The sequence below is a fragment of the Sphingomonas sp. 3-13AW genome (assembly GCF_049311085.1).
Classification (GTDB): Bacteria; Pseudomonadota; Alphaproteobacteria; order Sphingomonadales; family Sphingomonadaceae; genus Sphingomonas.
Genome location: NZ_JASNVZ010000011.1, coordinates 57,672 through 109,178, shown reverse-complemented (window position 1 = coordinate 109,178; position 51,507 = coordinate 57,672). Strand labels below are relative to the sequence as shown.

The 51,507-nt window shown below is 68.7% G+C and carries 51 protein-coding genes and 2 tRNA genes (1 of these 53 cut by a window edge); 41 read left to right on the top strand and 12 right to left on the bottom strand.

Going from position 1 to position 51,507, the window contains the following annotated elements; all coding sequences use genetic code 11:
- The 3 genes from QP045_RS13130 to QP045_RS13120 form a co-directional block, all read left to right on the top strand.
- Positions 1–604 (top strand): TonB family protein (locus QP045_RS13130; RefSeq protein ID WP_422515439.1); only part of this gene is annotated, 604 nt, incomplete at its 5' end.
- A gap of 54 nt (positions 605–658) precedes the next feature.
- Positions 659–1,501, top strand: a complete 843-nt coding sequence (locus QP045_RS13125; protein WP_422515438.1) for a S1/P1 nuclease — start codon at positions 659–661, stop codon at positions 1,499–1,501.
- Positions 1,502–1,567: 66 nt separating this feature from the next.
- Positions 1,568–2,188: a DJ-1/PfpI family protein gene (locus tag QP045_RS13120; protein ID WP_422515437.1), complete on the top strand. Its 621-nt coding sequence runs from the start codon at positions 1,568–1,570 to the stop codon at positions 2,186–2,188.
- 11 nt (positions 2,189–2,199) lie between these two features.
- Here QP045_RS13120 and QP045_RS13115 read toward each other — a convergent pair whose 3' ends face one another.
- Positions 2,200–2,655: a hypothetical protein gene (locus tag QP045_RS13115; protein WP_422515436.1), complete on the bottom strand. Its 456-nt coding sequence runs from the start codon at positions 2,653–2,655 to the stop codon at positions 2,200–2,202.
- Positions 2,656–2,887: 232 nt separating this feature from the next.
- On the opposite strand from QP045_RS13115, the gene xth reads away from it, so the two are divergent.
- On the top strand, positions 2,888–3,664 hold the full coding sequence (gene xth / locus QP045_RS13110) for an exodeoxyribonuclease III (RefSeq protein ID WP_422515435.1): 777 nt from the start codon (positions 2,888–2,890) through the stop codon (positions 3,662–3,664).
- A gap of 109 nt (positions 3,665–3,773) precedes the next feature.
- Entirely contained in the window at positions 3,774–4,565 is a 792-nt protein-coding gene (locus tag QP045_RS13105; protein WP_422515434.1) for a ThuA domain-containing protein, read from the top strand.
- Positions 4,566–4,614: 49 nt separating this feature from the next.
- On the opposite strand, the gene QP045_RS13100 is transcribed toward QP045_RS13105, so the two are convergent.
- Together QP045_RS13100 and QP045_RS13095 are read right to left on the bottom strand one after the other, a co-directional pair.
- Positions 4,615–5,001 (bottom strand): nuclear transport factor 2 family protein, encoded by a 387-nt coding sequence (locus QP045_RS13100; protein ID WP_422515433.1) that lies wholly within the window; start codon positions 4,999–5,001, stop codon positions 4,615–4,617.
- Positions 5,002–5,089: 88 nt separating this feature from the next.
- Positions 5,090–5,165, bottom strand: a tRNA-Thr gene (locus QP045_RS13095).
- A 187-nt stretch (positions 5,166–5,352) separates the two neighbouring features.
- On the opposite strand from QP045_RS13095, the gene QP045_RS13090 reads away from it, so the two are divergent.
- Together QP045_RS13090 and QP045_RS13085 are read left to right on the top strand one after the other, a co-directional pair.
- Positions 5,353–6,222 carry a hypothetical protein gene (locus tag QP045_RS13090; RefSeq protein ID WP_422515432.1) on the top strand — a complete coding sequence of 290 codons (870 nt, stop codon included), beginning with the start codon at positions 5,353–5,355 and terminating at the stop codon, positions 6,220–6,222.
- A 71-nt stretch (positions 6,223–6,293) separates the two neighbouring features.
- A complete protein-coding gene (locus QP045_RS13085) occupies positions 6,294–10,892 on the top strand; it encodes an NAD-glutamate dehydrogenase (protein WP_422515431.1) in 4,599 nt (1,532 codons plus the stop codon).
- A gap of 44 nt (positions 10,893–10,936) precedes the next feature.
- Here the strand turns inward: QP045_RS13085 and QP045_RS13080 are convergent, their stop codons facing one another.
- From QP045_RS13080 to QP045_RS13065, 4 genes are read right to left on the bottom strand one after another with little or no spacing between them, the layout of a single operon-like run.
- Positions 10,937–11,218 (bottom strand): ribbon-helix-helix domain-containing protein, encoded by a 282-nt coding sequence (locus tag QP045_RS13080; protein ID WP_422515430.1) that lies wholly within the window; start codon positions 11,216–11,218, stop codon positions 10,937–10,939.
- Positions 11,215–13,044, bottom strand: a complete 1,830-nt coding sequence (cobT, locus tag QP045_RS13075; protein ID WP_422515429.1) for a cobaltochelatase subunit CobT — start codon at positions 13,042–13,044, stop codon at positions 11,215–11,217. The genes QP045_RS13080 and cobT overlap by 4 nt, the downstream gene beginning before the upstream one ends.
- Positions 13,045–14,049, bottom strand: coding sequence for a cobaltochelatase subunit CobS (cobS, locus tag QP045_RS13070; RefSeq protein WP_422515428.1), 1,005 nt, complete (start codon positions 14,047–14,049; stop codon positions 13,045–13,047).
- 58 nt (positions 14,050–14,107) lie between these two features.
- Complete coding sequence (locus QP045_RS13065) at positions 14,108–14,770, bottom strand: winged helix-turn-helix transcriptional regulator (protein ID WP_422515427.1); 663 nt, start codon at positions 14,768–14,770, stop codon at positions 14,108–14,110.
- A gap of 86 nt (positions 14,771–14,856) precedes the next feature.
- Between QP045_RS13065 and QP045_RS13060 the strand changes: the two genes are divergently transcribed.
- The 6 genes from QP045_RS13060 to QP045_RS13035 are packed head-to-tail and all read left to right on the top strand — an operon-like array spanning position 14,857 to position 18,536.
- A complete protein-coding gene (locus QP045_RS13060) occupies positions 14,857–15,285 on the top strand; it encodes a VOC family protein (protein ID WP_422515426.1) in 429 nt (142 codons plus the stop codon).
- A gap of 1 nt (position 15,286) precedes the next feature.
- On the top strand, positions 15,287–16,030 hold the full coding sequence (locus tag QP045_RS13055; protein WP_422515425.1) for a glutathione S-transferase family protein: 744 nt from the start codon (positions 15,287–15,289) through the stop codon (positions 16,028–16,030).
- Complete coding sequence (locus tag QP045_RS13050) at positions 16,027–16,740, top strand: DUF1428 domain-containing protein (RefSeq protein WP_422515424.1); 714 nt, start codon at positions 16,027–16,029, stop codon at positions 16,738–16,740. The genes QP045_RS13055 and QP045_RS13050 overlap by 4 nt, the downstream gene beginning before the upstream one ends.
- A 10-nt stretch (positions 16,741–16,750) precedes the next feature.
- On the top strand, positions 16,751–17,530 hold the full coding sequence (locus tag QP045_RS13045; protein ID WP_422515423.1) for a VOC family protein: 780 nt from the start codon (positions 16,751–16,753) through the stop codon (positions 17,528–17,530).
- On the top strand, positions 17,527–18,021 hold the full coding sequence (locus QP045_RS13040; protein ID WP_422515422.1) for a VOC family protein: 495 nt from the start codon (positions 17,527–17,529) through the stop codon (positions 18,019–18,021). Before QP045_RS13045 ends, QP045_RS13040 begins: the two co-directional genes overlap by 4 nt.
- Positions 18,018–18,536 carry an SRPBCC domain-containing protein gene (locus QP045_RS13035; RefSeq protein ID WP_422515421.1) on the top strand — a complete coding sequence of 173 codons (519 nt, stop codon included), beginning with the start codon at positions 18,018–18,020 and terminating at the stop codon, positions 18,534–18,536. The genes QP045_RS13040 and QP045_RS13035 overlap by 4 nt, the downstream gene beginning before the upstream one ends.
- On the opposite strand, the gene QP045_RS13030 is transcribed toward QP045_RS13035, so the two are convergent.
- A complete protein-coding gene (locus tag QP045_RS13030; protein ID WP_422515420.1) occupies positions 18,503–19,054 on the bottom strand; it encodes a J domain-containing protein in 552 nt (183 codons plus the stop codon). The genes QP045_RS13035 and QP045_RS13030 overlap by 34 nt on opposite strands.
- Positions 19,055–19,119: 65 nt before the next feature.
- Here QP045_RS13030 and QP045_RS13025 point away from each other — a divergent pair, with 65 nt between their 5' ends.
- The 14 genes from QP045_RS13025 to QP045_RS12960 all read left to right on the top strand — a co-directional run bounded on the left by QP045_RS13025 (position 19,120) and on the right by QP045_RS12960 (position 33,084).
- Positions 19,120–19,434 carry a BolA family protein gene (locus tag QP045_RS13025; protein ID WP_422515419.1) on the top strand — a complete coding sequence of 105 codons (315 nt, stop codon included), beginning with the start codon at positions 19,120–19,122 and terminating at the stop codon, positions 19,432–19,434.
- Positions 19,434–20,138 carry a glutathione S-transferase gene (locus QP045_RS13020; protein ID WP_422515418.1) on the top strand — a complete coding sequence of 235 codons (705 nt, stop codon included), beginning with the start codon at positions 19,434–19,436 and terminating at the stop codon, positions 20,136–20,138. Before QP045_RS13025 ends, QP045_RS13020 begins: the two co-directional genes overlap by 1 nt.
- Positions 20,139–20,198: 60 nt before the next feature.
- Entirely contained in the window at positions 20,199–20,861 is a 663-nt protein-coding gene (gene hisG / locus QP045_RS13015; protein ID WP_422515417.1) for an ATP phosphoribosyltransferase, read from the top strand.
- 30 nt (positions 20,862–20,891) lie between these two features.
- A complete protein-coding gene (gene hisD / locus QP045_RS13010) occupies positions 20,892–22,178 on the top strand; it encodes a histidinol dehydrogenase (RefSeq protein ID WP_422515416.1) in 1,287 nt (428 codons plus the stop codon).
- Between the two features lie 58 nt (positions 22,179–22,236).
- Positions 22,237–22,713 carry a transcription antitermination factor NusB gene (nusB, locus tag QP045_RS13005; protein WP_422515415.1) on the top strand — a complete coding sequence of 159 codons (477 nt, stop codon included), beginning with the start codon at positions 22,237–22,239 and terminating at the stop codon, positions 22,711–22,713.
- Between the two features lie 42 nt (positions 22,714–22,755).
- Positions 22,756–23,673: a thiamine-phosphate kinase gene (gene thiL, locus QP045_RS13000; RefSeq protein WP_422515414.1), complete on the top strand. Its 918-nt coding sequence runs from the start codon at positions 22,756–22,758 to the stop codon at positions 23,671–23,673.
- 104 nt (positions 23,674–23,777) lie between these two features.
- Complete coding sequence (locus QP045_RS12995) at positions 23,778–25,940, top strand: sodium-translocating pyrophosphatase (RefSeq protein WP_422515413.1); 2,163 nt, start codon at positions 23,778–23,780, stop codon at positions 25,938–25,940.
- Between the two features lie 158 nt (positions 25,941–26,098).
- A complete protein-coding gene (infA, locus tag QP045_RS12990) occupies positions 26,099–26,317 on the top strand; it encodes a translation initiation factor IF-1 (protein ID WP_003049127.1) in 219 nt (72 codons plus the stop codon).
- Positions 26,314–26,904: a Maf family protein gene (locus QP045_RS12985; RefSeq protein ID WP_422515412.1), complete on the top strand. Its 591-nt coding sequence runs from the start codon at positions 26,314–26,316 to the stop codon at positions 26,902–26,904. The genes infA and QP045_RS12985 overlap by 4 nt, the downstream gene beginning before the upstream one ends.
- A 4-nt stretch (positions 26,905–26,908) precedes the next feature.
- A complete protein-coding gene (locus tag QP045_RS12980) occupies positions 26,909–27,892 on the top strand; it encodes a ribonuclease (protein ID WP_422515411.1) in 984 nt (327 codons plus the stop codon).
- Complete coding sequence (locus QP045_RS12975; protein WP_422515410.1) at positions 27,870–28,070, top strand: DNA gyrase inhibitor YacG; 201 nt, start codon at positions 27,870–27,872, stop codon at positions 28,068–28,070. The genes QP045_RS12980 and QP045_RS12975 overlap by 23 nt, the downstream gene beginning before the upstream one ends.
- Positions 28,071–28,101: 31 nt before the next feature.
- A tRNA-Phe gene (locus QP045_RS12970) sits at positions 28,102–28,177 on the top strand.
- Positions 28,178–28,530: 353 nt separating this feature from the next.
- Positions 28,531–30,300: a CocE/NonD family hydrolase gene (locus QP045_RS12965; RefSeq protein WP_422515409.1), complete on the top strand. Its 1,770-nt coding sequence runs from the start codon at positions 28,531–28,533 to the stop codon at positions 30,298–30,300.
- Between the two features lie 27 nt (positions 30,301–30,327).
- Positions 30,328–33,084: a TonB-dependent receptor domain-containing protein gene (locus QP045_RS12960; protein ID WP_422515408.1), complete on the top strand. Its 2,757-nt coding sequence runs from the start codon at positions 30,328–30,330 to the stop codon at positions 33,082–33,084.
- 52 nt (positions 33,085–33,136) lie between these two features.
- Here QP045_RS12960 and QP045_RS12955 read toward each other — a convergent pair whose 3' ends face one another.
- Positions 33,137–33,619: a MarR family winged helix-turn-helix transcriptional regulator gene (locus QP045_RS12955; protein WP_422515407.1), complete on the bottom strand. Its 483-nt coding sequence runs from the start codon at positions 33,617–33,619 to the stop codon at positions 33,137–33,139.
- Positions 33,620–33,753: 134 nt separating this feature from the next.
- Between QP045_RS12955 and QP045_RS12950 the strand changes: the two genes are divergently transcribed.
- The 8 genes from QP045_RS12950 to QP045_RS12915 are packed head-to-tail and all read left to right on the top strand — an operon-like array spanning position 33,754 to position 43,777.
- Entirely contained in the window at positions 33,754–34,287 is a 534-nt protein-coding gene (locus QP045_RS12950) for a TRAP transporter small permease (protein WP_422515406.1), read from the top strand.
- Positions 34,284–35,588 carry a TRAP transporter large permease gene (locus QP045_RS12945; RefSeq protein WP_422515405.1) on the top strand — a complete coding sequence of 435 codons (1,305 nt, stop codon included), beginning with the start codon at positions 34,284–34,286 and terminating at the stop codon, positions 35,586–35,588. Before QP045_RS12950 ends, QP045_RS12945 begins: the two co-directional genes overlap by 4 nt.
- On the top strand, positions 35,585–36,658 hold the full coding sequence (dctP, locus tag QP045_RS12940) for a TRAP transporter substrate-binding protein DctP (RefSeq protein WP_422515404.1): 1,074 nt from the start codon (positions 35,585–35,587) through the stop codon (positions 36,656–36,658). The genes QP045_RS12945 and dctP overlap by 4 nt, the downstream gene beginning before the upstream one ends.
- Positions 36,651–37,904 (top strand): CaiB/BaiF CoA transferase family protein, encoded by a 1,254-nt coding sequence (locus QP045_RS12935; protein WP_422515403.1) that lies wholly within the window; start codon positions 36,651–36,653, stop codon positions 37,902–37,904. Before dctP ends, QP045_RS12935 begins: the two co-directional genes overlap by 8 nt.
- Entirely contained in the window at positions 37,904–40,291 is a 2,388-nt protein-coding gene (locus QP045_RS12930; RefSeq protein WP_422515402.1) for a 2-hydroxyacyl-CoA dehydratase, read from the top strand. The genes QP045_RS12935 and QP045_RS12930 overlap by 1 nt, the downstream gene beginning before the upstream one ends.
- Positions 40,288–41,481 carry a CaiB/BaiF CoA transferase family protein gene (locus QP045_RS12925; protein WP_422515401.1) on the top strand — a complete coding sequence of 398 codons (1,194 nt, stop codon included), beginning with the start codon at positions 40,288–40,290 and terminating at the stop codon, positions 41,479–41,481. The genes QP045_RS12930 and QP045_RS12925 overlap by 4 nt, the downstream gene beginning before the upstream one ends.
- Positions 41,478–42,662 carry a CaiB/BaiF CoA transferase family protein gene (locus QP045_RS12920; RefSeq protein ID WP_422515400.1) on the top strand — a complete coding sequence of 395 codons (1,185 nt, stop codon included), beginning with the start codon at positions 41,478–41,480 and terminating at the stop codon, positions 42,660–42,662. Before QP045_RS12925 ends, QP045_RS12920 begins: the two co-directional genes overlap by 4 nt.
- A complete protein-coding gene (locus tag QP045_RS12915; RefSeq protein WP_422515399.1) occupies positions 42,659–43,777 on the top strand; it encodes a CapA family protein in 1,119 nt (372 codons plus the stop codon). The genes QP045_RS12920 and QP045_RS12915 overlap by 4 nt, the downstream gene beginning before the upstream one ends.
- Positions 43,778–43,794: 17 nt before the next feature.
- Here the strand turns inward: QP045_RS12915 and QP045_RS12910 are convergent, their stop codons facing one another.
- Both QP045_RS12910 and ligK read right to left on the bottom strand, forming a co-directional pair.
- Positions 43,795–44,850 (bottom strand): 4-oxalomesaconate tautomerase, encoded by a 1,056-nt coding sequence (locus tag QP045_RS12910; protein WP_422515398.1) that lies wholly within the window; start codon positions 44,848–44,850, stop codon positions 43,795–43,797.
- Positions 44,843–45,517, bottom strand: a complete 675-nt coding sequence (ligK, locus tag QP045_RS12905; protein WP_422515397.1) for a 4-carboxy-4-hydroxy-2-oxoadipate aldolase/oxaloacetate decarboxylase — start codon at positions 45,515–45,517, stop codon at positions 44,843–44,845. The genes QP045_RS12910 and ligK overlap by 8 nt, the downstream gene beginning before the upstream one ends.
- Positions 45,518–45,619: 102 nt before the next feature.
- Here ligK and QP045_RS12900 point away from each other — a divergent pair, with 102 nt between their 5' ends.
- The 6 genes from QP045_RS12900 to QP045_RS12875 all read left to right on the top strand — a co-directional run bounded on the left by QP045_RS12900 (position 45,620) and on the right by QP045_RS12875 (position 51,432).
- Positions 45,620–46,840, top strand: a complete 1,221-nt coding sequence (locus QP045_RS12900) for a LysR substrate-binding domain-containing protein (RefSeq protein ID WP_422515396.1) — start codon at positions 45,620–45,622, stop codon at positions 46,838–46,840.
- Positions 46,841–46,995: 155 nt separating this feature from the next.
- Positions 46,996–47,448, top strand: a complete 453-nt coding sequence (gene ligA / locus QP045_RS12895) for a protocatechuate 4,5-dioxygenase subunit alpha (protein ID WP_422515395.1) — start codon at positions 46,996–46,998, stop codon at positions 47,446–47,448.
- A gap of 2 nt (positions 47,449–47,450) precedes the next feature.
- A complete protein-coding gene (locus tag QP045_RS12890) occupies positions 47,451–48,296 on the top strand; it encodes a class III extradiol dioxygenase subunit beta (RefSeq protein WP_422515394.1) in 846 nt (281 codons plus the stop codon).
- A 3-nt stretch (positions 48,297–48,299) separates the two neighbouring features.
- On the top strand, positions 48,300–49,247 hold the full coding sequence (locus QP045_RS12885) for a Gfo/Idh/MocA family oxidoreductase (protein ID WP_422515393.1): 948 nt from the start codon (positions 48,300–48,302) through the stop codon (positions 49,245–49,247).
- Positions 49,244–50,413, top strand: a complete 1,170-nt coding sequence (pobA, locus tag QP045_RS12880) for a 4-hydroxybenzoate 3-monooxygenase (RefSeq protein WP_422515392.1) — start codon at positions 49,244–49,246, stop codon at positions 50,411–50,413. The genes QP045_RS12885 and pobA overlap by 4 nt, the downstream gene beginning before the upstream one ends.
- Positions 50,414–50,427: 14 nt before the next feature.
- The gene (locus tag QP045_RS12875) at positions 50,428–51,432 is read left to right on the top strand and encodes an aldo/keto reductase (protein WP_422515391.1); all 1,005 of its coding nucleotides are present in this window, start codon (positions 50,428–50,430) and stop codon (positions 51,430–51,432) included.
- 18 nt (positions 51,433–51,450) lie between these two features.
- Here the strand turns inward: QP045_RS12875 and QP045_RS12870 are convergent, their stop codons facing one another.
- Positions 51,451–51,507 carry the 3' end of an NAD(P)/FAD-dependent oxidoreductase gene (locus tag QP045_RS12870; protein ID WP_422515390.1) on the bottom strand. 1,173 nt of this gene lie beyond the right edge of the window, so only the last 57 of its 1,230 coding nucleotides appear in the window; its start codon lies off the right edge, out of view; the stop codon is at positions 51,451–51,453.

Below are 51,507 nucleotides of genomic sequence, written 5' to 3'. Positions count from 1 at the left end.
CTCCCAGCCCAAGCGCGAACGGCACCCCGCACCCGGCCGTGCCACCGCACCCCGGCCGGAGGGCGCCGCCTCCCCCGCCAACCTGCGCGGCAAGGCGACCGAGATCGTCGCGCCGCCGGTTCCGGTCGTCGTCCAGCCGCCGGTCCTCATCACGGCGGAGGTCGCAGGCGTCGGCAGCCAGCAGACGACGGGCGCCGCGCCCGTGCGGGGGCCGGGTACCGGCAGCGGCGGCGTGGGGACCGGCACCGGCAGCGGCGCGGGCGGCGATGGGGACGGCGGGGGCGGCGGCGGCGAAGGCGAGACGCCGCCGCGCTGGCGCAGCGGGCGACTGCGCGATTCCGACTATCCTTCCACACTCACCCAGGCGGGGATCGGCGGCAGGGTCGGCGTCCGCTACGTCGTTGAGACCAACGGCCGCGTCGGACGCTGCGACGTCACCCATTCGAGCGGCAGCGCCGAACTCGACTCGCTGACCTGCGGGTTGATCCAGAAGCGCTTCCGCTTCGACCCCTCCCGCGATGCGGACGGCCGCCCCGTCGCGTCCACCATCATCGAGAACCACGAATGGGTCCCTGAGCCGGGACGCGGCTTGGACGACGATTGATCGGGCTGACGCTGCCCCTCCCCCCAAGCCGCAGGATAGCCTAGAGGACCGGCCATGATTCGCCGCCTCCTGCTCGCACTCGCCCTTGTCTTCGTCGCGTCGCCCGCCCAGGCGTATTGGGAGTTCGGACACGAAACCGTCGCCGCCATCGCCTATCGCAACGTAACGCCGGCGACCCGCGCCAGGATCGACGCCTTGCTGCGCCAGCAGAAGCTGCTCGATACGCCGACCTGCCCCGCCCGCACCATCGAGGAGGCGAGCGTGTGGCCGGACTGCGTGAAGAAGCTGGGTGAGCGGTTCACCTACGCTTATTCCTGGCACTATCAGAACGTCGATGTGTGCAAGCCGTTCGACCTCAAATCGGCGTGCAAGGACGGCAATTGCGTGTCGGCGCAGATCACCCGCAGCGTGAAGCTGCTGGAGGACCCCAAGGTCCCCGAGCGGGAGCGGTTGCAGGCGCTGGTCAACCTGATCCACTTCGTCGGCGATCTGCACATGCCGCTTCATGCCGGTGACCGCGGCGACCTGGGCGGCAATCGCGTCCGCGGCGACTATGGCATCTATGGCCCGGAGCGGTTCAACCTGCACAGCATCTGGGACGGCCCGCTGACCGAGCGCGCGATCTCGACGCCGCCCACCATCGTCCGCGTCTATTCGCCGCAGGAGCGATCGATGATCGCCGGCGGCAGCGTCGAGGACTGGAGCCGGCAGAGCTGGGAGATCAGCCGCGACTATGCCTATGCGAGCGCGTTCAACGGGGACGCCTGCGGCCCCGTCCCCACCGGCCGGATCAAGCTGGACCAGGCGACGATCGAGAAGCTGGTGCCCATCGCCAAGCTCCAGGTCGCGCGCGGCGGCCTCCGCCTGGCGCGGCTGCTGGACGAGGCGCTGGGCTGAGTGGCCGTGTCATCTTCGCCCGCCCTGCGCTAACAACTTCCTCCACATCCGCCGGGGGAGGCGTTCATGCAGATTGCGGTTCTGACGTTCGAAGGGTTCAACGAACTGGACTCGTTCGTCGCGGCGGCGATCCTCAACCGCATGAAGGCCAAGGGCTGGGCGGCGCACATCACCTCGCCCAGTGAGCGGGTCACGTCCATGAACGGCGTCACCGTCGAACGCCAAAGGCCGCTGGAGTTCGCGGCCGAAGCCGATGCGGTGCTGATCGGCAGCGGCATCCGCACCCGCGAGATCGCCGCCGACGCCGCGATGCTGGCGCGTATCCGGCTCGACCCGGCGCGCCAGCTGATCGGTGCGCAATGCTCGGGCACGCTGCTGCTGGCGAAGCTGGGCCTGATCGGCGACCTGCCGGCCTGTACCGACCTCACCACCAAGCCGTGGGTGATCGACGCAGGCGTTCAGGTAATCGACGCACCGTTCGTGGCGCACGGCAATGTCGCGACCGCGGGCGGCTGCCTCGCGTCGCAATATCTCGCCACCTGGATGATCGCCCGCGGCGCGTCCGTCCGCGATGCCGAAGACGCGATGCACTATGTCGCCCCTGTCGGCGAGAAAGCACGCACCGTCGCGCAGGCCATGGCGGTGGTCGCCCCGTTCCTCGACGCGGGCGCCTCGATCGCGGCCTGAGGCGCGGCGGACTAAAGCTGGATCGCTTCGTCCATCGGGGCGTCGGTTCCTGCCAGCTGCAGGTGGAGAACAGTCGCACCGTCTTCCGTTGCTTCGTCGCGCAAGACCGCGCTTGCCCAGTCCGCCACCTGATATCCGGCAAACGGCTTCGCCAGCACCGCCGTATCGGCGGCCGTCTGGGCGCCGCCGGGCGCTGGGTTCGCCAGCAGCAGCAGGACGGGCACCCCGGCCCGCTCCGCCGCATCGAGCAACTCGGGCGCGGCTGCGGTCAGGACCTGGCTGATGACGGCGGCGCGGATCGCCGGATCGGTCGTAAGCGCAACGAGCGCCTGCTCGGCGTCCACGAACGGCCCGGCGACGGGCAATCCGCGATCCTCCAAGGTCGCGACCACATAGCCTGCTACGAACGCGTCCGGATCCGCGACGAGCACCCGCCGCACGTGGATATCTTGATCCTGTGTTCGCACGACCTCTCCTTTCAGCCGAACGATAGCGTGCCATGTTGCATCAGACTTTAATCTGGGTCGGTCGTTCAGCCAAAGTCCGCTGACCTATGTGTCAAAGATGCGCGTGTAAAATTCCTTCCCCCACATCTTTCGCGGCAGCGACGCTTGGCGGTGCACGCAAACGGATCGAAGAGCGTTCTCGCGGCTGGGATAGAAAGCTGACCCATGCCGAACGATGCTGCAGGAGGCGTGCATGAAGATCGCGACCTATAATGTGAACGGCATCAATGGCCGCCTTCCCGTCCTCTTGCGCTGGCTGGAGGAAGAGCAGCCCGACATCGTCAGCCTTCAGGAACTCAAGGCGCCGGACGAGAAGTTTCCGGAGGGCGCCATTCGTGACCTGGGCTATGATGCCGTGTGGCATGGGCAGAAGAGCTGGAACGGCGTCGCCATCCTCAGCCGGGTCGGAAAGATCCACGAGACCCGCCGCGGCCTCCCCGGCGATCCCGACCCGACCCAGAGCCGCTACCTCGAAGCCGCCGTCAACGGAATCCTGATCGGCGCCCTGTACCTCCCCAACGGCAACCCGCGGCCAGGGCCGAAATTCGCCTATAAGCTCGCCTGGTTCGACAAGCTGATCGAACACGCCGCAGGCTTGTACGCCTCGGGCGCGCCGGTGGTGCTGGCCGGCGACTTCAACGTCATGCCGACCGAACGCGACGTCTACAAACCAGAGCGCTGGGTCGACGACGCCCTGTTCGCGCCCGAGGTCCGGGCCGCCTTCTCCCGCCTGCTGGAGCAAGGATGGACCGACGCCGTTCGCACCATCCATCCCGACGAAACCGTCTACACCTTCTTCGACTATTTCCGGAATGCCTTTGCCCGCAATGCAGGGCTGCGCATCGACCACTTCCTGCTCAGCCCTGCGCTTCGCGACCGGCTTCTCGATGCGCAGGTGGATCTGAAGGTTCGCGGCTGGGAAAAGACGAGCGATCATGCGCCCGTGTGGATCGAACTTGCCGACGCCTAGCCGCAGCAACAACGGGCATCGCACCGCCTGCCGGCGAGATGTCGGACGCGGCGCGCATTGATCCGCAAGATCTGATACCAGCGTGTGAGCTTCAGGGAGAGATGACGGCATGTTCCGAATCATTGGGCTGATCGGCCTGCTCGCGACCGCACAGGCCGCGCCGAACCCGCATTTGCCCAAGGCGACGTTCGATACCGTCGCGCCCAAGCTGCCGAAGACGATCGAGCGCGGTGTCCTGATCGTGTCGAAGACGAACGGCTGGCGGCATCTTGAGCACATCCCGCATTCCAACGTCGTCCTCACCGGGATCGCGCGGGAACTGGGCCGACCGGCCTATGCGACCGAGAATGCCGCGATCTTCAACGACGAACAGCTCGCGCGTTTCTCGGTCGTCGTCCTGAACAGCGCCAGCGGACAGTTCCTGACAGAGCCGCAGCGCGCCGCCTTCCAGCGCTTCGTCGATCGTGGCGGCGGCGTCGTCGCCCTGCATGCGGCCGGCGACAACAGCCATGTTGCGCCCTGGTATGTCGACACGATCATCGGCACCAAATTCATCGGCCACCCTGGCGACGACGACCACATCCAGCCTGCGCGCATCCTGGTCGACCAGCCGGACCATCCGGTGATGAAGGGCGTAACCCTCCCCTGGACGCCAAAGGACGAATGGTACTCCTTTTCAGGAGATCCCGCGGCAAAGGGGATGACGGTGCTCGCCCGTGTCGACGAGACGAGCTATCGACCCGGGGCCAAGCTGGCGATGGGCTCGCACCCGATCATCTGGACAAACCCGAACAGCCGCGGCCGGGTGATCTATTCCGCGCTGGGCCATACACCCGAGAGCTATGATGATCCGAACTATCGCCGCATCCTCACCAACGCGATCCGCTGGGCCGCCCGTTGATGCGGCCGCTGGCGGGCGCCTGAGGGTCTTGGGGGCTGTTGGAGGTTCGTTAGGCTGCGTCCGATCCTGCGTGATTGCGGATGCCGGCCGGGTAGGTGCCGTGCCCTTCCCGCACCAGACCGGCATCGAACACCAGCACCTCGCACACGCTGACGCCCTTGTGGTTGCGATACTGGATCACCAGCGTCTCGATCCCCGCAAACACGGCCTCGACGGTGAAATGCAGGTCGGGAAACCGGCGCAGCCCCTCTTCCCAATAGGATCTAAGCGCTGCTTTCCCGCGCACGACGCCCCCCGTTGCGGGCAAGAGCGCCGCGGCCGTCGGCGACGTAAAGACCACATCCTCGTGGAAGTGCGCCAGAACCGCGTCGAGATCCTGCGCATTCCAGGCCGCACACCATCGGGCTGCAAAGACATGGGGATCGGGAATCGCCATCCCGGCAGGATGCTCCCGCCGGCCACGCCGGGCAAGCATATGCCTGCGTCCCTCCCCGGGGATTTTCTGACCATGGGTTTAGGAAGGGTGGTGCCGCTTACAGGACTCGAACCTGTGACCCCCGCATTACGAATGCGATGCTCTACCAACTGAGCTAAAGCGGCACAGGGCGCACAGCGCCTCGTGGGAAGGGCGCGCTTACCAGCGGGAATCGGGGCTGGCAAGCACCGGCTGTACGGTTTTCGCAAAACTTCCTCAGCAACGCCGCCGACACATCGCGGCGTTCCTTCATCCATCATTTACCACGGTCCGTCACACTGGACTGGGCAGCGACGCCCGTGAGGACCGGATATGGACAGGGCGCGCGGACCCGGGGATCGACCGGAACCGAACGAATCCGATCGCGATGGTGCGTTCGATCGCGAGGGGTTGGGCCACGCCCCCGAGCCCCGCATCGCCGTCGGCGATGTCGAGCGGCGGATGCACCTGCGCGCCTACAACTATTGGGTTTCGTTGTTGAAGGGCCGCGCCTACCCCGCGATCGAGGAACTCGATCTGGACGGCGCCCATGATTTCGGCGCGCACGGCGTGCTGCTCGACTTCACCGACACGACCGGCGGCCCCCGCATTCACTTCATCGGCCAGGCGGTGCGCCAGGAATGCGGCATCACCGCGGGCATCCTGCGCGTGGCCGACATGCCGCAGGACTCGCTGCTGGCACGCATGACCGAGCAATATCCGCGGATCCTCTCCAGTCGTGCGCCGATCGGCTTTGAAGCCGAGTTCCTGCCGCGCCCCGGCCGCGCGACCCTCTACCGCGGCATCCTGATGCCGTTCTCGTCGGACCAGCAGCAGATCGACTTCGTCTACGGCGTGATCAACTGGAAGGAAGTCGCCGACGCGGAGGTCCAGGCGCAATTGACCGCAGAGATCGCCGAGGTGCGCGCGGCCGAGCCGGCGCCCCCTGCCCCGGTCGCCGCTTGGGCGGATGGACCCAGCGGCGGCTACGGCGTACCCGCCACGACACCGGACGGAGAGGCCACCGCTGCCATCCTGCGCGCCGCCCCGTCGCTCGGGTCGGTGATGCTCGATGCCGGGGGCGAGGAATTCGTCGTCCTCATCGGTCGTGCCGGGGGCGACGGGCGGATCGAGGTGGTGGCGCGGGCGGATGGCAGCAACGGCCTGACCGAGCAGGCCCTGCGTCGCACGATGCACAACTAACGCAGCGCAGCATTTCCTTCGCACCTGCGACAAGGGTTGAGCCGGCCGGTGCCCCGGCGCATATCGCCCCGATGACCGAAGAGGATAAGGTGCCGCAGGCCATTGCGGCGAGATTGTTCGAAGGTGCGCTTCCGAGCGAACTCGAAGGGCTGGGAACCGACGAACGGGAGGCAGCGACACGGCTGGTGGCAGATGCCGCCCGGGTACGCCCGCCTGGCACTCCCTCCATCGCAATGGACAGCGTGACCACCGACGGCCGCCGCCGGATGCGGCTGGCCGTCGTCAACGACGACATGCCCTTCCTGGTGGATTCGATCGCAGCGACGATCACCGGCCACAATCTTCCGATCACCCGCATCATCCACCCCGTCCTTCCGGTCCTGCGCGACGAGACGGGTACCATCCAGGCCATCGGCGCAGACGGCGCGCGCGAATCGATGGTCTATATCGAAATGGACCGCGTCGACGCCCGGCTGCGGCGGGAACTCAGCGAAGAGATCGAGAGCAACCTTGCCGATGTGCGCGTTGCCGTCGCCGACTGGCACGCGATGCAGCAGGCCATGCGCGACGACGCCTCCGGAACCGCCGATGCAGAGGCTCGGGCGCTGCTGGAATGGTTCCTGGAACGCAACTTCACGCTGCTGGGCCATATGCGCTGGTTCCCGGGGCAGAGCGACCGCGATTGCCTGGGCATCGCCCGCCGCCCGATCCGGGAACGGATCCTGGCCGAAAGCTCGCGTGAGCGCGCACTCGAGTGCCTGCAGACCGGGCAGCCGCTGCTGCTCCTGAAGTCGAACGCGCTGTCGACGGTCCACCGCCGCGCGCCGCTCGATCTGGTCGTGCTGCCGATCCGCGACGGCGACAAGGTCGTCGGCCTGTCGATCCACGCCGGCCTGTGGACCAGTGCCGCCCTGCACGCAGCGCCTGGCGAGGTGCCGGTCCTGCGCCGCAACCTGGCCGCGCTGGAAGCGCAGTTCGGATTCGACCCCAAGGGCCACGCCGGCAAGGCGCTCGCGCACGCGATGACCGCCCTGCCGCACGATCTCACCACCGCCTTCCCGCCCGAGGCACTGGGAACACTTGCGCTGACGGCCATGTCGGTTGCCGACCGCCCGCGTTCGCGCGTGGCGCTGATCCGCAGCTCGCTTGGCCGGCACCTGTTCGCGTTCGTCTGGCTGCAGCGTGACGATCTCTCGACCGGCCGCCGCACCGCCATCGGCGACCTGCTGTGCGAAGCCGCGAATGCGCGCCTGCTCAACTGGGCGATCGCAGTCGAAGGCGATGCGGCGCTGATCCGCTACATGCTCGACCTGCGCGGCGAAGGACGCATGCCCGACGCCGCCGAGCTCGACCGCCGGGTCGAGCGGATGGTGCGCGGCTGGAGCCCGGCGATCGAGGCCGCACTGGGCGAAGTCGCCCCGGCAGGAACCTCCGCACGGCTGGCGCTGCGCTTCGCCAATGCCTTCCCGATCAACTACCGCAACGTCACCACGCCCGAGGAAGCGGCGCAGGACGTGCTGCGGCTGGGCACGCTCAGCGACAGCGGCAGCCGGTCTGTGCGCATCCTGGGCGCGGACGACGGCATGCTGCGGATCAAGCTCTATCGCCAGGGCGGCGCGCTATCGCTGTCGGATGCGGTGCCGGTGTTCGAGAACTTCGGCTTCCGCGTGGTCGAGGAGATCCCCACGCGGCTGACGGACGAGGCCGATTCTTTCATCCACGACTTTACGGTCGAACTTCCGGGTGCCGCCGGCGCACCGCAGTTCGATGTCGCGGTGGCCGAGGAAGCGATCGCCGCGGTGCTGGAAAACCGCGCCGAGAATGATGCGTTCAACCGCCTGATCGTCGAGGCCGGGCTCGCCCCCTCCTCGGTGGTGCTGTTCCGCGCCTGGTTCCGCTACCTCCGCCAGGCAGGGCTCACCTATCCGCTGGGGACGGTGGTGGACGCGCTGCGGCGCGCGCCAGCCGTCGCCCGGGCGCTGGTCGACCGCTTCGTCGCGATCCACCATCCCGAACAAGCGGACGGGGGCAAGGCCGAGGAGGCCGATGCCGCGATCGAACGCGGGCTCGATGCCGTCTCCGCCATCGACGACGACCGCATCCTGCGCGCGCTGCGTGGGCTGATCGACGCGACGCTCCGCACCAACGCATTCGCGCCCGCCGCCGCCGAAGCGCTGGCGTTCAAGCTCGACAGCGCCAAGGTGCCGGGCCTCCCCAAGCCGCTCCCCTGGCGCGAGATCTTTGTCTATTCGCCGCGGGTGGAGGGTATCCACCTGCGCGCGGGGCCGGTGGCCCGCGGCGGCCTGCGCTGGTCCGACCGGCGCGACGATTTCCGCACCGAAATCCTGGGCCTGATGAAGGCGCAGCGCGTGAAGAATGCGGTAATCGTGCCGACCGGCGCGAAGGGCGGCTTCTATCCCAAGCAGCTTCCCCCGGCGTCTGACCGTGACGCCTGGCTGGCCGAGGGAACGGAAAGCTACCGCATCTTCATCCGCACCCTGCTGTCGATCACCGACAATCTGGTGGAAAACCGGGTCGTCCATCCCGAAGGCGTGACGATCCTCGACGGCGACGACCCCTATTTCGTGGTCGCTGCCGACAAGGGCACGGCCACCTTCTCCGACGTGGCGAATGCCCTCGCGATCGAACGCGGCTTCTGGTTGGGCGATGCCTTCGCCAGCGGCGGCAGCCACGGTTATGACCACAAGGCGATGGGCATCACCGCGCGCGGCGGCTGGGTGTCGGTCCAGCGCCACTTCCTGGAAATGGGCGTCGACGTGCAGTCCGATCCGGTCACCGTCGTCGGTTGCGGCGACATGTCGGGCGACGTGTTCGGCAACGGCATGCTGCTGTCGAAGGCGATCCGGTTGCAGGCGGCGTTCGATCACCGCCACATCTTCCTCGATCCAAGCCCCGATGCGGGGCGCAGCTGGGAGGAACGCCAGCGGCTGTTCAAGCTGCCGCGTTCCAGCTGGGACGATTATGACAAGGCGCTGATCTCCGAAGGCGGCGGCGTCTTCCCGCGCACCGCCAAGACGATCCCGCTCAGCGAGCCGGTGCGCCGGATGTTGGGGATCGAGGATAGGGAGCTCGATCCCACCTCGCTGATCTCCGCCATCCTGCGCGCGCCTGCCGACCTGCTGTGGTTCGGCGGCATCGGCACCTATGTGAAGGCCGAGCATGAAGCGCAGGCGGACGTCGGCGATCCGGCCAACGACCGGGTGCGCGTCAATGCAGAGACGCTGCGGGTCAAGGTGGTGGGCGAAGGTGCGAACCTGGGCGTGACCCAGGCCGCGCGCATCGCCTTTGCCGAGAAGGGCGGCCGCATCAACACCGACTTCATCGACAATTCGGCCGGGGTCGATTGCTCGGACAACGAGGTCAACATCAAGATCGCGCTCAACCGCGAGGTGATCGAGGGGCGGCTCGGGTTCGAGGACCGCAACGTCATCCTTTCGCAGATGACCGACGATGTCGCGCGGCTGGTGCTGGAGGACAATCGACTCCAGACGCTGGCGCTGTCGTTCATGGAGAGCGACGGCGCGGTCGCGGTGCCGAGCTATGTCCGCGTAATCGAGATGCTGGAAAGCGCGGGCCGGCTCGACCGCGCGGTCGAGGGGCTAGCGCCCAACGACGAACTGCTCCGCCGCGCGCAGGAGGGACAGGGCTTCACTCGCCCCGAACTGGCGGTGCTGCTCGCCTCCGCCAAGCTGGCGCTGCAGGACGCGATCGAGACCAACCGGCTGGGCGACCTGCCCGAACTGCTGCCCGAACTGCGCGCCGCCTTCCCCACGGCGATGCAGACCGGGTTCGGCGACGCGATCGAGCACCACCGGCTGCGCGGCGAGATCGTCGCGACCAAGCTCGCGAACCGCATCGTCAACCGGCTGGGCGTGCTCCACCCGTTCGAGCTGGTCGAGGAAGAAGGCGCGGCGATGGGCGACCTCGCGGCGATGTTCGTGGTTGCCGAGCGATTGTTCGACCTGCCGACGCTCTGGAGCCGGATCGAGGAGGCCGACATCAGCGAAGGCGCGCGGCTGGCATTGATCGGCCATGCCGCCGCCGCCACCCGCGTCCAGGTCGCCGACCTGCTGCGTGCGTGCCGTCCGGGCACTCAGCCCGCCGAAGCGATCGCACGGCTGAAGCCCGCGATCGACCGGCTGGACGCCCAGGCGGACTCGCTGCTGCTCACCGAGGCCCGGGCACAGAGCGAGCGCATCCGCGATCGCCTCACCGCAGTCGGTGCGCCCGACGACCTCACCGCCCGGGTGGTGCGCCTGTTCGACCTGGACGGTGCCATTGGTCTCGCCGACCTGGGTGCCGAGCACGGGGTGGACGAGATCGTGCTCGCCCATGCCTTCACCCGCCTGGGCGAAGCGCTGGGGCTGGACTGGGCGCAGGCTGCGTCGGCCCGCATCACCAGCGGCGATCCGTGGGAGCGGCTGCTGATCGCGGGTCTCTCGCGCGACTTCCAGCAGTTGCGGCTCGACTTCCTCACGCGCATCGACGGAAACGATCCGGGCGCTGCCGTAGAGAAGTGGCTGGCCGATCACGCTCCGCGCGTTGCCCAGTTCGCGGCGCTCGTGGCGCGTGCCCGATTGGCTCCGGCCCCGACGCTCGCGATCCTCGCGCAGATCGCGGGCCAGGCCCGGCTTTTGCTGGGTCGGTGACGAGAAGGCAGCGGCGGCCCGACCGGCCGCCGCAGCCTATTCCTTCAAAGGGCCTGCGGCGGGTTCGGGCTCGTGCCCGCCGCGACCTCGCACAACAGCCACGACCGCAGCGCGCTGGCGAGATTGGGCGGGTCCTCTGCCTGGATGCGCGCCACGTCGATGGCGGCGATCAACGCATTGAGCGGCAGGGCGCGCGTTCGCGCCGCCTCTTCCAGCGCCTGCCAGAACTGGGGCTCCAGGCTGATCGACGTCTGGTGTCCGGCAATCGTCACCGATCGCTTGATCGGCCCGACAAAGCCGCCCGCCGGCGGCTCCACCGCGATCACGGCGTGTCGAACAGGGCGGCGAGCTGGTCGATCATCGTGCCGGCAAGCTGCTCGGCATCCATGATCGTGACCGCGCGCGAATACCAGCGCGTGACATCATGGCCGATGCCGATCGCCACCAGCTCGACCGGCGAGCGCCCTTCGATCCAGCCGATCACCTGCCGCAGGTGCTTTTCCAGATAGCTGCCAGAATTCACCGACAGCGTGGAGTCATCGACCGGCGCGCCGTCGGAGATGACCATCAGGACCTTGCGGTCCTCGGGCCGCGCGAGCAGCCGGCTGTGCGCCCACAACAGCGCCTCGCCGTCGATATTCTCCTTGAGCAGCCCTTCGCGCATCATCAGGCCCAGCGCCTTCTTCGCGCGGCGCCAGGGTTCGTCGGCCTGCTTGTAGACGATGTGACGAATGTCGTTGAGGCGGCCCGGATGCGGCGGCCGCCCTGCCGCCAGCCAGGCTTCGCGCGACTGGCCGCCCTTCCAGGCGCGGGTGGTGAAGCCCAGCACCTCGACCTTCACCCCCACCCGCTCCAGCGTGCGGGCGAGAATGTCGGCGCTGATCGCCGCGATCGAGATCGGCCGCCCGCGCATCGAGCCCGAATTGTCGATCAGCAGCGTCACCACCGTGTCGCGGAACTCGGCCTCGCGCTCGATCTTGTACGACAGAGACTGGCCCGGGTTGATCACCACGCGCGCGAGCCGGGCCGCGTCGAGCATCCCCTCTTCCTGGTCGAAGTCCCAGGACCGCGACTGCTGCGCCATCAGCCGCCGTTGCAGGCGGTTGGCAAGCTTGGTGACCACGCCCTGCAACTGGATCAGCTGCTGGTCGAGATAGGCGCGCAGCCGGTCGAGCTCGTCGGAATCGCACAGTTCGGTCGCGTTCACGACCTCGTCGAACGCGGTGGTGAAGGCCTTGTAGTCGAAGTGCGCGGGCTGGTCGGACCAGTTGCGGTTCGGGCGGGTCGGCATCATGCCTTCGCCCTCGTCGCCGGGATCGCCCTCGCCATCCTCGGCGGCGTCGTCGTATTGTTCCTCGCCCTCGCCGCCGGTTTCCTGCTCGCGCTGGTCCTGGCCGCGCGCCTCTACCTCGCCTTCGCCGCCGGACTGCTCCTCGGCTTCCCCCTCGTCGCCCTCGTCCTTGGCTTCTTCCTGGGTGCCTTCCTCGTCCTCGCCGCCTTCGTCGCTGTCCTCGGGCTCGACCTCGCCCTCGACGAGCTCCAGCCCCTCCAGCATGCGGGTCGTGGCGCGCGCGAACGCGCTCTGGTCCTCGATCGAGGCTGCCAGTGCGTCGAGCGCATCGCCCGCGCGCTCCTCGATCCAGCTATGGACCAGCGCCATGCCCGGCGCGACCGAAGCCGGCGGCAGCTTGCCGGTCAGCCGCTCCCGCACCATCAGGCCGACCGCGGTCGACAGCGGCACCTCCGCACGGGTGCGCGCCCGCGCCAGCGGATCGGTGCGCAGCCGCATCGCCAGCGCCTGATCGAGATTGTCGGCGATCCCGGCATAGCCGCGGGAGCCCAGCGCCTCGACCCGGGCCGTCTCCGCTGCGTCGAACACCGCCCGCGCGACCGGATCGGCCGGCGCATTGCGTGCGTGCACGGCATTGTCGTGCAGTCGCATCTTCAACGCGAAGCCGTCGGCAAAGCCGCGCGCTTCCGCGACCTGCTCGGGCGGAAGCGTCCGGGACGGCATCGGCACCTTGATGTGCCGCCCGGATGCAACCGGGGCGTCGGCGGTGAAGCCCAGCTCCACCTCCGCATCGCTTGCCAGCGCCCGCGCGGTCCCGCGCAGGGCATCCCGGAACTGGTCGAGAAGGTTGTCGGTCGTCACTTAGCCCTTCTTCGCCACGCTCTCCGGCAGGTCCTTGCCGAACACGCGCTGGTAATATTCGGCCACCAGCGCGCGCTCCGCCTCGTCGCACTTGTTGAGGAACGACAGGCGGAAGGCGAAGCCTACGTCCTTGAAGATCAGCGCGTTCTGGGCCCAGGTGATGACGGTGCGCGGGCTCATCACGGTCGAGATATCGCCGTTGATGAAACCGCGACGGGTGAGCTCGGCCACGCGGACCATCTTCTCGACCGTCTCCTTGCCGCCGGGCTGGTCATATTCGCCCGACTTGGCGAGCACGATGTTCGCCTCGACCTCGGCCGGCAGATAGTTGAGCGTCACCACGATGTTCCAGCGGTCCATCTGGCCCTGGTTGATCTGCTGGGTGCCGTGATACAGCCCGCTGGTGTCGCCCAAGCCCACCGTATTGGCGGTGGCGAACAGCCGGAAATAGGGGTTCGGGCGGATCACGCGGTTCTGGTCGAGCAGCGTCAGCTTGCCCTCCGTCTCCAGCACGCGCTGGATCACGAACATCACGTCCGGGCGGCCGGCGTCATATTCGTCGAACACGAGCGCGGTCGGCGTCTGCAGCGCCCAGGGCAGCAGCCCTTCGCGGAACTCGGTGACCTGCTGGCCGTCCTTCAACACGATCGCGTCGCGGCCGATCAGGTCGATACGGCTGATGTGCGCGTCCAGGTTGATGCGGATCGACGGCCAGTTCAGCCGCGCCGCCACCTGCTCGATATGGGTCGATTTGCCGGTGCCGTGATAGCCCTGCACCATCACGCGGCGGTTGTACGCAAAGCCTGCGAGAATCGCGAGCGTGGTGTCCGGGTCGAACACATAGGCGGGGTCGGCGTCCGGCACGCGCTCGTCGGCGACGCTGAACGCGGGCACCTCCATGTCGGTGTCGATGCCGAACACGTCGCGCACCTTCACCATGCGGTCCGGCGCGTCGAGGACGGTGGTCTGGCTGGGGTTGAGCTCGAGGTCTGGGATGCTGGTCATGAATGCCTTTCGTGCCCTTCGCCGGGGCTTGCGCCCGCTTTTGGACGAACGCGGGGCCTTACTCAACGGCGACCTTGTCCGGCAGGGCGAAGAGTGTGACGAACCGCTCCGCGACCGCGCGGTTCCCTTCGATACGGAGCATTTCCGCCGCTTCTGCCGCCGCAAGCGGCATCGGGCCGTAGATCACCGGCAGAAAGGCGGAAGGCGTGCCGGTCAGCACCGCTTCTGCCGCCTCGATCGGGCCGCGCGCGACCTTGAGCTCGCCCTGCTCCAGCTGCGCCGTGAACGTCTCTTCGCCGATGCGGATGCCGACGAGCGCCTGCCAATCGCCCGCCCGCTCACGCACCAGCAGCATCCTGAGCGACAGGAGCAGCGACACGGCCGAAAACGGCAGGCTGGGATCGTGCATCGGCGATCGCAACGCCCAGCGCGCGAGCGCCAGGATGACGGGCTCGCTCTCCCGTCCCCAGGCCGTCAGCTCATAGACCTGGACATTGGCGGGGGACGGCAGCCGGTGGCGCCGGATGATCCCCGACTCCTCCAATGAGGCCAGTCGCTGGCTCAGGATGTTGGCGCTCAGCCCCGGCAGACCGGCGCGCAGCTCCCCGAACCGGCGCGGGCCCAGCAACAGCTCTCGCATGATCAGCAGCGCCCAGCGCTCGCCCACGAACTCCATGCCCAGCGCCGCCCCGCAGGCATCGTCATACCAACGCTTTTCCACCTTAGTTATTTTTTGTGACTTCATAGTTGCCAAAGATAAGTATCGCTCGCATGCTGGTCAAACAACGAATCGCGAGAGGATGTCCCATGCCCCGCAAGATTTTCGTGAACCTGCCGGTTACCGACGTGGCCAGGGCCACCGCCTTCTACGAAGCGATCGGCTTCGAGAAGAACCCGACCTTCTCGAACGAGCAGGGATCCGGGATGGTGTGGTCGGACGCGATCTACGTCATGCTGCTCGCGCGGCCCTTCTATCAGACCTTCACCAGGAAGGAGATCATCGACCCGCGGACGCACAGCGGCGCCCTGCTCGCGCTGTCGTTCGATACGCGAGAGGAGGTCGACGCGATCACGCAGGCGGCCCTCGCCGCCGGGGGTACGGAACTGCACGATCCCGAGGACATGGGCTTCATGTACAGCCGCGCCTTTGAGGATCCCGACGGCCACGGCTGGGGCCCATTCAGCATGGACGAGGCCGCTGCCGCCCAGTCCATGGCACAACCGGCGGAGGCGTGAGATGGCACGCCCGAACGATGCGGAGCCGGCAGGCGGCGGCACGGGCAAGCCCCGCCCCGTTATCACCGCCTATGACTGGGTGCCCGACATGGCGCGCGGGATGGTGCGCGACCTGCCGGTGCGCTGGGCGCTGGAAGAGGCGGGGCGTCCCTACACCGTCCGCTTCCTGCCGCAGGGGAGCCAGAGAGAACCCGCGCACCGCGCGCTGCAGCCCTTCGGGCAGGTTCCCACCTATGAGGATGGCGAGGTCGCGCTGTTCGAATCCGGCGCCATCGTGCTCCATATCGCCGAGTCCACCGACACGCTGCTGCCCGCCGACCCAACGGGCCGCGCGCGGGCGATCAGCTGGATGTTTGCCGCCGCGAACAGCATCGATCCCCTCATCCGCGACTATGGCAACACCGCCGTCTTCGAACAGGGCAAGCCCTGGGCCAAGGCGCGACTGGAAATCGTGTGCGAGAACGCACGCACGCGGCTTAGGGATCTCGCCGCCCGGCTGGGTGACGCCGAGTGGCTCGACGGTGGCTTCTCGGCCGGTGACCTGATGATGGTCTGCACGCTTCGCCAGCTGGGCGGCACCGGGCTGATCGAGGAGCATCCGGCACTCGCCGCCTATGTCGCCCGGGGTGAGGCGCGGCCCGCCTTCCGCCGTGCGCTCGACCCGCAGTTGCAGGGCTTCACCGGAAGCCCGCCGCCGGAGTTCGCGGCATGGCTCGAAAAGCAGCGACAGGGAGAAGACGCATGACCTTCATCCAGGGCTTTGTGGCGGCGGTGCCCACCGCCAACCAGGATGCGTACCGCGACCACGCCGCCGCGGCGCTGCCGCTGTTCAAGGACTTCGGCGCCCGCCGCATGGTCGAAGGCTGGGGCGACGATGTGCCCGTGGGCAAGGTCACGGACTTCCAGGGCGCGGTCCAGGCAAGGGATGACGAAACCGTCGTGTTCAGCTGGGTCGAATATCCCAACCAGGCCACCTACGCCGCGGCGATGGCCGCCATGATGAACGATCCGCGCATGCAGGACATGCCCGAGATGCCGTTCGACGGGAAACGGATGATCTTTGCCGGCTTCGACCCGATCCTGGATGAGGGAAGTGGCGGCACGACCGGCTATGTCGACGGCTTCCTCCTCCCCGTCGCGCCCGAGAAGAAGGACGCCTTTTACGAGATGGCCCACCGGGCAGCCGCGGTCTTCCTGGACCACGGCGCCACGCGCGTGGTCGAGGCGTGGGGCGACGACATTCCCGAGGGCAAGTACACCGACTTCAACCGCGCGGTGAAGGCAACGAACGGCGAGAAGGTCGTGTTTTCCTGGGTCGAATGGCCGTCCAGGGCGGTGCGCGACGCTGGCCAGGAAAGCGTCAGGACCGATCCGCGGATGCAGTCGCCGGGCGAGATGCCGTTCGACGCCATGCGCATGACCTACGGCGGCTTCCGCACCATCCTCGACCAATAGGAGCACCCAAATGCGCAACCCGCACGGCTTTCCGATCTGGTACGAACTGCTCACCCCCGATCCCGACGTCTCGCGGGGTTTTTATGAGGCGGTGATCGGCTGGAGCGTAGGCGCACCCATGTCGTCGGCCCTGGATTACCGGATGCTCGATACGGGCAACGGGCAGGTCGGCGGGATGATGCGCCTGTCGCCCGTGATGGAGGAAGGGGGCGCCCGCCCCGGCTGGCTGTTCTACATCGGCGTGGACGACGTCGATGCGACGGTCGCGAAGATCCAGGAACTCGGCGGCGGCGTCCAGGTCCCCCCGCAGACGATGGAAGGCATCGGCCGCCTCGCGCTCGTCACCGATCCGCAGGGCCTGCCCTTCTATGTCATGCGTGGCGCCGTGGACGCCGAAAGCCACGCCTGGGAAATGGACGGCCTCGGCAAATGCGGCTGGAACGAGCTGATGTCTGCGGATCAGGCCGGGGCGCTGTCCTTCTACGCCGACGTGTTCGGCTGGACCTACCCCGATCGCATGCCGATGGGCGAGATGGGCGACTATGTCTTTATCGAGTCCGGCGGTCAGACGGTCGGCGCGATCATGCAGCAACCCGCCGGGGCGCCGCCCGCCTGGCAGTTCTACTTCCGGGCTCCCGACATCGACGCATCGGCAGCAGCGGTCACCGCGTCGGGCGGCACCGTCCACATGGGGCCGATGGAGGTTCCGGGCGGCAACCGCATCATCGTCGCCAGCGACCCCCATGGCGCGATGTTCGGCGTCATCGCGAACCCGCGGGAAGCGTCGTGACCTCCACCGCAAAGGTCGTCGCCTGCCTCTGGTACGACGGCTGCGCGGAGGAGGCCGCGCGCTTCTATGTCGACAGCTTCGACGACAGCCGCATCACCGACATCCATCGCGCCCACACCGACTGGCCGGCGGGCAAGGCGGGGGACGTGCTGACGGTCAGCTTCACCATCGCCGGCAGCGCCTTTCTCGCCCTCAACGGCGGCGCCGGCCCGGCCTTTACCGATGCGGTCTCCTTCCAGCTCATCACCGAAGATCAGGCGCAGACCGATCGCTACTGGGCGGCGATCACGCGCGACAGCGGCTCGGAGATTGCCTGTTCCTGGTGCCGCGACCGCTGGGGCGTCCGCTGGCAGATCGTCCCGCGCGCGCTGATGGAAGGGATGGCCGACCCCGATCCGGCGGCGGCCGCCCGCGTGATGCAGGCGATGATGGGCATGGTGAAGATCGACATTGCCGCGATCGAGGCGGCACGACGCGGGAGTGCGGGATGAACCACGAACTCGCAATCGACACCTTCCTCGACGCGCCCGTCGCCGCCGTCTGGCGCGCGTGGACCGAGCATCTGGAGCAATGGTGGTGTCCCCCGCCCTGGCGCGCCGAACTCCAGGCGCTGGAACTGCGCCCCGGCGGCCGGTTCGCAGCAACGATGACAGGCCCCGACGGAGCACGCTGCGGCGGAGAAAGCGTGATCCTGGAGGTCGTCGCCGAGCGGCGCGTGGTGTTCACCAACGCGCTCCTTCCCGGTTGGCAGCCGCAGACAGGCGATCCGTTCGCCTTCGTCGGGCGGTTCGAATTCGCCCCGGAGCGGAGCGGCACGCGCTATCGCGCCTCGGCCAGCCACTGGAGTGCCGAAGCGTGCGAACAACATCGAGCGACGGTGGGGTTCGAAGAGGGCTGGCTTGTCATCGCAAAGCAGCTGGAAGAGGTCGCCCGCGGGCTCGCGGGACTGCCGGCCGAGGATGACGCCCTCGATCAGGCGAAGGCGCGCGATCCCTTGAGCTGCTGATAGGCGGCGATCACCTTCTGCAGCGCAGCCTCGTGGCTGCGGTCGCCGCCGTTCCGGTCGGGGTGATAGCGCCGCACCAGTTCGCTATAGCGCCGGCGAAGCGCGGTGCGGTCGCAGTCCACGTCCAGCCCCATCACCTTCAGCGCCGACCGGTCGCCCGGCGTCAGCGGGCGCCCGTCCTTGCGCTCGGCGCGGACATTGGCCCGAAACTTCGCCCCGATCGCGTCGAGGGGGTCCGCGAAATCCGCCCAGCGCGGGCCGCGATCGCCGCCTGCACTGGCAAAGGCACGCGTCTCCCGCTCCCATCCGGCATAGGGCCGCTGGGCGTCGTGAATCTCCTCCACGGTCATGCCGGCGAAATAATTATAGCCTGCGTTGAACTGGCGGACATGGTCCAGGCAGAACCAGCGATATCCCGCCGGCCGCTCGCCACCCTGCGGCGCGCCCTCGAGCGGAGGCGCACGGAACTCGCCCGCCTCATCGCAGCCTGGCGCCTCGCAAGGACGTCCACTTTCCACTCGACCATGAAACCGCGTGTTCGGCCGGTCCTTGCCAATCTTCTCGCGCGCCACGCGACTCCCTCATGCAAACCAACTATATAGGCGCGATGCAGACCACCGCTACCGGCCCCATAGCCTCCGAAATCACCGCGCGCCTTACCGAAGCGCTCGCTCCCACCCACCTCGAGGTGATCAACGACAGCGGTCGCCACGCCGGGCACAGCGGCGACAACGGCACCGGGGAGTCGCACTTTACCGTCGTAGTCGAAAGCCGGGCCTTCGAAGGCCGCTCGCGCGTTGAGCGCCAGCGGCTGGTGAACCGGGCCCTTTCGGACCTGCTCGTCGAACGCGTCCATGCACTGGCGATCCGCGCCCGTGCGCCGGGAGAAGCCGACTGATGCAGTATAACCTCTGGTACTGGCCATCGCTTCAGGGCCGCGGCGAATTCGTGCGGCTCGCGCTCGAAGCGGCCGGTATCGAGTATCGCGACTGCGCGCGCGAACTGGGGGCAGAGGCGCTGATGGCGGACATGGAGCGCTATGCGCGCCCGCCGTTCGCGCCCCCCTATCTGGAATTCGACGGCTTCGTCGTCGCCCACACGGCCAACATCCTCTTCTACCTCGGCGCCCGCCACGATCTGGCGCCCACCAAGGTCGAGGACCGGCTCTGGCTGCACCAGCTCCAGCTCACCATCGCGGACATGGTGGCGGAGGTGCACAACGTCCACCACCCGATCGCGATGGGCGACTATTACGAGGACCAGAAGGCGGAGGCAGCCCGCGCCGCCGCCCAGTTCCGTAGCGAGCGCATCCCCAAGTTCCTCGATCATTTCGAGGCTGCCGCCACCGCCAACGCCGGCGCCTGGGTCATCGACGACTGCTGGACCTATGTCGACACCTCGCTGTTCCAACTGATCGAGGGGCTGCGCTACATGTTCCCGAAGCGGATGGCCGCAGTCGAACAGGATTATCCCGCCCTGCTGAAGATCCATGCCGGGGTGCAGGCGCTGCCGGGCATTGCCGCCTATCTCGCCAGCGACCGCCGCCTGCCCTTCAACGAGGACGGCATCTTCCGGCACTATCCCGAACTGGACGCCGCGTGAGGCAGAGCCATGTGGCGCGAGTTGCGCCCGGCCGGTACGCCAAGTAAAGCCGCGCCGCTCATGACCGATCCGATCATCCTCGCCGTCCCCAAGGGGCGCATCCTCGAAGAGGCGTTGCCGCTGCTCGCGGCCGTCGGCATCGTGCCCGAACCTGCGTTCTCGGACGAAGGCAGCCGCGCGCTGCGCTTTCGCACCAACACGCCCGCCGTGGACCTGATCCGCGTCCGCGCGTTCGACGTCGCGACCTTCGTCGCCCACGGTGCGGCGCAGCTCGGCATCGTCGGCTCCGACGTGCTCGCCGAATTCGAATATTCGGAGCTCTACGCGCCGGTGGACCTGGGCATCGGCCATTGCCGTATCTCGGTGGCGGAGCCCGCCGGGCTTGCCGAACATGACGATCCGCGCGGCTGGAGCCATGTTCGGGTCGCCACCAAATACCCGCACGTCACCCGCCGGCACTTCGAGGCGCGCGGCGTCCAGGCCGAATGCGTGAAGCTCAACGGTGCGATGGAGCTCGCGCCCGTGCTGGGGCTCGCCCCGCGCATCGTCGACCTCGTTTCCTCGGGCCGTACGCTCAAGGAAAACGGGCTGGTCGAGGTGGAAGTGATCGCCGAGGTGAGCTCACGCCTGGTCGCCAACCGTGCCGCGTTCAAGACGCGCCCGGACATCGTGCCGCTGGTCGACAAGTTCCGCCAGGCGGTGGGCGCGCGCGATGCGGCCTGATGCTCTCTCCCGCTCGATGAGGACCCGCGCATGCTGAGGCTCGACGCTACCGACCTCGATTTCGAACGCGACTTTGCCCAGTTGGTCGACGCACGGCGCGAGGCCGATGCGGACGTGGCACGCGATGTTCGCGCCATCCTGGCATCCGTCCGCGACGAAGGCGATGCGGCGCTCGCGGCCTTCACCCGCCGGTTCGACCGCCACGATCCCGAAGTGACCGGCTGGCGCATCGAAAAGGCGGACTGCTTCGCCGCGCTCGAGGGCCTTGCCCCGGACCTGCGCGCCGCGCTCGAACTCGCCCACGACCGCATCGTCGCCTATCACTCCAAACAGCGCCCCGCCGACAGCGACAGCGTCGACGACGCGGGCGTGCGCCTGGGTGCCCGCTGGCGCGCGGTGGAGGCGGCCGGCGTCTATGTGCCCGGTGGCCGCGCCGCCTATCCCTCGTCCGTCCTCATGAACGCGGTGCCCGCCAAGGTCGCCGGCGTCGAGCGGCTGGTGATGGTGACGCCGACCCCGGATGGGGAGGTGAACCCGCTGGTGCTCGCCGCCGCCGCGCTTGCGGGCGTGGACGAGGTGTGGCGCATCGGCGGCGCGCAGGCGATCGCCGCGCTCGCCTATGGCACCGAGCGGATCAAGCCGGTCGACGTCGTCACCGGTCCGGGCAACGCCTGGGTCGCGGAGGCCAAGCGCCAGCTCTACGGCGTCGTCGGCATCGACATGGTCGCCGGCCCGTCCGAAATCGTCGTCGTCGCCGACGGCGCCAATGATCCCGAGTGGATCGCCGCCGACCTGCTCAGCCAGGCGGAGCACGATCCCACCAGCCAGTCGATCCTTTTCACCGACGACGCGCTGTTCGCCGACGCCGTAGCCGACGCGGTCGATCGCCAGATCGCCACGCTCACCACCAAGGCGGTCGCCCGCGACAGCTGGGACGCCAACGGCGCGATCATCATCGTCGAGCGTCTCGATCAGGCGATTCCGCTTGTGGACCGGCTCGCGCCCGAGCACCTCGAACTCGCCGTCGAGAACCCGGAGCCGCTGTTCGACAAGGTGCGCAACGCCGGCTCCGTGTTCCTGGGCCGCCACACGCCGGAGGCGGTGGGCGATTATGTCGCCGGTCCCAACCACGTACTGCCCACCGGGCGGCGCGCGCGCTTCGCTTCAGGCCTGTCGGTGCTCGACTATATGAAGCGCACCAGCTTCCTGGGACTGGACGCGGCCGCGCTCGCCTGCATCGGCCCCGCGGCGGTGACGCTGGCCGAGGCGGAGGGGCTTCCCGCCCACGCCCGCTCGGTCGCGATCCGCCTATCCTGAACTTTCCCGCAGGGGCGCGCATTCCGCATGCGCACCTGCCAACGGACTTTTTGTTACCATGACCACGTCCAATCCCCGCCCCCGTGCCCGCCAGGCCCGCGCCGCCGCCCGCCTTGCCGCCGTCCAGGCCCTCTACCAGCAGGAGATGGAAGGCACGCCGCTGCGCTCGTTGCTGCACGAGTTCCACCAGCATCGCCTGGGCGCGACGATCGAGGGCGTCGAATATGCGGAAGCCGACATCGCCTTTTTCGACGATGTCGTCGGCGGCGTGACCGCGCGGCGGGAGGAGATCGACAGCACGATCACCGCCAAGCTTTCGCAGGGCTGGTCGCTCGACCGCCTCGATAAGCCGATGCGCCAGATCCTGCGCGCCGGCACCTATGAGCTGATCGCCCGCGCCGACGTGCCGACCGCGGCCGTCATCAGCGAATATCTCGACGTCGCCGACGCCTTTTACGACCGTCGCGAAAAGGGCTTCGTCAACGGCCTGCTCGACGCCGTCGCCCGCACCGTCCGCACCGAGTCCGCGGAATAACCATCGCGTGACGCGCTGCGCCGCCTGGGGCAGAGCGTCACCATGACCGAAGCCGAGTTCCTGGCAGAGCTGCGCGCGCTGCCGCTCCACCCCGCCGCGCGGCGGCTGGCCGACGATGCGGCCGTGCTGCCCGCGGGCGACATGCCGGCGACCGTCCTCACCACCGACCTGCTCGTCGAGGGGGTGCATTTCCTGCCCGGGGACCCGGCCGGGGATGTCGCCTGGAAGCTGCTGGCGACCAACCTCTCCGACCTGGCGGCCAAGGGCGCCGCACCGATCGGCGTGCTGCTGGGCTTCCCGCTCGGCGATGACAACTGGGATCGCGCCTTTCTCGCCGGGCTGCGAACCGCCCTTGCGGCGTTCGACTGCCCGCTGCTTGGCGGCGACACGGTGCGCCAGCCTGCGGGCGGGCCCCGCTTCCTCGCGCTGACCGCGCTCGGGCACAGCGTCGCGGCTCCGGCACGCGATGGCGCGCAGGCAGGCGACGGGCTGTGGGTGACCGGCACGATCGGCGACGCCGGTGCCGGCCTTGCGATCGCACGCGGCGCGCAAGGCCCGCAGGCCCTCCTCGACCGCTATCGCCGGCCGAACCCGCGCCTGGCGGAAGGCCGCGCCCTCGCCCCGCATGTCCGCGCCATGATGGACGTATCGGACGGGCTGCTGATCGACGCGAGCCGCATGGCGGCCGCGAGCGGCGTCGGCGTCGCCATCAACCTCGCCGCCATGCCGCGTTCCGCCGACCTGCGCGGCCAAGACGGTGACTCCCAGGCCGCACGGATCGCCGCGGCGACGGCGGGAGACGATTACGAACTCCTGTTCGCGATGCCAGGCGATGCCCTTCCGCCCGTACCGGCGACGCGAGTCGGCAGCTTCGTGAATGGCGCCGGCCTGCACCTCACCGACGCAGGAACGTCCGTCGCATTGCCGCCCCGGCTGGGCTTCGAGCACCACGGCAGCTGAGCGCTCCGGTTCGAACCGGCTTGTGCCGCCGCCGCATGTGCATATGCTGGCCGGCGGGTTAGACCCGACACACGAGCCGGGCGGCCTTCTGACAGGAGGGGCGTATGACGATCGTCTACTTCGCCATGGTCTGCGGCGTCATCGCCGTTCTCTATGGCGCCTTCACCGCCGCGCAGGTGCTGCGCGCATCCCCGGGCGACGCCCGGATGCAGGCGATTGCCGCCGCCATTCAGGAGGGTGCCGGCGCCTATCTCGGCCGCCAGTACAGCGCCGTGGCCGTCGTTGGCGTTGTCGTCGCCATCCTGCTCGTTCCGACCCTCGGGCTTCTCTCCGCCGGCAGCTTCGTGCTCGGCGCGCTGCTCTCGGGGCTCGCCGGCTATGTCGGCATGACCATTTCGGTCCGCGCCAATGTCCGCACCGCAGAGGCTGCACGCCATTCGCTGCAGGGCGGCCTCACCCTCGCCTTCCGGTCGGGTGCGATCACCGGCATGCTGGTCGCCGGGCTCGGGCTGCTCGCGATCGCGATCCTGTTCTGGTACCTCGTCTCGGCCGCCGGCCACGCCCCCAACGACCGGGAGGTGGTGGCCGCGCTCACCGCCCTTGCGTTCGGCGCCTCGCTGATCTCGATCTTCGCGCGGCTGGGTGGCGGCATCTTCACCAAGGCCGCTGACGTCGGCGCCGACCTCGTCGGCAAGGTCGAAGCCGGCATTCCGGAGGACGACCCCCGCAATCCGGCCGTCATCGCGGACAATGTCGGCGACAATGTCGGCGACTGTGCCGGCATGGCCGCCGACCTGTTCGAAACCTATGTCGTCACCCTCGGCCTCACCATGGTGTCGATCGCGCTGCTGGTGCAGGCATCCTCGGCAGAGCTGCTCGCGCTCATGGCCTTGCCGCTGGTGGTGGGCGGCGCCTGCATCCTCGCCTCCATCGCCGGCACCTACATGGTCCGGCTCGGCCGCAGCGGCTCGATCATGGGCGCGCTCTACAAGGGGTTCTGGACCACGGTCGTGCTGGCCGTGCCGCTCATCTACGTCGCCTGTCGCTGGACGCTGGGCGACCTGAACGAGGTGATCGGCGGCGCCGGCTTCCTCGACCCGGTCGACGATGCGCTGACGGTGGAAGGGACGCTCGGCAGCGCGGCCACTGCGGCCACGCACTTCACCGGCATGGACCTCTTCTGGTGCATGATGATCGGGCTCGGCGTCACCGCGCTGCTGGTGTGGATCACCGAATATTACACCAGCACCCGCTATCGCCCCGTCCGGTCGATCGCGCTGGCGTCGGCCACCGGCCACGGCACCAACGTCATCCAGGGGCTGGCGGTCGGGCTTGAGGCGACGGCGCTCCCGACGCTGGTGATCGTGGTGGCGGTGATCGCCTCCTACCAGCTCGCCGGCATCATCGGCGTCGCCTTTGCCGCCACCGCCCTGCTCGCGCTCGCCGGCATGGTCGTCGCGCTCGACGCCTATGGGCCCGTCACCGACAATGCGGGCGGCATCGCGGAGATGGCGGGGCTGCCCGACGATGTCCGCCAGCGCACCGACGCGCTCGACGCGGTCGGCAACACGACCAAGGCGGTGACCAAGGGCTATGCCATCGGCTCGGCCGCGCTCGCCGCGCTGGTGCTGTTCGGCGCCTACACGACCGATCTCAACCACTTCTTCCCGGACCTGGCCGTCGATTTCTCGCTGTCCAATCCGTACGTGATCGTCGGGCTGCTGCTGGGTGCGCTGCTCCCCTATCTGTTCGGCGCGTTCGGCATGACCGCGGTCGGCCGTGCCGCCGGATCGGTGGTGGAGGATGTCCGCCGCCAGTTCCGCGAGAACCCGGGCATCATGGCCGGCACCAGCCGCCCCAACTACGCCCACACCGTCGACATCGTCACCAGGGCCGCCATCCGCGAGATGATCGTGCCCTCGCTGCTGCCGGTGCTGTCGCCCATCGTTGTCTATTTCGTGATCCGGGCAGTGGCGGGCCAGGCCCAGGGCTTTGCGGCGCTGGGGGCGATGCTGCTAGGCGTGATCGTCTCCGGGCTGTTCGTGGCCATCTCGATGACATCGGGCGGCGGTGCCTGGGACAATGCCAAGAAATACATCGAGGACGGCAACTACGGCGGCAAGGGATCGGTCGCGCACATGGCGGCGGTGACCGGCGACACTGTCGGCGATCCCTACAAGGACACCGCCGGCCCGGCGGTGAACCCGATGATCAAGATCACCAACATCGTCGCCCTGCTGCTGCTCGCCGCGCTCGCAGGCGCGTAATCGGGGTTGCCAAGGGTCCACGGCGTGGATTTTGGGCAACAGCCTACCCATTTCGGACCCGTATCGCGTGCGGTGGCCCGTGCCACAGGCGCGCCTGTCTTCCCTTTTTACGGCGCCAGGAGTAAGGCACCGCGACTTTTCAGCCCTGCGAGGATTTTTTGGCAAAAGAAGAGCTTCTGGAGATGCGCGGACAGGTGGTTGAGCTTCTGCCCAACGCCATGTTCCGCGTGCGGCTTGAGAACGACCATGAGATTCTCGGCCACACTGCCGGCAAGATGCGCAAGAACCGCATCCGCGTGCTGGTCGGCGACGAGGTGCTCGTCGAGCTGACCCCGTACGACCTCACCAAGGGCCGCATTACCTACCGCTTCAAGTGAGCCGCGCCCCGCAGACGCTCCGCGTGGTGCTGGCGTCCAGTTCGCCGCGCCGGCAGGACCTGCTTGCCCGGATCGGTGCGCCCGCAGACCGGCTCGCCTCTCCCGACATCGACGAGACGCCGCAGAAGGGCGAAAGCCCGCGCGCCTATGTCGTGCGCCTCGCCCGCGAAAAGGCGCTGGCCGTTCCGCGCGAAGCCGACGAGATCGTGGTTGCCGGCGATACCAGCGTCGCGGTCGGCAAGCGTATCCTGGGCAAGCCCGAGGACGAGGCCGACTTGCGCCGCATGCTGGCGCTGCTCTCCGGCCGCCGCCACCATTGCTACTCCGGCGTCTGCATCGTCGATGCCGACGGCACCGCCCGCGTCCGCCACTCGGACACGGTGGTCGTGTTCAAGCGCCTGAGCGATGCCGAGATCGACCGCTACGTCGCCTGCGGAGAAGGCATGGGTAAGGCCGGCGGCTATGCCATCCAGGGCCTGGCCGAAGCCTTTATCCGCTCCATTTCCGGCAGCCATTCGGGCGTAGTCGGCCTGCCCGTGTTCGAGACGCGCGCGCTGCTGGAAGCCAGCGGCTACCGCTTCGCCTGAGCCGATGCCGGGCTGGATCGTCGAGCGCGGCATCGGGGAGACCCGCGCCGCGCTGGTCGACGGCGACACCATCCTCGAAGCCCATATCGAGCCGGACGACACGCTGCGCGCCGGGACCGTGCTGCCCGCGCGCCTCGCCCGGCGGCTGACCCAGCGCAACGAGGGCATCGCCGTCTGGGACGGGGGCGAAGCCATGCTCGCGCCCCTGCCCCGCGGCGTTCCCGAAGGCGCCGCGGTGCTGGTGGAGATCACCCGGCCCCCGCTCCCCGAACCCGGCAAGCCCAAGCGCGCGCGTGCTCGTCCTGCCTTGGAGGGTGCCGTTCCAGGCGAAGGGCCGGACCTGCTCGAACGCCTGCCCGACGCCCGGCTGCTTGGCCGCTTCGACGCCGACCTGCTGGAGGATGCGGGGTGGTCCACGCTGCTCGAAGAGGCGGTCACCGGGCAAGTGGGGTTCGCGACCGGCAGCCTTACCCTTTCGCTCACGCCCGCGATGACGCTGATCGATGTCGACGGGGAACAGGCCCCCGCCGCACTTGCCGTGGCCGGCGCGGCCGCTGCTGCCCGCGCCATCCGCAGGCTCGATATCGGCGGCTCGATCGGCATCGACCTGCCCGACGCCGGCGACAAGGCCGCGCGCCAGGCCGCCGCTGCCGCGATCGATGCGGCGCTCCCGCAGCCGTTCGAGCGTACCGCCGTCAACGGTTTCGGCTTCGTCCAGATCGTCCGGCGCCGCAGCCGCGTCTCGCTCCCCGAGCTGTTCGCGCTGGAGCCCGTCGCCGCCCATGCGCGCGCGCTGCTCCGCCGCGCCGAGCGCACCGGTGGTGCCGGCGAGCGCACGCTTACCGCCACTCCGGCGCTCGTCGCGTACCTGGCGGCGCGCCCCGCCTGGCTGGCCGAGCTCGAACGCCGGATCGGCGCCCCTGTCGGGTTGCGGGAGGACCCCGCCCTCGCCATATCCGCAGGCCATGTCCAAGCGCACGTCCCGTAACGTCTGCACGCTCTGCGGTGCCCCCGTGGCTGCCGAGCACGCGCCCTTCTGCAGCCAGGGCTGCCGCGACCGCGACCTCCTCAACTGGCTCGGCGAAGGCTACCGCCTGCCCGGCCCGCCGGCCGCCTCCGAAAGAATTTCGCAAGCCGGGCTGGACAGCGAAGAATCCGCCGACTAGTAGGCGCGCTCTGTCCGGCTCAGGACGGAATGCCCGGGTAGCTCAGTTGGTAGAGCATGCGACTGAAAATCGCAGTGTCGGCGGTTCGACCCCGTCCCCGGGCACCATTTCTCCCCCCTTCGCAGCTCCGCAATCGCCGACCCGATCGCGCGCACTGACTGCAGCTACATCGGCCTGATCCTCGCCTGAACTGGCGGCGGACGTTCGTCTCGCGGAGACGCGGACGACGGCCGGGGCCCTCCCTCTCCCCACTCTGCGACAGCGCCAAGTCGCACCGGCGAACAACCTCGTACCGAATGCGGTGCGCGGCGGGATTTCGCGTGCCTTTCTCGCACATCCTCAGTCTTCCGATCCACGCTCTAGTTGTTTTTAAATATAACAGTTGAACAAACGTACTGAGGTAGCTTACACCTATTGAAAGGTGCTCAGAGAAGCGCCGCAAAGGATGAGGAGAGGGCTCGTGGCGATTCGTCGCTTCCCATGCGCATGCCTGGCCGGTGCGGTGCTCGCGGTAGGCGGGTTGTCCAGCGCGGTTGCAGTGGCGCAGAACGACGTCACCGTCTCGGTGAACGAAGACCCCGCCGTCGTCCGCTCCTCCTTCTATCTGCCGGTTCGCGACGGCACTCGCCTGTCGGTGAACGTGTACCGCCCGGCCGAGAACGGTCGGGTCCGCACCGGCCGATATCCGGTGGTCTTCGCCTTCACGCCCTATCGCGCGCGCTATCGCAAGGACGGGGAGGTCGTCGATCTTATCGACTCCACCACCTTTGGCCTGCGCCAGCTGGTCCACGCGGGCTATGTGGTCGCGACCGCAGACGTGCGCGGCAAGGGCGCGTCCTTCGGCGCGCGCCGCGGCTTCCTCGACCAGACCGAGGCGCGGGACGGGTACGACATCATCCAGTGGCTCGCCGCTCAGCCGTACAGCAGCGGCAAGGTGGGGATGACGGGCTGCTCGTATCTGGGCGGCAGCGCGATGCTCGTCGCCGGGACACGCCCGCCAGCACTCAAGGCGGTGTTCGCCGCGGCGACCGACCTCGACAAATATGCGTTCGTCCGGAAAGGCGGCATCACCGCGCAGTTCAACACCCGCCCCGACGAGCCGCCCGAAGTCGATCTCGCAACCGTGCCCGTCGACGCGGATCGCGACGGCAGCCTTCTGAAAGCAGCGGTCGCGGAGCATGCGCGCAACACGCCGATGGCACAGCTGTGGGCCGGCATGCCCCACCGCGATGATGTGTCGCCGCTCACCGGAACCCGCTTCTGGGAGGAGGTCGGTCCCTACACCCACCTCCCCGCGCTGCGCAGTCCCCAGCTCGCCTGGTATCTGTGGAGCAACTGGAACGACGAACCGACCGAACAGATCATCCAGGCGGCGGCCAATCTCCCGGCCAAGATGATCATCGGCCCCGGCAGCCATTGCGAGCCGCCCAAGGTCTTCGACATCGTCGGCGAGCAGCGCCGCTTCTTCGACCGCTATCTGAAGGGGATCGACAACGGCATCGACCGCGAGCCCCGCTACAGCTGGTGGCGCGAACAGGGCGATGGCGGGACGCTGGTGCGGCGGGACACGCTGCCCGGCGCGAAGCTGAAGCGCACCACGCTCTACCTCTCTGCGGCCCCCAATGACGCGCCGGCCGCAGTCGACACCGGGAGCATCGGCACCAGTCCGTCGAAGCCCAGGGCGCTGCCGTTCAAGGTCGACTACGACGTCGCCACCAAGGATTATTTCCAATTCTGGCCGAGCCCGCTGGATGGCAAGGGTCTGACCTTCACGAGCCGGCCGCTCGCGAGCGACGCGGCGATCGAGGGCTATCCCGTCCTCACGGTTCGCGCCGCGATCGATGGCCGCGACGCCAACCTGTTCGGCTATCTCGAGGAGGTCGATCCGGCGGGCAAGGTGACGATGCTCGCCTTTGGCCGCCTGGCGTTCAGCCACCGCAAGACCGCGACGGCTCCCTATGAACGCCTCGGGCTTCCCTATCATTCCGGCCTGAAGGCGGACGTCGCGCCCGCCGTCCCCGGGCAGCCCGCCACCCTGTCCTTCGCCCTGTCACCCCGCGCCTACACGGTCCCCGCCGGCCACCGGCTGCGCGTGACCGTGACGGGTGCCGATCCCCGCCAGCGCAACCTCGCCGAGATTCGCGACTCCCTCGCCAGGACCGTCACCCTGTTCGCCGGGACGCCGTCCCACATCGACATACCGTTCACCACGCCCGTCCGCTTCCGCTGAATTCCAGCGATCTCAAGGACCAGAACCATGCACAGCAAGCTCCGCAGGCACCGCATATTGTTCGCCACGGGCGTGACCCTGGCCGCCCTCGGCTGGGTGGCCCCCGCGGTCGCCCAGACCGCCGATCCGGAAGCCAGCAGCGCGCAACAGGGCACGGCAGATGCACCGGCCCCGGTCCAGAACGACGCCGCCGCGGCAGGTCCGGTCACCATCGGCAGCACAGATGTGCAGGGTAGCGACGTCGTCGTCACCGGCAGCCGCATTCGCGGCGCCGCCCCGGTCGGGTCCACCGTAATCGGGATTGACCGCAAGGCGATCGAAGCCTCCGGCGCCGTCACCACCGACCGGCTGATCAAGGAGATTCCGCAGGTCTTCGATCTCGGCACCTCCGAGAACTCTCGCGGGCAATCCGGCGGCAACAGCAACATCACCTTCGGCAACGCGATCAACATTCGCGGCATCGGCCCGTACGCGACGCTCACCATCCTCGACGGGCACCGCGTTGTGAACAACAGCCGCTCGGTCGACCCTTCGATCATCCCCTCCCTCGGCCTGGAGCGGGTCGAGGTCGTCGCGGACGGCGCTTCGGCCGTCTATGGCTCCGACGCGATCGCCGGCGTGGTGAACCTGATCCCGCGGCGCAGCCTGAACGGCGTCGAGACCATCGCCCGCATGGGCTTTGCCGACAATTTCCACGAGAGCCAGTTCGGCATCGCAGGCGGGCGCACCGGCGACTGGGGCCAGGTCATGGTCGCCTATGAGCATGTCTTCCGCAGCAACCTGTCCGGTGACGACCGCAGCTTCTTCACGAGCGACCAGCGGCGGTTCGGTGGGCGCGATTTCCGCTCCACCCAGTGCAATCCCGGCACATTGACGGTCGGCGGCGCCAATTACGCGATTCCTGCCGGGGGCGTCACACCCGCCACCGCCGGACAGCTGGTGCGCGGCACCGCCAATCTGTGCGAGGGCTTCCGCGGGCAGGACCTGTTCCCGGAGACCAAGTACGACAGCGTGAACGGCACCTTCACGGCGCACATCACCGACTGGCTCGACGCGTTCGGCGACGGCTATTTCTCGAAGCGCAGCTTCCGCCGCCTGAACGGCTATACCGGCGCCACCGTCACCATTCCCACCACCAACGCCTTCTTCGTCCGCCCGCCGGGCACCACCGGCCCGGAGACGGTCCAGATCCGCCTGGACGACCTGCCCAACAACGAGACCACCGGCTTCACCCGCAGCTGGCAGGGCGCCGGTGGCCTCAGGGCCAGCTTCGGCGGCTGGCAGGTGCAGGGCCAGCTGATCTACGGCCGGTCGAACGACACCGCCAACACGCCGAACGGCATCAACACGCCCGCGCTCAACGCGGCGCTTGCCAGCAGCAACCCGGCCACCGCCTTCGATCCCTATGGGCTTGGCCGCACGTCCGCGGCGGTCCTCACCGCGATCAACGATCAGGTCTTCGATGCGCCCACCCTCAACCGCTTCACGGGCGTAGAGGCGAGCATCAACGGCACGCTGTTCACCCTGCCGGGCGGCGGTGTGAAGCTGGCGGCCGGGTACGAGCGGCAGGAGCTTGAAGTCTCGCTGGGGCTGCGTCGCGGCGCCCCCAGCACCGTCGCGACCTACCGCGACTTCGATCGCCAGGTCGACTCCGGCTATGCCGAGGTCCTCGTGCCGCTATTCGGACCGGACAACGCCGTGTCGTTCCTGCGCCGGCTCGAGCTGAGCGCGGCCGTTCGCTACGACAAGTACAGCGACGTCGGCGACACCACCAATCCCAAGTTCGGCGTCAACTGGTCGCCGGCAAGCGGGCTGTTGATCCGCGGCAGCTATGGCACGTCGTTCCGGGCGCCGCTCTTCTCCCAGATCTACGGCAACAGCTCGAACCTGTTCGTCCAGCCCTATGCCGACCCATTGCTGGGCGGCACGATCGTCCAGGGCGTTGCGCTGTCGGGCGGCAACCTCGACCTGCGGCCAGAGGAAGCCAAGACCTGGTCGGCCGGCATCGACTGGGATCCCCTTCCCAATGCGCGGCTCAGCGTCACCTATTGGAACGTCAACTACACCGGCCAGGTCGATACCTACCTCGCCGATCTCGCGATCCTGAGCCGCGAGGCGCAGTTCGCGGGCACCGGCGTCATCCTGCGCGGCCCCGCGGCCGCCGCACGCATCCAGGACCTGCTGGGTCAGGGGATCGCGGTGGCGCGCGGCGTGCTGCCCGCCGATCCCGCGCTGTTCATCGACGGCCGCACCCAGAACCTGGGACGATCCAAGACCAGCGGCATCGACGTGCTCGCCAGCTATTCGCTCGAAACCGCGAACACCGGCACCTTCACGCTGAACGCCAACGCCACCTACCTCACCCGCTACCGCTCGGCGATCACGCCGGCCGGTACGCTCGTCGATCGCCGCAACACGCTGTTCAACCCGCTCACCTTCAAGGGCCGGGCGAGCATCAACTGGAACTATGAAGGCGTGAACACGCGCCTGCTGGTCAACCATGTCGGCGGCTACGACAACAACACCCTGCCCAATGGGGCGGTGCAGAAGGTGGACAGCTTCACCACCGTGGATCTGGGCGTGACCTTCGACATCGGCGATCCCGACGCGACCAGGTTCTTTGACGGCGGCTTCAGCGTCTCGTTCGATGCGCTGAACCTGTTCGATCAGGATCCGCCCTTCCTGGACTTTGCCCCGACGGTGAACGGCAGCGGCGGCTATGACGCGACCGCGGCGAACCCGATCGGGCGGCAGATCGCCGTCACTGTCCGCAAGCGGTTCTGACGTGATGCGGGATGGCGAGTTCGTGGCGCAGCCTGGCCTCGACTGTCGGCACTCAGCCGCGGAAACAGGCCGTGTACACCCGGTCGAGGATGGCGTTCAGCACCCGGAGGTCGTCCTTGCCGAGGGCGTCGAGCACGTCATGTTCGACGACCTTGAGGGCGGCGAACATCTCCGCCAGCCACGCCTCGCCCGCTTCGGTCGTGTACAGCGCATGCCTCCGGCGATCGACGGTAGAGCGTCGGCGCTCCGCCCAGCCGCGGCGTTCCAGGTCGTCGACCATCATCACCGCCATGGATTTATCCAGGCCGACTTCCCGGGCGAGCATGACCTGCGACAGGCCCGGGTTGGCGGAGATGATGGCGAGGGCAGAGAACAGACCCTGGCGAAGCTGGTAGCGGCCGGTCACCTGCGCGAACTCGCGCGACAGCTGGTTCTGGATGCGCCGCAGCCGGAAACCGACGAAATCGCCCAGCCGGCCCAGTTCGAGCTCGGCGTCGGGAGACGTGCCCGGAGTTGCGATCCCTCTTTCGTCCATGCCCCCTCGCCTAGCCGAACACCCTGTCCAAGGGAATTGCATAGACGCGTGGGCAGCGGATCTTCCAAGGCACGGACGTTCCGGAAAGCTCCCGCCATGCCGAACCCTGCGAAAGACTGTGGCAGGGTGCGCGCGTGACCCTGCCCCCCGCCTCCCCGGCGCCTGCCGAAACGCGCATCGACGCGGATGTGGAGCCCTCGCCCGATCGCCGCGCCGCGTCGCCGCTCGCCCGGCTGATGCTGGCGATCGGGTCGATCGCGCTGCTTCTGGCCATGTCGACCGACGCCCTCGCCGTTGCCGGCCGGCACGCCGGCATCCGGCTTTTCGGCTCCATCGAGATCGTGCAGGCGTGCATCGTCCTGGTCGCGACCACTGCGATCGTGCTCACCACGCTCGTCGAGGGGCATGCCCGCGTCCACATCCTGCTTGATCGGCTGAAGCCCGTCACCGCATCCCGCCTGTTGCGCGGCGCCGACTGGGCGAGCGCGCTGGTGTTCCTGTGGCTCGCGGCCGGATCGACCTGGCTGCTCGCCGACCTCTGGGGTGCGTTCGAACTCACGGAGATCCTTCACTTGCCCCTGCGCTGGCTTCGCCTCGCCTGGATCATCGGGTCGCTGGTCACCGCGGCCTTGTTCGTTCGACGCGCCCTTTCAAGGACGGCAGCATGATCACGCCCGAGCTGATCGGCTTTGCCGGCATCCTTATCCTGTTGCTCCTCCTGGCGGTCGGCATCCCGATCGGCATCGGCCTCGCGCTCGTCGGCGGCATCGGCCTGACACTGCTGCTCTCGCCAGAGGCCGCGCTGATCAAGGCCGGTGTCATCACCTTCGACACCATCTCGCGCTATGAGCTGGGCGTGTTGCCGTTGTTCGTGCTGATGGCGCATCTCTGTTTCGCAGCAGGCGCCAGCCGCGACTTCTTCGATGCGGCAGCGCGGTTCGTGGGCCATCGGCGCGGCGGCCTGGCGATGGCCTCCATCGGCGGCTGCGCCGGTTTCGGCGCGATCAGCGGATCGAGCCTCGCCACCGTCGCGACCATCACTTCGGTCGCCCTTCCGGAAATGCGCAAGGCGAATTACGCGCCGTCCTTCGCGACCGGCGCACTGGCCGCAGGGGGTACGCTCGGATCGCTCATCCCGCCCTCCGGCGCCTTGATCGTGTTCGGCATCATTGCCGAGCAGTCCATCGGCAAGCTGTTCGCCGCCGCCGTGATTCCCGGCCTGACCCAGGCGCTGTTCTACATCATCGCCATCGCCATCCTGTGCCGGCTCAACCCGCTGCTCGGGCCGCCGACCACGCGAGCGCCCTGGCGTGAGCGCTGGCCCGCATTGCGCTCGATCGCGGACGTCGGCTTGCTGATCGTGTTCGTGATCGGCGGGCTGTTCGTGGGCTGGTTCACACCGACGGAGGCGGCCTCGGTCGGATCGGTCGCCGCGCTACTGCTGTGCTGGCGGCGCGGGCGGCTGACCTGGGGGGCGGTATCGGACGCGCTCCAGACGACGCTGCGCACCACCGGCATGATCTACATCGTGATCATCGGCGCGCTGCTGTTCGCGACGTTCATCAGCGTCACCGGGATCGCCGCGCTGCTCTCCAACCTGGTCGCCGGCCTCGAGTCCGGGCCCACCGTGGCGATCATCGCGATGGCGCTGGTGCTGCTGCTGCTCGGCTCGTTCCTCGACGGCCTGGCGCTGATGCTCCTCACCACGCCCATCTTCCTGCCGATCACGCTGGACCTGGGGCTCAGCCCGATCTGGTTCGGCATCTTCCTGGTCCGCACAATGGAGATCGGCTTCGTCCATCCGCCGCTCGGCCTCAACGTCTATGTGATCCAGGGGATTGCCGGGGACATTCCCCTCAGCACGATCTTCCGGGGCATCGTGCCGTTTCTGCTGGCCGATTTCCTTCACTTGGCGCTGCTGATAGCCGTGCCTGCCTTGTCCCTTTGGCTGCCGGGAGTGATCGCATGATCCGCCGCATCCTCGCCACGCTCTTGCCGGCAGCGCTGCTCGCCGGGTGCGGGGCAGCGCCGCTGCCGCCGGGCACGCAGGTGCTGACCTATGCCAGCCCCTATCCTCCCGGCCACCCGTTCAGCCGCGCCGACCAGCGCTGGATGCAGCATGTCGAACAGGCATCGGGCGGGCGGCTGCGCATCAAGCCCTATTGGGCGGGCGCGCTTCTCTCGAGCGACCAGAGCATGGAGGAGATCCGCCATGGCGTCGCCGACATCGGCCTGATCACCCCGATCTACACGAGGGGCGGCGCGCATACCCAACGCGCGCAGGCGGGCTTCTATGGCGGCGTGCGGTCGATGGGGGAACAGATCGGCGTCTATCGCTGCCTCGCCGCCCGTTTTCCCGCGCTCAATGACGAGGTACGCGGCCTTCGGGTTCTGGCGGTGCAGCCGGGGAACTTCCCGGGCATCCTCACCCGCAACCGGCCGGTCCGCTCCCTGGCGGACCTCAAGGGCCTCAGACTGCGCGCGCCGGCGGAGAACCTTGAGGTGCTGCGCGCGCTGGGCGCCGATCCCGTCGATATGCCGATGGCCGACGTCTACTCGGCGCTGGCCAAGGGCGTGATCGATGGTGTCGTGGCGCCAGCCGACACGCTCAAGAGCCTGCACTTCGCCGAAGTGGCGCAGCATTTCACGGCGCTTCGGGTCAGCCGGGGCTCCTATCCCGCCCGGGCCATGTCAGAGCGGAGCTGGAACACGCTGACGCCCGAGTTCCAGCAGCTGCTGGAGCAAAGCCAGGGCGTGTGGGAAGCCGCCCTCATCGACGAGATGAACGCCGCGGAAACGGCGGGCATCGCCTTTGGCAAGACCCACGGCGTCGCCTTTCTCCCGATCGGCCCTGCAGACCAGCAGCGGTTCGACGCGCTCTACAACCAGAACGCTGCCCGCATCGCCGCCGCGCTCGCGCGCTTCGGAAGCGACGGCACGCCCATCTTCACCGAAGCGCAGCGGCTGATCGCCGCCCGCGCGGCCGAGCACCCCTCGGCCTGCGCTTCCAACGCCACGGACCCAGCCACGCATGCATGAACCTGCCCCCGCGCCCCAACGCCCCCTGGAAGGGCTGCGCGTCATCGACCTCACCCGCGCGCTTGCGGGCCCCTACGCCACGCTGCTCCTCGCCGGGCTCGGCGCGCAGGTCATCAAGGTTGAGGATCCCCGCGGCGGAGACCTCGCGCGCGAGAACAGCCCCTATGTCGGGCGTGACGGCGTTACCGTCGAGCGTGCGCATAGCGACGATGTCTCGATCTCCCATTTGTCGCGCGCCCGCGGAAAGATGGGGGTGTCGCTGAACTTCAAGGCACCTGGCGCGCGATCGATCTTCCAGGACCTGTGCCGCGACGCCGACATCGTGGTGGAGAATTTCACCGCTGGCACCGCCGACCGGCTGGGCGTCGGCTACGAGGCCGCGCGCGAGGCCAATCCCCGCATCATCTATTGCTCGCTCTCCGGCTTCGGCGCGGACGATGCAGAGGGTGGCAAGGCGATGGACGTCATCATCCAGGCCCTGTCCGGCGCCATGTACACCAGCGGCGATCCGGACGCCCCGCCCGTCCGCATGGGCATCCCCGTCGCGGACATGCTCGCCCCCGTCTTTGGCGTGATCGGCATCCTGTCGGCGCTCGAACAGCGTCACCGCACCGGCCACGGCCAGCATGTGGATGTGTCGATGCTGGGCGCGCTCACCTCATTCGTCGCGATCGAGAACTGGTCGGCGCTCGCGGCGGCGGGCATGCCGGCGCGCACCGGCTTGACGGTGCAGCGGCTTTCTCCCTTCGGGGTCTTCGAATGTGCGGACGGCTATGTCGCGATCGTTGCCGTGCATGAAAAGCTCGCGCGCGGCCTGTTCCAGGCGATGGGCGCGCCCGAACTGAGCGACGATCCCCGCTTCGCCAGCCGGGATGCCCGGGTCGCCAATGCCCCGGTGCTGGAAGCGCACATCACGGCATGGTCGCGCACCTTGCCGACCGCAGAAGTCGTCCGGCTGCTGGAGGCGCAAGGCGTGCCCGCAGCACCGGTCCGCCACCCGGAGGAAGCGCTCAGCGATCCCAGGGTGATGGCGCGTGCGGAAACCATGCCGATCGCGCACCCCAGCTATCCGCACCAATCCGAGCTTCGCACCTCGGGCATCCCCATTCGCTTTTCCGACGCGGAGACCGGCTTCGACCCGACGCTGCCGATCTCGGTCGGCGAGCATAATGATCAGATCTACCGCGACCTCCTGGGCTACGACGACGCGCGCATCGCGGAATTGCGCGCGGCGGGCGTCATCTGATGGCGGCAAGCCCTGCACGGGAGGCGATTGCCGCGGCCTATGCCGATCCGGATACGGTTGCCGACCGGCTGCGTGCGCAGGGCCTGCGCGTGATCCGCACGATCGGCAGCGACGCCCCCTTCACCTGGCTGCGGGCGGCCGGATTCGCACCGGTTAGGCTGGCACCGGCAACGGGCGACACACCGCGCGCGGATGCCGTCATGGGCCCGGCAGCCGGCCGGCGGCGCGCCCACCGGCTGATGGAGCGTCTGCTCGATCCCGCGCTTGCCGAGGTGCCGATCCTGATCACCCGCGCCGATGCCGAGCAGGCGCAGATCTTTGCGGCGCTGCGCGAGCGCCTGCGCCTAGGCGAGCCCGCGCCCCGGCACCTCCACCTGCTCGACCTCGTCCATCAGGATCGCGCCGCCTCCGCGCGCTACAATGCGGCCCGGCTCGCCCAGCTCGATGCTTGGCTGGGCTCGCTCGGCGGGTCCGCCGTGACGGATGCGAGCCTTGCCGCCGCCGCGCGGGACGAGCGCGGGACGCTCGATCTCCTCAGGTCCGCTTGCGAGCGGAGGCGCGGCGAAGCGCCCTCTCTCACCGGCACCGACTTGCTGCGCCTGATCGGCTGCACCGCGATCCTGCCCCCGGACGAGCTGGCGACACATCTCCGCGCGATCATGGAGGACCCCGCCCCGCCAGCGTCGGGCCCAAGGTGCCGCGCCTTCGTCACCGGCACCGCGCACGAAGATGACCGAGCGTACCTGGCCCTCGAAGCCGAGGGGTGCGATCTGGTCGGCGACGATCATGACTGGGGCGAGCGCCGCCTGGTCGCGCCGCCGGTCACCCGGGAAGAGGCAGCGGCGCCGCTCTATCGGGCACCGCTCTCCGCCCGCTGGCCCGGCGCGGATGCGGTGGCGACGGCCCGACGTGCGCGCGATGCCTCGGCCGACCTTGTCCTGCACCTCACCCTTGACGGGGACGAGGCCGCGCCCTGGCATGTCGCCGCGCTCACGCGGTCGCTGGTCGGCGGCCCCCGGCTGGAGCGGCGCCGGATCGGCACTGCCGCGGCCAAGCCCGATGCGCCGAAGCCGCGCCCCACCGCGCCCCGCGCGCCAGCGCCGCGCAGCCGCAAGTCACTCACCTCGCTTGCGAGCTTCGGCAGCTATCAGCGCGAGTGGTTCCAGTCGCTTCGGGCCCAGGTGGCGGACGGCGCGCCCTTTGCCTGCGTGAATGCCAATGCGCCGCAGGAAATCCTGCGCGCGCTCGACGTGCCGTTCGTGGTCAATCAATGGTGGGCCTCGATCGTCGCGGCCAAGCAGCAGACCGGCCGCTATCGCGCGCTGCTGGCGGCGCACGACTATCCGACCGACGTGGAGGCCTATAGCGCGCAGGGCATCGCCGCGCTGTTCGACCATGATCCCGCGGAGGCTCCCTGGGGCGGGCTGCCGCGGCCGAATTTCGTCCATGCCGTGTCCTCCAGCGACGCCACCCCCGCCATCTTCGACAATTGGGCGCACGAAAGTGCTGCGCGGCCCTTCCTCTACGAACGCAGCGTCGATCCCCGGCTGTCGATCACGACGCAATGGTGGGAGGAGCTGCCGGACCGATGGGAAGATGCGCTGGAGCCGGAGCGCCTCGACCTGCTGGTCGCCGAGTTGCAGACGGTGATCGCCGAGCTCGAAGCCGCCACCGGGCGCAGCTTCTCGACGGAAAAGCTGGTCGAGGTGATGAACCTCGTCAACGAGCAGGAGGAAAATTACCGCCGGACCCGCGACCTGATCGCGCGGACGGTGCCGGCGCCGGTCAGCATCGTCGACTCCATGCCCGCCACCATGGTCCCGCAATGGCATCGCGGCACCCGCTGGGCGCGCGATGCCGCCCGCGCCTTTCACGACGAAGTCGCCGAGCGCGTCCGGGCCGGCGCCGGGGCAGTCGCCGACGAGCGGGTACGCCTGATGTGGGTCGGCCGCGGCCTGTGGAGCGAAACCGCCTTCTACCAGCGCTGGGAAGAGAGCCACGGCGCGGTGTTCGTCTGGTCCATGTACCTTGCCCTGGCAGCCGATGGGTACATCCGGCACTTTGATCGCGGCCGCGACCCCCTCCGCGCGCTGGCCGCCCGCTTCCTCACCATGGGCGACGAGCTTCGCATGCCGAGCTGGGCCGGGCCCTGGCACGTCCATGAAGCACAAAGTCACCAGGTTGACGGTGCGGTCGCCTTGGCGGACGCCGACCCGTTCGTGCTGCGCGCGCTGGCGGCGGCAGGCGTGCCGGTCCTGGAACTGGGCGTCGACAATTTCGCCATGGATCCTGAAACCACCGCCGCGCTGGAACAGCGGATCACCGCCTTCATCGAAGGCCCTGCCACCGCGCAGGCGATGCAACGCCGGGGGAGTGCCGGCGCGTGACCGCACCCCTCTCCGGCCTCCGCATCCTCGATTTCACCCGCTACCTGCCGGGCGCCTATACCGGCTGGGTCGCAGGCGACATGGGCGCCGACGTGATCCGGGTCGAGAACCCCCGCGAACTCGCCAAGCACGCCCGCATGTTCGGGCACTCCGACGACCCGGAAGCGGAAAGGCTGCGCCGCGCCCGCCCCTCCTATTGGCGCAACCGCCGCTCGATCGTCCTCGATCCCGGCCACCCGGCGGCGGCGCCCGTGCTCGCCGCGCTGGTCGCCTCGGCGGACATTCTGGTGGAGGATTACCGGCCCGGAACGATGGCCCGTATGGGGCTCGGCTATGATGCGCTCGCCGCGATCAACTCGCGCCTGATCTATACATCGGTCTCCTTCACCGGCCAGACGGGGCCGCTCGCCGGTCGTGCGGGGCACGATCCGGCGGCGCTGGCGCTCGCCGGCGTCCTGTCGCGCCTGAACGGTCTGCCGACGCCCAGCCTGCCGGGGGTTCAGGTGGCCGACGTGATGGCCGGTTCGCACGCCGCGATTGCGGTGCTCGTGGCCCTGCAGGCGCGCGAGCGGACCGGCCGTGGCAGCCATGTCGACGTCGCCATGTCGGACGCGGCAATGCCGCTCCTCGCGGTCGCGCTCGGTCGCGCATCCTCGCCAGAGGATATTCCGCCCACCGAGGGCGCCTGGCACCCCAAGGGCGGGGTCTGGCAATGCGGCGACGGCACATGGCTCTGCACCACCGACATGGAGCCGCGCTATTGGGAGCGGTTCTGCGTTGCCGTCGACCGGCCCGACTATGCCGCGCGGCAGTTCGATGTCGCGGCGCATCCCGCCATCCAGGCGGATCTCGCCGCCTTGTTCCGGACGCGTCCGCGCGCCGAATGGCTTCGGCTCCTCGGCGATGCCGATACCCAGGTCATGCCGGTGCTGACCCCTGCCGAAGCGCTGCGCCACCCCCATGCCGAGGCGCGCGGCATGCATCTTCGCCTGCCGGTCGGCGATCAGATGGTGGAGCAGGTCGGCACCCCCTTTCGCCTGTCCGGCGTCGAAGCTGTGGACCATCGCCCGGCCGGCGTGCCCGGCGCCGAGCGCGACGCGATCCTGGAAGAACTCGGCTTTGATGCCGCTGCGCGTGAGGCGCTTTCCCTCGCCGGCGTCTTTACCGGCGCGCGGGAGGCGCTGCCATGAACGCGCTCGACGGCCTGACCGTGGTCGATCTCAGCCACGCGATCGCGGGGCCGACCTGCACGAACATGCTGGTCGAACTCGGTGCGACCGTGATCAAGGTCGAGCCGCCCGGCATCGGCGACGGCTTTCGCCACTATACCGAACATGGCGGCGAGCCGATGCTCAGCATCCCCTTCGCCTCGATCAACGCGGGCAAGCGCTCGATCGCGCTCGACCTGAAGACGCCGGCGGGCGTCGATCTGCTGTGGCGGCTGCTGGAACGGGCGGACCTGCTGGTCGAGAACTTCCGCCCGGGCGTGCTCGATCGGCTCGGCCTCGGCTTCGATGCGCTGCACGCGCGCAATCCGCGGCTGATCCTCGTCTCGATCACCGGCTTTGGCCAGACGGGGCCGCTCGCCGATCGGGGCGCCTATGACCATATCGCGCAGGCCATGTCCGGCATCGCGCTGCTGAATACCGGGCCCGAAGGACCGCAAAAGATCGGCATGCCGATCATCGACAGCTTCACGGGGTATCTCGCCACGATCGGCTTGCTCGCGGCCCTGCGGCGGCGCGATGCCAGCGGCGTGGGCGAGCACGTCGACGTGGCCATGCTCGACGCCGCGCTCAAGCTGGTGAACACCACCGTCTCCGTCCATTCCTATACCGGCCGGACGCCGGGCGGGACCGGCAACCGCGGGTTCCGGCTGGTGGCCACGTCGGAATTCTACCCGACCGCGCAAGGGTGGATCGCCTTGGGTGCGAACAACCAGCAGCAGGTGGAGGCACTGCTGCGCGTGCTGGGCCACCCGGAACTGATCGACGACCCGCGCTTCCGCAGCCATGATGCCCGCGTGGCGCATTATCCGGCGGTCCGCGCCTGGCTCACTCAAACCCTCTCCACCTGGCGCGCAGCGGATCTGGAGGCGCGCCTTGCCGAGGCGCGCGTGCCCGTCGCCATGCTGCGGGAAGTCGGTGAGATCGCGCAGCATCCGCATGTCGTCGAACGGGGCACGCTGCATCGGGTGGCACTGCCGGGCTGGGACCGTCCGCTCGACGTGGTCGGCCCGGGTTTCGGGACCGAAGCGCGGCCGACCTCCACCGTCCCCACGCTCGGCAGCGACACCGATGCGGTGCTGGCAGAGCTCGGCCTGGACGAAGCGGCGATCGGCGAACTCAGGCGCTCGGGCGTGGTCGGATGAAGCCGCTGGATCTCGTGTTCCTCGGCGACATCATCCTGGACGTGCCCGATCCGGATCACTGGCTCGGCGGCGTCGCCCCCGTCACCCGCGCCGCCGACCTGGCGATCGGCCATCTCGAAGTGCCGCACACGATCCGGGGCGAGGAATTGGCCGGGGATGTGCCCGCACCGGGCGCCGACCCGGCGCACCTGTCGGCCATCGCCCGCGCCCATATCCAGATGCTGTCGATGGCGGGCAATCACATCGCCGACTGCGGTGGCGAAGGCATCGCCGACACCAGCGCCGAACTGGATCGGCTCGGTATCGCCCACGCCGGCGCCGGCCAGAACCTCTCCGAAGCGTCCAGGCCCGCCACCATCGAGCGCGACGGCCGCACGATCGGTCTGCTGAGCTTCAATTGCGTGGGTCCGGAGATCGCGTGGGCAACGGCCGATCGCCCGGGTTGCGCCTATGTCCAGGTGCGCGCCGACGATGGCGGCCCCTCACGGCCGCAGGCGAACCTGGTCGAGGCAGATCCCGCCTCGGTCGCTGCCATGCAGGACGCGATCGCCGACCTCCGCCACGACGCCGACCTGGTCCTGGTGGCACTGCACAAGGGCATTACCCACCGCCCGGCAGCGCTTGCTCCCTATGAACGCCCGCTCGCCTTTGCCGCCGTCGATGCGGGTGCCGACGCGATCCTCGGCCATCACGCCCATATCGCGCGCGGCATCGAGTTTCACCGCGGGCGGCCCATCTTCCACGGCCTGGGCAACGGGGTCGTCGTCACCCATGCGCTCAGCCCCGCACAGGACCATCCCGCCCGCGCCGAGTGGGCGGAGCGGCGCAAGCGCATGTTCGGGTTCGAGCCCGATCCCGCCTACCCGCTCGCGCCGTTCCATCCAGAGGCGGTGAACGGGATGATCGGCCGACTGCGCCTTGACCCCGATGGCAGCATCCACACGGGCTTCCTGCCGATGTGGAGCGCCCCGCCCGGGCGACCCGAGCCCGCCACAGGACAACGCGCGGCAGAGATTGCCGATTACATCGATCGCATCGGCGTACAGGCCGGGCTCGCCCCGTTGCGCCGGACGCTCGCCGACGGCTGGGTGTGGCTGCGTCCTGAGAGCGCCTGAGCTTCTCGGGGGGGCGATCAGGCGAAGACCGTGCCGTCCATCAGCTTGCGCGCGGTGCGCAGCAGCGCGGCGGAAACGACCTCGCCCTCTGCATCGGTCTCGATCACCACGCTCATCTCGCCGGTGGGATGTTCGACCGACAGCGTCTTGCGCGCGCCTGCCGGGACCTCCGCGACCTCGGCGGCGGGCGAACCCGGGATCAGGCAAGCGGTCGCGACGCTGACGGCCCCGAGCACGCCGATGGTCGCATGCGCCCGATGCGGGATGAAGCTGCGAACCGTGACCGTGCCGCCGTTTCGCGGGGGCGCGACCAGCATCATCTTGGGCACGGACTTTTCCCGCACATCGCCCAGGTTCATCCGCTCGCCCACCTGCAGGCGGATCGCCTCGATGCGCGCCTTGAGCTCCTGATCCGCGTCGAGCGTCTCGCGATCCTCATAGCCGGTGATGCCGACATCCTCGGCCTTCATTACGACGCAGGGCATGCCGTTGTCGATCAAGGTCACCGGCACCCCGTCGACCACGTCGACCGCGTTGCCGGACGGGAGCAGCGCTCCGCAGGACGAGCCCGCCGTGTCGCGGAACTCCAGCGGAACCGCCGCCGCGGTCCCGGGAACCCCGTCGATCCGCGCCGGCCCGGCGTAGGTAACCTTCCCGCCCGGTGTCGCGACCGTCGCGACGGCAACCTGCCCGGTGTTTTCCATGAAGATCGTCAGGCGCGTCTCGCCGTCCTGCGCCGCCACCAGCCCACGCTCGATGGCGAACGGTCCGACCCCGGCCAGCATGTTGCCGCAGTTCTGCGCGTCCGTGACGATCGCCTGATCCACGAACACCTGCAGGAACAGATAGTCGACGTCGACGTCCGCGCGCGCCGATCTGGAGACCACCGCGACCTTGCTGGTCAGCGGGTCCGCCCCGCCCATGCCGTCGATCTGGCGCGGGTCCGGCGATCCCATGATCCGCAGCAGAAACGCATCGCGCTCGGCAGCGGACGAGGGCAGTTCCTCCCGCAGGAAAAAGCCCCCTTTCGAGGTGCCGCCCCGCATCCACATGCATCGAACGGCGTCAGACATAGCGCAGCCCCATCGCCTCCAGCTTCCCGCGCATGTCGTAGATGTCGAGGCCCAGTTCCCCTGCTGCCAGCCGGGCGCGCTTGGCCTCTTCGGCCGCCTCGCGGACCCGCGCCTTCTCCAGCACTGCGGCAGCCTCTGCCCTGGGTACGACGCAGACGCCGTCGTCATCCGCGACGATGACGTCGCCCGGCTGCACCAGCGCATTGGCCGCCACGACCGGCACGTTCACCGATCCCAGCGTCGCCTTCACCGTGCCCTGGGCGTGAACAGCCTTGGACCACACCGGGAAATTCATCTGGGTAAGGTCCCGCACATCGCGCACGCCCGCGTCGATCACGAGGCCGCGGCAGCCCCGCGCGATTGCCGAGGTTGCGAGCAGGTCGCCGAAATAACCGTCGGTCGACGGGCTGGTCGGTGCAAGGACGAGAATGTCGCCCTCGCGGATCTGCTCGATGGCCACGTGCACCATCCAATTGTCCCCCGGCGGCGCCGAAATGGTGACCGCGCTGCCGGCGATGCGGGCGCCCGGATAGATCGGCCGCATATAGGGTGCGAGCAGTCCCGTGCGTCCCTGCGCCTCGTGCACGGTCGCGACGCCGGCATACGCCAGGCCGTCGATCACCGACGCTTCCGCCCGGGCGAATTCGCGCACCACTATGCCTGCCATGCCGTTCTCCATCGCCGCCTTTGCCCGAGCATGGGCCGGATGCGGGCCGCTGCGCCAATTCGGAGTTGTCGCCCCGCGATAAGCTGATGTTATAGATCGGGCATGACCGCCGACCAGCTGAACCTCCGCCATCTGCGCGCGACGCTCGCGGTGATACGGCATGGCAGCGTCAGCGCCGCGGCTGCCGAAGTTGCGCTTTCCCAGCCCGCGCTGACTCAGGGCCTCGCGAAGCTGGAAGCCGCTTTGGGCACCAGCCTGTTCGAACGCCGCCACGACGGCATGGTCGTGACCGAAGCCGGCCGGATCATCGGCGCCCGTGTCGAGGCCGCAGCGGCGTTCCTTCAGGAAGGCATGCGCGTGCTGCGCCGCCGGCAAGGCGCGCGCGGCTTCCAGCGCGCGGACCTGCTGCTGACGATGACGCAGATCCGCGCGCTGGTGGCAACGGCGCGCGAAGGCAGCTTTGCCGGCGCCGCGCGCGCCTGTGGCGTCAGCCAGCCCGCCATCCACGGCGCCATCCGCGACACCGAGCGGTTGTGCGGCCTCTCCCTCGTCGAGCGGCGCGGCCGCGGGATCGTCCTCACCAGCGCGGGCGCGCGGCTGGCCCGTGCCGGACGGCTGGCGCTGGGCGAGCTCGGGTCGGCGCTCGACGAGATCGCAGCCCTTGGCGGCGAGCGGCGCGGGCGCATCGCGATCGGCGCCATGCCGCTGGCCCGCGCCTGGCTGCTGCCCACGGCGATCGCGCGCCACCACGCACAAGCACCCGACATGCGCTTCGACGTCGCGGAAGGGTCGCACGCCGAGTTGATCGAGCCCCTGCGCGACGGCGAGTTCGACGTGCTGGTAGGCGCGATCCGCGAGCCGTCCCCCGGCCCCGATGTCGTGCAGGAGGCGCTGTTCGACGATCGCCTGGCGATCTTCGGCCGCGCCGGTCATCCGCTCGCGGGAACCCGGCCCGACGTGGCTGAACTGGCGCAACAACCGTGGCTCGCCCCCCGCGAAGGCACGCCGCTGCGCAGCCGCTGGGAAGAGATCTTCACCAACGCCGGCGTGCCGCTGCCGGCGGTGCGGATCGAGTGCGGGTCGGTGATGATGCTGCGCGGGCTGATGCTGGAGGGGAATCACCTCACATTGCTCTCCCCCGACCAGCTTTGGCTGGAACTGCGCAGCGGCTTGCTGTGCGAGATCGCCCCGGCGCCTGCTCCGGCACATCGTACGATCGGGCTCACCACCCGGGCGGGATGGCGCCCGACGGAAGCGCAGGAGAGCTTCCTCGCGACGCTTCGGGCATGCAGCGCCGGCAGCGCACTTCAGGAAAGGCAATAGCCGCGACAGTCTATTGATTGGCGCTTGCGGATCGATCCGCGGCAGCCTTGCGCCATGGAGAGGAAAGCAGGCACCTGCGAGAACACCGGCGTCCGCTGCGGGAGAGCGCGTGCGCTCCATGCTGGCCTGCCCCGTCGTTGCAAGGAAGCGTCCGCATGACGAGCATCCACGACTATCTCGCCGAGTTCGACGACATCCCGGGCACCCGCGTCTACACGGCCAGACGCGCCCGCCAGGGCTATCACATGAACCAGTTCGCGATGAGCCTGATGAAGGCGGAGAACCGCGAACGGTGGAAGCGCGACGAACGCGCGTATCTCGACGAATGGCCGATGACCGAGGAGCAGAAGCAGGCGATCCTCGACCGCGACTACAACCGCTGTCTCGACCTTGGCGGCAACATCTATTTCCTCGCAAAGGTCTTCTCGACCGACGGGCTCAGCTTCCTCCAGGCGGTCGGCACGATGACAGGCATGAGCCCCGAAGACTATCAGGCCATGATGATCGCCGGGGGCCGCTCGCCCGAGGGGGTCCGCTCCCTGAAGGACCAGGCGGCCGACCAGCCCGACCGCCCGGACCTGTCCGGCACTCCCGCAAAGGACCTCTGAGCATGGCGCGCATCACCGCCGGCATCGCCACCAGCCACATTCCCGCGGTCGGCGCGGCGCTCGACAACGGCAAGGCGCAGGAACCCTATTGGGCGCCGGTATTCGCCGGCTACGACTGGACGCGGCAGTTCGAGCAGGCCGAGAAGCCCGACGTCGTCATCCTGGTCTACAACGATCATGCCTCGGCATTCGACATGCGGGTCATCCCGACCTTTGCGATCGGATGTGCCGACCGGTTCAACCCCGCCGACGAAGGCTGGGGACCGCGCCCGGTCCCGGTGGTGGAGGGACACGCCGACCTCGCCTGGCACATCGCGCAATCCTGCGTGCTCGACGAGTTCGACATCACCATCATCAACGAGATGGACGTCGATCACGGGCTGACGGTGCCGCTCTCGCTGATGTTCGGGCAGGTGGAGCGCTGGCCGGTCAAGGTCGTGCCGATCGCGGTGAACGTGGTCACCTACCCGCCGCCGACCGGCAACCGCTGCTGGGCGTTCGGCGAGGCGATCGCCCGCGCGGTCGAGAGCTTTGACGAGGACCTGAACGTGCAGATCTGGGGCACGGGCGGCATGAGCCACCAGCTCCAGGGGCCGCGTGCCGGCCTCATCAACAAGGAATGGGACAACCGCTTCCTCGATCGCCTGTCCGGCACGACCGACGAACTGCGCCATATGCCGCACATCGAATATCTGCGCGAGGCCGGGTCCGAGGGCATCGAGCTGGTCATGTGGCTCATCATGCGGGGCGCGCTGGGCCGTTCCGCCGAGCAGTTGCACCGTTTCTATCACGTGCCCGCCAGCAACACGGCGGTCGGGCACATCGTTCTTCGCCCCAATCAGGAGTAAGCGATGCGGATCGCAGTGGCCGGCGCGGGTGCGTTCGGCGAAAAGCATCTCGACGGCCTCAAGAACATCGAAGGCGTGGAAATCGCCTCCATCGTCAGCCGCAGGCTCGAACAGGCGCAGGCTGTCGCCGACAAATATGGGGCGCCCCACGCCACGACGGATCTGGACGAGACCCTGGCCCGGGACGATGTCGACGCCGTCATCCTGTGCACGCCTACCCAGATGCACGCGCAACAGGCGATCGCCTGCATGAACGCGGGAAAGCATGTGCAGGTGGAAATCCCGCTGGCGGATAGCTGGGCGGATTCCCTCGCGGTGGATGCCAAGACCAGGGAAACCGGCCTCACCTGCATGGTCGGCCACACCCGGCGCTTCAATCCAAGCCACCAGTATCTCCACGGCAAGATCGCTGCCGGCGAACTCGCCGTGCAGCAGATGGACGTGCAGACCTATTTCTTCCGTCGCAAGAACATGAACGCCAAGGGCGAACCGCGTTCCTGGACGGATCACCTGCTGTGGCACCACGCCGCGCACACGGTCGACCTGTTCGCCTATCAGGCTGGGCGCATCGTCCAGGCGAACGCCATCGAGGGGCCAAAGCACCCTGAACTCGGCATCGCGATGGACATGTCGATCCAGCTCAAGAGCGAGACGGGCGCGATCTGCACCCTGTCGCTCAGCTTCAACAACGATGGGCCGCTCGGCACCTTCTTTCGCTACATCTGCGACAACGGCACCTGGATCGCACGGTACGACGACCTGGTGACCGGCCGTGAGGAGCCGGTGGACCTGTCCGGGGTGGCGGTGTCGAACAACGGGATCGAGCTGCAGGACCGCGAGTTCATCGCCGCCATCCGTGAAGGGCGCGAACCCAACAGCTCGGTGGGCCAGGTGCTCGACTGTTATCGCGTGCTCGGCGATCTGGAGCGCCAGCTGGAAGCGGCGCGATGAAGACCCAGGTCGCGATCGTCGGGGCCGGCCCAGCGGGGTTGCTGCTGGGCCACCTGCTGCGCGCAGAGGGCGTCGCGGTCACGATCGTGGAGCGGGCATCCGCCGACTATGTGCTCGGCCGCATCCGCGCGGGCGTGCTCGAGCGCACGACCACCGATCTGCTCCGCCGCCTGGGGATCGACGCCCGCCTGGATGCGGAGGGCCTGTGCCACGAAGGCTTCGCCCTCGCCGACGGGGAGCGGCTGATCCGCATCGACATCGCGGGGCTCACCGGCGGTGCCGTCACCGTCTATGGCCAGACCGAGGTGACGCGCGACCTGATGGCGGCCGCGCCGGAACGCGGGCTTGAGATTGTGTACGAGGCGGGCGACGTCGCGCTGCACGACATCGACATCGATGCGCCCTATCTCACCTTCGAACAGGATGGCGCGCCCTGTCGGCTCGACGCGCGCTTCGTCGTCGGGTGCGACGGCTTCCACGGCCCCTCGCGCAAGGCGATCCCGGCCAGCGTCGCGAAGGCGTACGAGAAGGTCTATCCCTTCGGTTGGCTCGGCATCCTGGCGGACGTGCCGCCGTGCGACCATGAGCTCATCTACGCCAATCACGATCGCGGCTTCGCGCTTGCCTCGATGCGCTCGCCGACCCGCAGTCGCTACTATATCCAGGTGCCGCTCGACGATCGCGTGGAGGATTGGCCCGACGACCGGCTCTGGGACGAGCTCGCCGTCCGCCTGGGGCCGGAGGCCGGGAGCCGGATCACCCGCGGCCCTGCGCTCGAAAAGTCGATCGCGCCGCTGCGATCCTATGTCTTCGAACCGATGCGCCACGGGTCCCTGTTCCTTGCCGGCGACAGCGCCCACATCGTGCCGCCCACCGGGGCAAAGGGTCTCAACCTCGCCGCCTCGGATGTCGCCTATCTCTCGCAGGCCCTCTCCGCCTTCTTCCGGCACAACGAGGGGGCGCTGATCGAGGGTTATTCGCAGCGCGCCCTCGCCCGCATCTGGAAGGCCGAGCGGTTTTCGTGGCAGCTGACGTCGCTGATGCACCGCTTCCCGGATCAGTCGGGGTTCGACCGGCGCATGCAAATGGCGGAACTGGACTATATTGCAGGCTCCCGGGCCGCGCAGACCGCAATCGCGGAGAATTATGTCGGCCTGCCCCTGTGACCCTGGAACGCCGCATGACCGAACTTCCCCACCGCCCTCTCGGCCCGTTCACGGTCTCGGCGATCAGCCTTGGCTGCATGAACCTCAGCCACGCCTATGACGTGGCGCCGCCCGAAGCGGATGCGATCCGGCTGCTCAACCACGCGCTGGACGCCGGCGTCACCATGCTCGACACCGCAGCGCTCTATGGCGGCGGGGCTAACGAGCGCCTGGTCGCCAAGGCAGTCGGCCATCGCCGGAGCGAGTACCGCCTTGCCAGCAAATGCGTGCTCGATCTGCGCGACGGCGAGCGGGTGCTGGACGGCCGGCCGGAATCCATCGCCCGCACGCTGGACGATGCGCTGGTGCGGCTGAACACCGACCACATCGACCTCTACTATCTCCACCGCCTGGACCCAGACGTGCCGATCGAGGACTCGGTCGGCGCGCTCGCCCGTGCGCGCGAAGCGGGAAAGATCGGTGCGCTGGGGCTATCGGAAATGTCCCCAGCCACGTTGCGACGTGCGCAGGCGGTGCACCCGATCGCCGCCATGCAGACCGAACTCTCGCCCTGGGTACGCAATGCCGAGATCGCGGTGCTCGACGCCTGCCGCGAGCTTGGCACCGCGTTCGTCGCCTTCTCCCCCGTTGCGCGCGGCATGCTTGCCGGCGCGGTGCGATCGCCCGACTTCGTTGCCGGCGACATTCGCGCCTCCATGCCGCGCTTCCAGAACCCGGCATTCGAAGCCAACCTCGCGCTTGCGGATCGTTTCGCCGCGATCGCGGCCGATGCCGGCTTCACCCCGGCGCAGCTCTCGCTCGCCTGGGTGCTGGCGCGGGGTCCGCACGTGATCGCGATACCCGGCACGCGCAGCATCGCGCACCTGGACGAGAACCTCGCCGCCGCATCGCGTCCGGCCGCGCCCGAGACCCTCGCGGCTGTCGACGCGCTGTTCGCCCCGGGTGCGGTCCAGGGCAATCGCTATCCTCCCGCCGCCCAGGCCCAGGTCGATACCGAGCGGCTGCCAGAGGAAGCGTAACCTCCGCCACGCGGCGGTTCAGGCCGGGACCAGCATCTTCAGCGGACGCTCGGCGTCGGCGAGCAGCGCCGGCTC

Excerpts from the sequence above, each read along its gene's own strand:
- QP045_RS13125 (WP_422515438.1), top strand. The coding sequence starts at position 659 with ATGATTCGCCGCCTCCTGCTCGCACTCGCCCTTGTCTTCGTCGCGTCG.
- QP045_RS13120 (WP_422515437.1), top strand. The coding sequence starts at position 1,568 with ATGCAGATTGCGGTTCTGACGTTCGAAGGGTTCAACGAACTGGACTCG.
- xth (WP_422515435.1), top strand. The coding sequence starts at position 2,888 with ATGAAGATCGCGACCTATAATGTGAACGGCATCAATGGCCGCCTTCCC.
- QP045_RS13105 (WP_422515434.1), top strand. The coding sequence starts at position 3,774 with ATGTTCCGAATCATTGGGCTGATCGGCCTGCTCGCGACCGCACAGGCC.
- QP045_RS13100 (WP_422515433.1), bottom strand. The coding sequence starts at position 5,001 with ATGGCGATTCCCGATCCCCATGTCTTTGCAGCCCGATGGTGTGCGGCC.
- QP045_RS13090 (WP_422515432.1), top strand. The coding sequence starts at position 5,353 with ATGGACAGGGCGCGCGGACCCGGGGATCGACCGGAACCGAACGAATCC.
- QP045_RS13085 (WP_422515431.1), top strand. The coding sequence starts at position 6,294 with ATGACCGAAGAGGATAAGGTGCCGCAGGCCATTGCGGCGAGATTGTTC.
- cobS (WP_422515428.1), bottom strand. The coding sequence starts at position 14,049 with ATGACCAGCATCCCAGACCTCGAGCTCAACCCCAGCCAGACCACCGTC.
- QP045_RS13060 (WP_422515426.1), top strand. The coding sequence starts at position 14,857 with ATGCCCCGCAAGATTTTCGTGAACCTGCCGGTTACCGACGTGGCCAGG.
- QP045_RS13055 (WP_422515425.1), top strand. The coding sequence starts at position 15,287 with ATGGCACGCCCGAACGATGCGGAGCCGGCAGGCGGCGGCACGGGCAAG.
- QP045_RS13050 (WP_422515424.1), top strand. The coding sequence starts at position 16,027 with ATGACCTTCATCCAGGGCTTTGTGGCGGCGGTGCCCACCGCCAACCAG.
- QP045_RS13045 (WP_422515423.1), top strand. The coding sequence starts at position 16,751 with ATGCGCAACCCGCACGGCTTTCCGATCTGGTACGAACTGCTCACCCCC.
- QP045_RS13035 (WP_422515421.1), top strand. The coding sequence starts at position 18,018 with ATGAACCACGAACTCGCAATCGACACCTTCCTCGACGCGCCCGTCGCC.
- QP045_RS13025 (WP_422515419.1), top strand. The coding sequence starts at position 19,120 with ATGCAAACCAACTATATAGGCGCGATGCAGACCACCGCTACCGGCCCC.
- QP045_RS13020 (WP_422515418.1), top strand. The coding sequence starts at position 19,434 with ATGCAGTATAACCTCTGGTACTGGCCATCGCTTCAGGGCCGCGGCGAA.
- hisG (WP_422515417.1), top strand. The coding sequence starts at position 20,199 with ATGACCGATCCGATCATCCTCGCCGTCCCCAAGGGGCGCATCCTCGAA.
- hisD (WP_422515416.1), top strand. The coding sequence starts at position 20,892 with ATGCTGAGGCTCGACGCTACCGACCTCGATTTCGAACGCGACTTTGCC.
- nusB (WP_422515415.1), top strand. The coding sequence starts at position 22,237 with ATGACCACGTCCAATCCCCGCCCCCGTGCCCGCCAGGCCCGCGCCGCC.
- thiL (WP_422515414.1), top strand. The coding sequence starts at position 22,756 with ATGACCGAAGCCGAGTTCCTGGCAGAGCTGCGCGCGCTGCCGCTCCAC.
- QP045_RS12995 (WP_422515413.1), top strand. The coding sequence starts at position 23,778 with ATGACGATCGTCTACTTCGCCATGGTCTGCGGCGTCATCGCCGTTCTC.
- QP045_RS12980 (WP_422515411.1), top strand. The coding sequence starts at position 26,909 with ATGCCGGGCTGGATCGTCGAGCGCGGCATCGGGGAGACCCGCGCCGCG.
- QP045_RS12975 (WP_422515410.1), top strand. The coding sequence starts at position 27,870 with ATGTCCAAGCGCACGTCCCGTAACGTCTGCACGCTCTGCGGTGCCCCC.
- QP045_RS12960 (WP_422515408.1), top strand. The coding sequence starts at position 30,328 with ATGCACAGCAAGCTCCGCAGGCACCGCATATTGTTCGCCACGGGCGTG.
- QP045_RS12955 (WP_422515407.1), bottom strand. The coding sequence starts at position 33,619 with ATGGACGAAAGAGGGATCGCAACTCCGGGCACGTCTCCCGACGCCGAG.
- QP045_RS12945 (WP_422515405.1), top strand. The coding sequence starts at position 34,284 with ATGATCACGCCCGAGCTGATCGGCTTTGCCGGCATCCTTATCCTGTTG.
- dctP (WP_422515404.1), top strand. The coding sequence starts at position 35,585 with ATGATCCGCCGCATCCTCGCCACGCTCTTGCCGGCAGCGCTGCTCGCC.
- QP045_RS12935 (WP_422515403.1), top strand. The coding sequence starts at position 36,651 with ATGCATGAACCTGCCCCCGCGCCCCAACGCCCCCTGGAAGGGCTGCGC.
- QP045_RS12930 (WP_422515402.1), top strand. The coding sequence starts at position 37,904 with ATGGCGGCAAGCCCTGCACGGGAGGCGATTGCCGCGGCCTATGCCGAT.
- QP045_RS12920 (WP_422515400.1), top strand. The coding sequence starts at position 41,478 with ATGAACGCGCTCGACGGCCTGACCGTGGTCGATCTCAGCCACGCGATC.
- QP045_RS12915 (WP_422515399.1), top strand. The coding sequence starts at position 42,659 with ATGAAGCCGCTGGATCTCGTGTTCCTCGGCGACATCATCCTGGACGTG.
- QP045_RS12910 (WP_422515398.1), bottom strand. The coding sequence starts at position 44,850 with ATGTCTGACGCCGTTCGATGCATGTGGATGCGGGGCGGCACCTCGAAA.
- ligK (WP_422515397.1), bottom strand. The coding sequence starts at position 45,517 with ATGGCAGGCATAGTGGTGCGCGAATTCGCCCGGGCGGAAGCGTCGGTG.
- QP045_RS12900 (WP_422515396.1), top strand. The coding sequence starts at position 45,620 with ATGACCGCCGACCAGCTGAACCTCCGCCATCTGCGCGCGACGCTCGCG.
- ligA (WP_422515395.1), top strand. The coding sequence starts at position 46,996 with ATGACGAGCATCCACGACTATCTCGCCGAGTTCGACGACATCCCGGGC.
- QP045_RS12890 (WP_422515394.1), top strand. The coding sequence starts at position 47,451 with ATGGCGCGCATCACCGCCGGCATCGCCACCAGCCACATTCCCGCGGTC.
- QP045_RS12885 (WP_422515393.1), top strand. The coding sequence starts at position 48,300 with ATGCGGATCGCAGTGGCCGGCGCGGGTGCGTTCGGCGAAAAGCATCTC.
- pobA (WP_422515392.1), top strand. The coding sequence starts at position 49,244 with ATGAAGACCCAGGTCGCGATCGTCGGGGCCGGCCCAGCGGGGTTGCTG.
- QP045_RS12875 (WP_422515391.1), top strand. The coding sequence starts at position 50,428 with ATGACCGAACTTCCCCACCGCCCTCTCGGCCCGTTCACGGTCTCGGCG.